This window comes from Vibrio sp. MED222, assembly GCF_000153005.1.
Taxonomy (GTDB): domain Bacteria; phylum Pseudomonadota; class Gammaproteobacteria; order Enterobacterales; family Vibrionaceae; genus Vibrio; species Vibrio tasmaniensis_A.
This window is the reverse complement of sequence record NZ_CH902608.1, coordinates 1-57671: the sequence shown is the minus strand read 5'-3', so window position 1 is coordinate 57671 and position 57671 is coordinate 1. Positions and strand designations below refer to the sequence as shown.

The following is a 57671-nucleotide window of genomic DNA, read 5'->3' as shown; positions in this document are numbered from 1 at the left end:
AGTGACGTCGTCGATGCCCAAGCTAGAAGCTGCATTAATCGTGTAAGCGTCGATAGCCGTGTAGATATCAGTTAGGCCCGTTTTACCCATGATTAAACTGTTCGCGATGCCGACCAATGGGTTGATGTCGTGTACGTTCCAATCACTGCTTAATGTGATGTTGGCATCAGTCTTAAGTATCGCGTCTAAGTTCATCATGGCTTTGGCACGGCGAGCACCAAGGAAAGCTTCGGCCCATTGGTGTTGATGCCTTGCAACGTAATCAGAGCCGACTTGGAAATCTGCGGTCACGTCTAATTGGCGAAAACGTGGCACATCTTCATCATTGATTAATTCGACATGGGTTAGGGTGTAGGGCTTGGTTGAACCTTGTTTGCGAATGCTTTCTATCGCATCAAGCGATTCACGAACGGCACCATCACCAATGGCATGAATGTGGGCGCTAAAACCTATTTTTTCGAGCGCAGTTAGCCACTCTTTCATTTGTTCTGGTGGAATATAGTTCAAGCCATTAGGAGACTGGGGCAGATAAGTATCTAAGTAGGGTGCGAGCGTTTTGGCGGTGCCATTGATGAAGATGCCATCGCTGTACATTTTCACCTGATCGACAAGTAACAGACGGCTTTTATCGTCGGAATACATCTTCTCAAAGACTTCTAATTGAGAAGGTATTGCCATCGATGGGTATACCCAAGGGCGCAGCGACACGCGCGCCGTTAAGTCTTGATTTTGCTCGGCCTCTAGCCAAACGTCATACCAACCTCGTTTCCAATACATGCGACCGTCGCCAATGGTGGTGATGCCGTGCGCAGCGGCTTCTTCAAGACCGAACATTAACCCTTGGTAGCTTTGTTCAAAGAGCTCGCTTTGGCTGTTCCACGCCATCTCCATAATTTGGTCGCCAGCGTTATCTAATAAGATGCCATTGAGCTTGCCGCTGTCTTGGTCTTTTAAATAAGCGCCACCTTGTGGGTCAGGAGATTGTTGGCTGATTCTGGCTATTTTTAAGGCTTTCGAGTTGACCCACATCGAGTGAGAAGTTTGCTCCATAAACACCACGGGGCGATCAGGGAAGATGCTGTCGATGATCTCAAGTGGTGTGTATTCAGAGTCGCTGTCGAGTGTCGATTCCAAAGAAAAGCCATAACCCATCAACCAGCCTCGACCATTGGTTTCGGCATTGATTTTACACGCCTCTAAGTAAGGGATTTGCTCTTCTAATGTGGCTTCAGAATCCAGTTCGCAATTGCCACCCAGCTCTGAGGCGGCTTCAAACACATGGTTATGATTATCAATGAACCCCGGCAAAACAAAGGCATTCTCCAAGTCGATGACATCGGTACTCTGACCTTGAAAAGATTGCGCCTGAGTGTGGTCACCGATGAAGATGATCTTGCCTTTATGGGTAACGATCGAGTCTGACTCGCGATGCCCATATATGTCGGCATTGGTAAAGATCTGGTCTGCGGTTAGGCTTTGAGAAAAAGCCGATGGCACAGAGACTAGGCTAGCGAATAATGCAATCCATGCAGTGCGTGGCAAAGTGAGCTTATTGTTCATTGTTATTTATTCCATGTTCCACTGTTTAGTAAGTATAGAAAGCGAGTGGTAAGAATCATATCGCGGATTTTTAATAATAAAGTGTCCATAGTTGCTCTCCTGATTAAGTTAACTTGCCGTATATTTTGTGGTGACTCCGACTCAATATCGAACATCAATGAAACACCATTGATTCATTCGCAGACTAAACAATTCACATAAGATTCTGAATAAATTACAGTTAGGTGAACTTTAAAAATGGATTTAACGTATTACCAAGGATGTAAGTTTATGTTTTCACAAGGCTTACTCGCATTACTAATAAAAACAAGCCGAGGTTAGGATGAAAAAAATATTATTGCTGCTTAGTGTGATTCTATTGGGTGGTTGCGTGGGCATGCCTGAAACAGTAAAGCCCGTTCAACAGTTTGAATTGGATAGATACTTGGGCAAATGGTACGAAGTGGCTCGTTTAGACCACTCGTTTGAGCGTGGCTTAGATAACATCAGCGCGGAATACAGCTTGCGTGATGATGGTGGCGTTAAGGTGATTAACCGCGGCTATTCGGCGGAAGATGGCGAATGGAACGAAGCGGAAGGTAAGGCGTACTTTGTCGAAGGCAGCGATCAGGGTTATCTAAAAGTGTCGTTCTTTGGCCCCTTCTACGGAGCTTATGTGGTGTTTGAGTTGGACAAAGAGAATTACCAATACGCGTTTGTTTCGGGCCCAGATACCGACTACTTGTGGTTACTTTCAAGAACACCAGAGGTTGCACCAGGAGTGATGGAGAAGTTCAAAGCGATGTCTAAAGAGCGTGGCTTCAATACTGATGAATTGATTTACGTTGAGCACGGTAAATAAGCTGAGCGCGCTAGGTTAACGACAGTTGATTGAGAAAAAGGAGCAGATGATGAGTGCATCTGTTCCTTTTTTATTGGTTTGGTTTGGTTTTGTATGAACTAGCCTTGTCGACGAACCTGCAACACGCTGAGCACCGATAGTGAAAGGAAGAACGCCGGATCACTCCAGCCGAAGCCAACAAATATTCCTGTAAATGCCGCATACAATGTGATGATGGCGCCGAGCATATTTGTAACCACCAAGCCTTGGATGAGCTTTTTAGCGGACAAGCCAGGTTCAATGTCTCTAAGCAGCCAGCTTATTGCAGCGATACCACCCAAAAATATACTGGTGTGTTGAGAGAGAAAGTACGCGTACTTATCATTGATCTCTACGCCGTACATGGGCCACATTACCGTTGGGATAAAAAACAGTGCGATGGCAAACCCTGCGTAAATAATGCCGTGTAGGCTAAGAAAAGTTTTGTTGTTCATTACGTATCTCTCTATTTATTACTTAGCTATTCAGTATCTTTGTTGTCATTCAGCGAATGAACAAGTTTGATTAACCGTTGATTGGGCCTTTATTAATGGTAGTTAATGGCTGATTGACGTCAAAAATCACACCACGTACTTCGTCGACACCCATCTGTTTAAGGCGAGCGCTATGCATCGCTAGGTACGTCTCTGCACTGAGTTGGTCTTCAAAAAGATAGACACCACCGCCCAGTTTTTCAGCTTCGTTTTCTGTCCAGATTTTCCAGATCATACCCGGTTCGTTGTTAATAGACTTTGCTAGGTCAACGAGCGCGTTCGACATCTCTTCACCAAATGGGCCTGAAAATTCAAAATCGACTTGTAATAATTTCATGGTTATTTCTCCAAACAGTTACTTGGTATTGCGCTGAGACTCATGGTCATTTCGCAAAACATAGGGGGCTTGATTGCCTGTTGGAATAGATATTACCTGTAAAAAACAGACAGAAAAGTTCATAATATTGCCATTAACTGTCAGGATTTTAGACCGATGAGATTAAAGACCACCCTAGACCAATGGCAAACGCTTTACGAAATTGACCGTGCAGGCAGCATTCAGGCGGCGGCAGTGCAATTGAATAAGAGCCATACCACGCTGATTTATGCTTTGAGAAAATTGGAGGATCAATTGGGTGTGTCTTTGGTGCAAGTTGAAGGGCGTCGGGCGGTGCTATCGGAAGATGGCAAATCACTGTTGCGTCGTGCAAGCAGCATGTTGGAACAGGCGAGAGAGTTGGAACTTATCAGTGAACAGCTGGCGAAAGGCGTCGAGTCTGAAATCGTGGTCGCCGTGGATCATTTGTGTTGTCTTGAACGTCTATACAAACCCATGGCTGACTTTATGGCAGAGAACAGCACAACATCGATTCAAGTGATGGAAACGTCATTGTCTAAGACGACTGAAATGGTCACTCAAGAGCTCGCCGACGTTGCCATCATCAATCTGCCTGTCACTAATTATTCTGCTGAGGCTTTTGGTTTTACTATGATGGAGCCTGTTGTCGCGAGTTCACATCCGTTAGCAAGTGCTGCTTCTGTGTCGTTGAATCAACTGTCGTCTTTGCCACAAATTGTGGTGCGAGATTTAGGTACACGATCTAATCAAGGCACTAAAAGCCAAGGTAACAAACAGGATGTGGGTTGGTTGAAGTCGAGTCAGCGTATTACGGTGGATAATTTCGACCATGCGTTTGGCGCGGTAGAGCAGGGAGTCGGGTATTGTCGACTACCAAAGCACATTGTTGAAAGTCGAGGTTGCGACAAGCTCACTGTGTTGAATGTCGAAAATGGCAGTGGGTATCACGTTCCGCTGCACCTGACTTTACCAAAAGGAGCCAAGACAGGCCCTGCTGCTAAACGTTTCTATGAGTTACTTCTTGAGTCAGCTTCTAATGCGATCTAACGGCGACATGAACCTTGAACCTTGAACGATTAACTATGGGTCTCGAACGATTAACGAGGCTGATTGCCGTTTAAGAACAGCGCGACACATTCGCGAGTGTAGTGAAGTCTTTCTTCTTCAGATTCTCCGCTATCGTGTCCGAAGAATCCCCAATACGCTGACTTACCATGGAACATAAGCAGCAGTTGTCTGGCTGCAATGACTGGCGAGCTTGATGTCGACAGTGTGAGATCACCAGAGTCTATTTTCGACTGCAAATAATCAGCAAGTAACTTGGTGGTTTTCTGAGGGCCAGTTTCTAAATAGATAGAGGCGATCTCTGGATGCGTATTCGCTTGGCTAATGGCATTTTGGAAGGTTTGTCTAGATTGCTCATCAAGTAATAAATCCTGAAACTTCACACCAAATTTCACCAACTCATCACCCACCGCAGCATCCATATCAAAGGCAGCAGGACTGAGTTCTCGCTCCGCACACTTGGTTTGCATGCAGGTTTCGAAAAGTTCGTCTTTGTTTTTAAAGTGAGAGTAGACCGTTTGCTTGGAAACGTTCGCTGCTTTGGCTATCTGATCCATATTGATCTTGAAGCCATGTTCAGAGAAAAGTTGGCTGGCTGCGGTTAAGATCTGCGATCTCTTCTGTTCACTCTTGATGATTTTAGTCACGTGCTTGCTTCTCGTTACTTAGTGTTGTCTCGTTACCTAGTTTGTCTCGTTGCTTGGTGCCTGTTGGTGCTCAGTTCTATGTGTCTCGTTTACGCTAAGCATTATGCTTTTTGTGATGGTTTTATCAATCATTAACGATGAAACTTATTTTTAACACAATCAAACTAGACAGTCTAGTTTGATTTGGTTAGTCTAAAAAAAGAACATAATTGAGTACCGCATAGGAATAGTACGTATGTATAAATTGATGAAGGGAAGCGCAGTGGCAGTGGCGTTGTCGGCTTTTCTTGTCGGGTGTGGTGAAAATACACAAGCCGAGACAGCATCCGATGCAGATAATGCTGCAGCGGAATCGAATAGTGCAGCGTCGACAGTCTTAACAGTGGAAACTGTCGCTTTGGAACGCTCTCCATCGTATGCAGTACAACGTGAATATGTCGGTGTGGTAAAGGCGGGTCAACAGGCTAATTTGGGTTTTGAATTGGCGGGCAAGGTCAATGAGATTCTGGTGGATGTCGGTGACACAGTCACAACGGGTCAGCCGTTGATTCGATTGGATACCCAACTTTTGGAAACCGAGTCTAGCCAACTGAAAGCGCAGGCTGAAGAAGTCAAAGCTCAATTGAGTTTGGTGGCTGCGAACCTTAAACGTCAACGTTCATTGAAAGCGAAAGGCTTCAGTGCCGAAGCTGAGATTGATTCGTTAACCAGTGAGCAACGCGTATTGCAGGCGAACTTGCTGCGTATTGATGCCTCGGTAAAAGGCAATCAATTGAAGCTGGTGAAATCGACAATTCGTGCGCCATATTCAGGGACCATCGCAACACGCTTTGTCTCGCTTGGAGATGTAGTAAATGTAGGGAATCCAACTCTTACACTGCTTGCCTCTGAAGGGAAAGAGGCCTTCATCGGTATCCCTGCCCATCAAATGAAAAAGGTTACTTCACTTTCCGCACCAAGTATTCGCGTCGGGCGAGATGAATTCGCTGTGAGCCTGTTGAATCCGGGCGCAATGGTCGACACACAGTCTCGCAGTGTCGGTTTGCGTTATCTTTTTCCTGAACAATCGTCGGTGTTAGAAGGACAACTTGCCTATCTGAAATTTGACGAACAGATTGACGACCAAGGCTACTGGGTGCCATTAACGGGTTTGATTGACGGCCTACGCGGTGTGTGGAACATCTTTGTGATTGGTGAAGACAACAAAGTTGAGCGCCGCAGTGTTCAAGTGTTGTTTGCCAACAATCAACAAGCGTACGTGAGTGGGGCGATTGAAGACGGTGAACAAGTGATTGCCAGTGGCTTACATCGTTTAGTTCCAGGACAAACCGTAAAGCCAGCTAGCGTTACTGCTGAATAGGAAATAGCATGAAAATCATAGAGACTATTTCCAACACTCGACTGCTTATCTTAATGACCGCACTGCTGATGGTGAGTGGTATTTCTGCGTTCATGACGTTGCCGCGTGCAGAAGATCCGGTGATCATCAACCGTTACGCAAACATTACTACCAGTTTCCCCGGAGCCAGTGCCGAGCGTGTTGAAACCTTAGTTACTGAGGTTATCGAGAACAAGCTGCGTGAGCTGAGTGAAGTTAAACTCGTGAGCTCAACCTCAAGGCCGGGCGTGTCAATTGTTACGCTAGAGCTTAACGACACCATCACCGAACCAGAGCCGGTTTGGTCTCAAGCTCGCGACAAGCTATCTGACATCGAATCCATTTTTCCTGCGGGCTCTCACTCTCCCGATCTCGATAGTGACCATACCTATGCTTTCACAACCATCGCATCTCTAACCTGGTCTGGTGCAGGTGAACCTGACCGATTAACACTCGGGCGTTATGCCAAAGAACTCGCTAAGCGATTAAGAACTTTGTCGGGTACCGAATTCGTTGATGAATACGGGATGCCACAAGAAGAGATTCAAATCAGTTTACGTACCGCAGATGCAGCCGCGTTGGGGCGCTCAAGTGCTAATATTGCTGAGTCGCTAGAAGGGGCGGACGCCAAGAACTCCGCCGGCGAGTTAGTGAGTGCTTATTCTCGCTTTGGCTTAGAAATTAAATCTGAACTCGATTCTATTGAACGCATTAAGCAAGTGCCAATAGCCACTGATAGCAAAGGTCACATCATCCGTATGGAAGACATTGCTTCGGTGAAACGTGGTGAGAAAACCCCACAAGACCAGATTGCTATTATTGATGGTGAGCCAGGTGTGATTGTCGCGGCAAGAATGCATCCTGATCTGCGAGTCGACAACTGGACGTCGCGAGCTAATGCTCTGATTGGTAAATTTGAGCAAGAGTTACCAAGTAACGTTAAGGTGACGGTGCTCTTTAATCAGCAAGGTTATACCGAAACTCGCTTAGACGATTTAGGCAAAAGCTTGATGATCGGTTTCGGTCTGATTTTGATTGTGTTGTTTGTCACTTTAGGCGTGCGTGCCGCGATCTTAGTGGCCATTTCTCTGCCGTTAACCTCATTATTGACCCTGTCGATCATGAAAATGACCGGTGTGCCGATTAACCAAATGTCGGTGACGGGCCTAATTGTGGCGCTCGGGATCATGGTTGATAACGCGGTGGTGATGGTCGATACCATTCAGGCGTATCGTTTGAAAGGGCAACAACGAGCAGAAGCGACCATGAATGCGTTGAAGCATTTATGGGTGCCGTTATTAGGCTCAACCTTAACTACCGTGTTGGCGTTTGCCCCGATTATCTTGATGCCGGGAGCATCGGGTGAATTTGTCGGTGGTATTGCGATTACCGTTTCTTTCTCGTTGATCGGCTCTTACATTATCTCGCATACCTTAATTGCGGGTTTAGCGACCAAACTACTGCCCAAGCAACTCAGCGACGTTGATAAGAAAGGCCAGCACCATTGGTACATGACAGGCTTAAGAATTCCTGCTTTAACACGCTGGTTCTCGTCTTCTGTCCGCTTTGGTGTCACGCATCCAATCATCACTATAGCTCTTGTGTTATTGGTACCGTTTACCGGTTACTGGAGTATGTCTCAGCTGACTGAGCAATTCTTCCCGCCATCAGATAGAGACATGTTTGAGATTCAGGTTTACATGCCACCTCAAGCAAGCATTTATGCGACGAAAAATACCTCGGAAAAAATAGACGACATCATTCATCGTTACCCTGAAGTGGAGCGTATCGATTGGCTCGTGGGTGCAAACTTCCCATCCTTCTATTACAACCTGCAAGCAAGGCAAAATAATGCGCCATACTTCTCGCAAGCCATGGTGAAAACAGAGAACTTTGACCAAGCCAATGCGTTAATTCCACAGTTGCAAAAGGTGTTGGATGAAGAGGTTCCGGAAGCACAGATCTTGGTACGTAAGCTTAACCAAGGGCCTCCATTTACTGCGCCCGTTGAACTGCGAGTGTATGGTGAAAACCTCGATACGTTGAAAGCGATTGGTGAGGATGTGCGATTGATTTTGGCGGGTGTTCCTCATGTGACGCACACAAGGGAAACACTGCAACCGGGTACACCTAAGGTGTGGTTGAAGGTCGATGAAGACACCGCAAAGCTGAATGGTATTTCATTGAACCAGTTCGCAGGTATGCTGCAAACTACGCTGACAGGTCGTGAAAGTGGCTCTGTGATTGAAGGCAGTGAATCGGTGCCAATCCGTGTTCGTGTGGCAGATGAGGCGCGTGAGAACTTAGCGCATTTAAGCAATATCCGTTTACCAATCAGCTCTGATGTCTACTCAACGGGGATCAATGTTTCGACTCTGGCAGAACTGGAATTGACGACCAGCCGCGGTGCGATTACTCGTCGTAACGGGCAGCGTGTGAATACCATTGAGGGCTACATTGAAGCGGGTGTCTTACCTCAAACTGTGCTCAATGAATTCCAAAAACGCCTAGAAAACTATCAGATGCCATCAGGCTACACGATTGGTTTTGGTGGTGAATCCGCTGAACGAGACAATTCAGTCAACAGCCTGATCTCGAATGTCGCAGTCGTGGTGGTATTGATGGTGTTGGTGGTGGTGATGTCGTTCAACTCGTTCCGAATGAGTAGCATCATCTTCATGGTAGCAGGATTGGCGGGTGGGCTAGGGTTGTTGTCGGTGTGGACTTTCGGTTATCCGTTTGGCTTTACGGTGATCATCGCGATGCTCGGCATTGCAGGTTTGGCGATCAACGCGGCCATTGTCATTCTGACGGAATTGAAACTCGATAAGCAAGCCTCATCAGGCAATGTGGACGCGGTCGTTGAGGCAGTGATGTCGTGTACTCGCCATATCAGTTCAACCACAATCACAACTGTTGGTGGCTTCATGCCGTTGATCATCGCTGGTGGCGGTTTTTGGCCTCCATTTGCAGTCGCGATTGTGGGCGGTACCGTGTTAACCACGCTTATTTCGTTTTACTTTGTGCCGGTGGTTTATCATTTGATGACTAAAAATCAGCGAAAAACCATCGCGACTCAAGCTGCGTAACTGTTTTTCAATTTAACTGCTCTTCAATTACCCATAATCGAGCCGTATCTGGTTCGATTATGGCGTTGTTCTCTCACTAAATTCATTCCAACTACCCTTCAAAAATATCACTAAGCCAATCTTCAAGCTGCTCTCGTTTATCTTGTGGGCCATTGATGATCACTAAGCCGTTTAGTGTCGCGTGATCCCAAGAGATGGTGCCAGTTGCTAGCGCATCGAACACATCGAGTTCCGTAATCAGTAATAGATCTTCCTCGGTAGGCAAAGTATCTCTGCCTGAGACATCGACCCCCTTCTCAAATTTCACTTGGCTGTAATGACCTTTGATTGCTTCGAACAAGTTGAACTCAATTTTGCTTGGGTGGGGTTTCGCAAGCGCGGCCTTGATGGCAAAGACTCGAAAGTGATCCGGCTTATTGAGGTTGTTGAATTCATCGTCTTGTCTGGCTGTAATGACGTTGCCAAATACCTCGAGTGAACCGGGCTCTGTCACCAAACTAAATCCGGTATCTTGGTGAAGACCACAGGCAAACGTGAGTGAAGAGGTAAGTGAAAGAATCAGAGCAAATCGTTTTAACATAATGGTTATCGAGACCTATAACAGGGTTAAGAATCTGACGGCAGAAGCCGAGCCTGACGATAAAAAAAGGGACCACAAAGGGTCCCTGTATTTGTTTGTCGTCCATGTGAAGCGGTCAGCGTATTGGTTGATAGTGTGTTAGTGATTGTTTACTAACACGCTATCGTCGAAGAGCTATCATCGAAGAGCTATCGCCGAAGAGCGACCGTTCGAACTCGCTATTAGCGAACGATGAGCATGATCTCTTCTGGAGTCATTGGCTTGTCGAAGTAGCTCATGAATTGACCGAAGCCTTTGATGTCGCCATTCGAGAACTTGAATGCACCAGACTGTAGGTTGGTACCAATCACTTGTTGAGCGTTTGGACCCGCAATCAAGATTTGGTTCAATACTGCGCGAGTGGTGTTGATTTGAACATCTGCGCCTTTCACTGCCTCTTCGTGTAACTGAGCAATGCCGTTACGAATTTCGATAGTGAATGCTTCGTTAGTATCAGAGAAGTTGTACGTTAGCATCATGTTTACGTCTAACGAGTTTTCTGCGATTAGCGTCGACGTCATCATATCGAAGATTTGCTTACTTGGTAGCGCAGTTAGTACGTCTACAGAAGCGAAGCTGATCATGTTAGAGAAATCACGAGTACCTTCTAGTTCAGCTGCAGCATTCAATGCCCAGTTGCGCCAGTTGATGTTCACTTGATCGGCAGACCATGCTTTGTAAGCTTGTGCTTTCAGTAAGCGTGCTTCCATGTCATCTTTATTTACCGTGATTGGGTAAGAAAGAATCTCTGCTGCAAAGGTGTAGTTCTCTGCTTTCATCGCCGCTTTTGCTGTGTCGATGATGTTGTCACGACCGCCCATGATCTCTACGAATGCTTTAGCGCGTTGCTCGTAAGCCATTGGCTCTAGCTGCCATGGATCCGCTTCGAAGAAACCGTTGTAACCTACGTAAATCTGACGCACGGCGTGTGCAACAGTGCCGTAGTGCTCACCTAACCAAGGGTGTTCTGCAAGGTGCTTAGGTAGTTTAACTACTTCAACTAGCTCGTCTGGCGTCATACCTTTGTTCATGTAACGGATTGTTTGGTCATGCGTGTATTGAATCGCATCACGATAAGCCGTTAATACGTCAGATACAGCTTCTTTACCTTCAACAGGACGACCGTGAGAGTTAATCATGATCTCAGTGTCGAACTTACGCATTACGTCGATGCCCTTGAACCACATTGATGGGTCACGGAATTTAGTACCACGGATGGTGTGAAGGTTAGGGAAGTTCTCACCTTGAAGTACTTCAGCCGCGTGCAGGATTTTCTGCTCTGGGAAGTAAACCACTAACTCATCTTTAGTTTCAGATGGCACGTTCTCGATGTGCATCTTAACGCCAGCAATTTCAATTTCGATGTGGCTTTGGCTTGGTACAAGCAGGTTTGGTTCAATGAACGAGATAGCACCTTGCATGAAACGTGGACCAAGGCCGTCGTTTACTGTGCCGTGCTCACCTTCTTCTACGTGCTTAGCACCTGTGTAAGAAGTACGGTGACCAAATAGAGTACCTAGGTTTGAAGACCAGTTAGCCACTGCTGCGGTTAGGCCTTCTTCAGCGATGATTTTTACTTCGCCTGATGCTACTTCTTCATCAGTCACCCATGCACGCACACCAGAGATGTGGTCGATGTGGTTGTGAGAATAGATGATGGCTTTAACCGGCTTGTCTGTGATTTGACGGAACTGTTCTTTAACCGATTGAGCCATTTCTACCGACTCGCCTGGATCAACAATGATGATGCCGTCCGTACCTTCGATCATGACAGGAGTGTCTAGACCGAAGCCGTAACCAAGATAAATATTGTCATCCACTTTGATGATTGCTTGGTCCATTTTACGACCGTGCTTGGTGAGAATTGGATGAACGTGATCAGATTCTTCTGTGTAAGCAAGAGAGTCGCCCGTTTTCGAAACAACTTGGATGCGCTCGCCTTTGCCCCAGAATAGGTTTGACTTGTGTTCGAATAGAACCTCGCTCTTGTAGCGAGCATCAAGGTCAATGTTTTGGTATTGCGCAGCATTTGCTGTTTGAAGTTCTTGGCCTACTTTCGATGTCGCTTCTACAGTTGGCGTTGCAGATGCAAAACCAGAAGCAAATAGAGCGCTCGCGATAGCAACAGGAAGCGCCATTTTTTTGAATGTATTAGTCATGGTAGTGACCTTATATTTGGATACAGGAATTGGATTTCTTGAGTCAAATAATAGAGGTGGGAGAGGTCGCTATCTACGCGCTAATAGGATATCGATATATCGTTTTTTCGATGATTTATTTATCTAATGATTGTATTGGCGATTTATCTTGATCTAAATCAATTAGTAAGTGGGGGCTTGTGACAGATACAAAAATGCCCTGAAATTCAGGGCATTTAATTTGGAACTAATGACTGTTATATAAGTGTTTACCGAGAATCTTAATACTTACCGAGAACCTCAGTACTTACCAAGCACCTAAGTAAGACTTGTAAGATTGTAGGCGAACCGTTGCTGCGCCGATTACGTCGATGAAGCCCCAGAACGGATGCGGCTTCTCAGCCGAGATCCAAGCCGCGCCAGTTGAACCAATAGGGATGTTGTAACCTTCTGGTTCGATGATCTCAAGTACGATAGTACGACCTAAAGCATTACCGTTTCTTACTACGTGTTGACCGACACTTTGTGGCCCCTGAAGTGGAGAAATACTCGACTCACCGGTACCTGCGTTAAAGCTGTGTACTTTTGCTCGGAACACGTGGCCTGGGTATGCATCAACGAAGAACTCAGCGAAGTCTCCTACTTGAACATAGCCATAAGTTTGGTCTGAAATACGCATCTCAAGAAACTTTTTGCTGGTGTTGTAGAGGTGCATGTTACCCATGACAGAACCTTCAGCAATATTCACTATCGATACCTGACCGTCAAATTCCGCTCTAATGGTTTTCTTTTCTTGCGCCCAATTTACTTTTTGTAGATCGGCTTTTAGCGACATAAGTTCAGCGTGCAGCACTCGAAGATCGGAGTCGTACTTTTCTACGTCACGCATATTGAAGATTTCAGGTGACGTTTCAGCACGCTCTAAGTCGCGATTCATTTGCTTGATCTCTTCTTCTTTCTGAACAATTGAAGATTCGATCTTCGCTTTGTCTGCGGCAGAATCGATGTCGACGAGCGTGTAGATTATGTCGCCTTCTTTAACCATTTGGTTGTGATCAACAAGCACTTTGTCGATCTGTTGGCCGAAGATAGGTGACATAACCGCGTGTGGTGCTTTCACTGTGGTTGAGTTCGTTAAATCAACGGGTGCCCACAAGCGAGAGATAACCGCTAATACCGCAAGAATCGTTACACCGCCAATGGCAGCCCAGGTATAGTTTTTGAAGTTCTTCTTAAGTGCGCCTGTCGCAAACAGTGACCATACAATTAGGATGTATGGAATCATCATCTCTTTCATTATGCGACCTCTTTTTCTGTAGGGGATGGTTTTGTTGGAGCCTTTTCTTCTGAAGCCTGTTCTTTTGAAGGCTGAGCTTCTGAAGACGGTTCTACTGGAGACTGTTGTGTTTGAGACGGCTCTGTTACCGATTGTTCAGGTGATACGTGGACAGCGGCTGTCTCTGTACTGGTCGTGTCTTGTTTAGGCTGTACACCACGGCGAATCACATCACTCAGTGATTGACCAATATGCTTCCAGTTCGCCAATGCGATAACCAAAGCGATAACCCAGAATGTTTTGCTGATGAAGAGCCCGCAAAGTGACAGTGCAAACACGATTTGTACGTGAGCGCTTTTGTGCTCTTTTGCTTTATGCACACCCAGTTCATGCAACTGCCACATGCCGTAAACACCGGCTAATACCACAGCAATGGTCACCGAGAACAAGTAACCAGAGAAGTACTCCATCTGGAAGAAGTTCATCATCATTTCATTGGGATGATTGTTGAATTGAGACATGTCGATGTCTTTAGAATGGATAGTGCCTAACGGTGCAAGAGCCCATGCACCAGCAAACATCACCGCCATAAACAGGCAGAATTTAATCAAGACCATAGCAACGGCCCAGATCTTCTGGAAAACGATTTTTATAAAGTTCATATCTCAACCTACATCAATAAGAAGAGAGAATTTGCAGCCTAGAAGTCACCTTTAATGACATCTTAAAAAGTAGATGTCTATTATGTGGAGAGATTGGTGCTCATAATAAACAAAAGTAATAGATGATATTTAAAGTGATATTGCTCAGTCCAGACAACCGATTCTCGGTATCAAGAAGCGAATATGCTTCTCTACAAATCAATCTTTATTATTTGTCAGCAGACGTAAATGAAATGGCTATGAAGCGTTCGAATTAATATTCGCGCGGCTTTCTAGCGACTGTTTTTATTACGTGTATTACCTCTACAATCGAGGGGCTCTTCCATGACAATTGACATACCAAAGTAAAACATTTGTCAGTTTTCTATTTGGGCTGGTGATTGATTTGTTAGCAGGATAATAGGAAGAGTTTTGACCAGTATCTACCCAGAATTACGATTTGATAATATCGTAATTACGATTAGTAGTTATAACTCTAAATCGGTAAAGTGATTTATTTGAAAAGGCTCATATACAGATAGAAAACATTGTTCATTAACTTGGTTTGGATCATAGAAGTCGATGAAAAGTACTAAAAAGGCTGGCCTAAAATATTGAATAAATTAGACCAGCTCTAGGGAGGATTTTAATCGATTATTTGAACGGGTTTAATGTAACAGGAGCAATAAAGAATTTTAGGTTCCAATCTGGTGCATATGGCACATACTCAGCTGGATTGGTCGTATTAACATTTGCGTCTGGTTTCATTACGTAATATTGAAGTTCTACACCCCAACGAACAGGCATCGGTCCAATCTTAAACATATCGATATAGCCTAACCCGACAGGTACAGTAAATTGGTCGGAACCATCTTTTGTCCAATCAATTTGAATATTAGGCGTCATACCAATTAACGCGGTGTTGCTGACACGATAGTTTAAGAAGTACTGGATGTCCGCTTGATTGGTTGATTCAGTAACGCTGTTGCTACCGCCTACATCCCACCATTGCTGAGCTAAGAAACCAACGTTCCAGCTTTCAATACTTGCTGGGTTACCGGTTTCTTTACCAAGGCGAGCGACCATTGCCGCAGGGCCTACTTGCCATTTATCTTGGGTTAAACCATCAGTACCAGTTGGCATGATCACCGTTGGACCAACACCCCAAATCCAGCCGTCATCACGGTTAGGCGCTGCCATTGATAGAAAGACGGTGTCTCCCATGCCATTTGTACGACCTTCAAAGAAATCACCGTCTTCACGGTCACCTGGTGAACTGTAGTGGTTGGCTACCAGACGGTTCACCAAGTTCCATTCGCCATCCATGATAGGAACAGGCATTACTGGTTGAAAGCTGAAACGGTTTTGCATTTCATGGTGGCCATCTTCTTTCTCAAGAAAGGTGTAATCATTCTGAGTGATTAGCATCCATACGTCAGATACCGGGTTAGCCGATTTTTTTGCGGCTTCCTGAACTGAGAGTTGTTCCTTTTCAGCCAGCGCAGAACCAGAGTAAGCGATAGCCGCACCGCTTAAGAGTAGGGAAATTATTTTAGTGTTTTTCATATTGATACCGAGGGTCATTATTTTGGTGCCATTGTAGTATTCACAAAAGGAATGTATATGTACCGAACGGAAACTCAGTGTCATGTAATTTGAGACAATGTTGTGGTTTCAAAGCGCGTTGCATGAAGTACGCCCCATTATTAAAGGGCTTACGGAGAAGGGAGGGCTTTATTGTCTCAATATATGAAGATTTATTGAGGGTTGATGAGTGTGAGTAAAGTCTGGTTAATATGCTATTTATTAGCAAAATAATCGATGCGTTATACCTTTAATAAATGTTTTTATTGACGATATTTAATCGTTTTTACGATAGCATGGTGTTTATGGTCGCCTAACGAGTAATGATATATGAGCAACGAAATCCCCAATTTCAACCTACTTGCTGTGTTTTCTGCGGTGATGGAGCAGGGCAGTTTAAGTAAGGCTGCGGATCAACTCAGTACCAACCAATCGACCATCAGTACCGCGTTAGCCCGCCTAAAAAAAGAGATTGGCCAAGAGCTTTTTGTTCGTAAAGGAAGAGGTGTTACGCCTACTTCTTATGCTCAAAGTTTGTATGAACAAATAAAAACGCCGATTCATGAATTGAATGATGTATTTCAGTCGATGGCTAATTTTGATGAGCAATCCTCTGAACGTAAGTTTGTGATTTCTTCACCTGAGCACTTACAGTGGATTTTACTCAATAGTTTTGCTGCGCTTCCTAATCAAAATCTATCGCTAGAAGTCTTTGACCAACCAGACAGTGATGAGCGTATTTACGAAGACCTTTTGACTCAAGAGTTTGATGCAATGATCGATATTGTGGTACCTGAACATCCAAGCATCGTTAGTGAAACTCTATATGAAGGGGAGTTTGTGATCGTGTGTCGAGCTGATCACCCGAGAATCCAAGGTGAAATCAGCGAAGCGCAATTCATGAATGAAAAGCATGCCGTATTAGATAGAACACGGCGGAAAGTTCGCAGTTTAAATCACTACACATCATTGGATTTATCTAAGCGTAAAATCGTGTTTCACGGGCGCTCACTGTTCAGTAATATCTTGCTATGTAGCCAATCGGATTACATCACCGTAGTGCCTTTATCTATGGCTGTCCAGTTTCAAGAAAGGCTGGGTTTACAGTTGTTTAAACCACCTTTTGAATATCAGCCTATATCCCACTATTTGATTTGGTTAAAGAAGCAGAATAATGACCCTGCTCATAAATGGTTCCGAGAACAAGTCATCAGTACATCAGATGCGATGTCGAAGACGCTTAAAGATAGGCGTTTGCGGTTTTAATTGAGAGTCTAACTCGAAGGGAAGCATTGGCTTCCCTTTTTTGTGTCATTGAGTTCGTGCTAGTCATAAAGTTCATAACAAAAAGTTATCACATTGAGAATTTTTGATAATTTCCTTAATTCCTCGCTGAATCGTATTATTTCACTCAGAGATTAGTGGATAACCTCCACTCAAAATAATAACGGCGCCATGCTTGTGGTGCTAATAAGGGTGAAATATGAAATTCCTACACACAATGATCCGAGTTACTGATTTAGACAAGTCTATCGAGTTCTACACCAAGGTATTGGGAATGAAGGAACTTGAACGCCATGAAAACAAAGACTACCGCTACACATTGGTTTTTGTTGCCTACGAACAAGGCGGCACGACTATCGAGCTAACGTACAACTGGGATACGAATGAGTACGAGATGGGCAGCGCGTTTGGTCATCTGGCATTGGGTGTAGACGATATTTACGCAGCATGCGACAAGATCAAATCGCTAGGTGGCAACGTCACTCGCGAAGCAGGTCCAGTGAAAGGCGGTTCAACACACATTGCTTTCATTACTGACCCAGACGGCTACCAAATCGAACTGATTCAACTAGGTTAATCGAGGATATAACAATGACAAACGCACTATTTCAACCAATTCAACTTGGTAATATCGAGCTTAAAAACCGTATTGTTATGCCACCGATGACGCGTTCTCGCGCAACGCAACCTGGCAATTCAGCAAACGATATGATGGCGGCTTACTACGCTCAACGCGCTTCTGCAGGTTTGATTATCGCTGAAGGCACACAAATTTCACCTATGGGTCAAGGTTACGCTTGGACTCCGGGTATCTACTCTGATGAGCAGATTGCGGGTTGGAAAAAAGTCACCGATGCAGTACATGAAAAAGAGGGCGTTATCTTCGCTCAACTTTGGCATGTAGGCCGTGTAACACACCCAGACAACATTGGTGGTGAACAACCAATTTCGTCTTCTGCACTTAAAGCAGAAAACGTAAAAGTATTCATCGATAATGGCACTGATGAGCCGGGTTTTGTGGATGTGGTTGAACCTCGTGAGATGACGAAAGAAGACATCAAAAACGTGGTTGGTCAATACCGCCAAGCGGCTTTGAACGCGATTGAAGCGGGCTTTGATGGTATCGAACTTCACGCCGCGAATGGTTACTTGATTAACCAATTCATCGACTCTGAAGCAAACAACCGCACTGACGAATACGGTGGCTCAATTGAAAACCGTTTACGTTTCCTAGGTGAAGTGGTTGAAGCTATGGTCGAAGCGATTGGTGCTGACCGTGTAGGTGTTCGCCTTGCTCCGTTCACATCGTTGAATGGTACGGTTGACGCTACGCCAGTAGAGACTTACACAGCGGCGGCGGTGCTACTTAACCTATACAACATTGTTTATCTGCACCTGGCAGAAGTCGATTGGGACGACGCACCTGAAACGCCAATAGCGTTTAAAGCAGCGGTTCGTAAAGCTTACAATGGCGTGTTGATTTACGCAGGTAAATACGACAGCGAGCGCGGCGAAAAAGCGGTTGCTGAAGGCGTAACTGATATGGTTGGTTTCGGTCGTCCATTCGTCGCAAACCCAGATCTACCCGCTCGTATTCAAAATGGTTACCCATTAGCAGCGCATGATCCAAACACATTGTTTGGTGGTGCTGAAAAAGGTTTAACGGATTACCCAAAATACGCAGGCTAAAAATAGCTGCCTGAAGCAGAGTATTGAGATAATATCTCGATCCTGTTGAATGTTTATAAAAAGCAACCTTGCAGAGTCGGGTTGCTTTTTTTGTTATTGGACCAAGTAAGATGATGAAAGCGATGCGCGGAGAGCTTTATCTCCTATTTGCTACCTTGTTAGCTGGGATTGGATGGATTGCATCTAAGCTGGTGGTGTTAGAAATGCCTGGGCCAGTGTTCATTGGTGTGCGATTCTTCGTCGCGAGTTTGATTCTTTTGCCATTTTGTATTCATCACATTCGTAAGCTTTCGCTTAAGCAGATATTTTCTCTTTGCGGCGTTGGCTTGTTGCTGTCTGCTTCATTGCAAGTATGGGTATTTGCGGTATCAATGACGGAAAGTTTGTCGGAAGGAGCGTTTATCATGAGCTTAGCCATGATCATCGCGCCGTTTGTCTCTTGGGTTATATTTCGAGTTAAGCCTAATCGTGCCTTCTGGATGTCATTTCCAATTGCGATTATCGGTATGTTGCTACTGACCCTAACTAATGGCTGGCACGTCGAGCAGAGTCAGATCTATTTCCTATTAGCATCGATGTTGCTTTCGGTTCACTTTGTGATGAATAAGCGAGTGATTACTAATATCAAACCTATAGCTTCAATCTGCGTGCAGCTTTTTGTGGTGGGTGTTAGTGGGTTAGCGTTTGCTTCGATGACTACTCAACCAGAGTTTGAAATAACTCAAACCTTAATATTCTGGTTTATCGTATCAGCGGTTGTCGCGACATCGATCCGTTACTTATTGCAAACTGTCGGTCAGCACTCCGTGAACATGGAAGTGGCGGCATTGATCATGATTCTTGAGCCAGTGTGGACATTGTTATTGAGTGTCAGCGTGTTGGGTGAAACGGTTGAGATGCAAAAGCTACTTGGCGGGGCGGTGATTATTGGTTCGCTATTTTGTTATATCAAATGGTCTAGACGAAAATAAAACACTCGGCGCAAGGCCGAGTATTGGTTGTTGGTTCGTGCAAGTTTAGAACTCATTAAGCATGTACTAACAGTAAGCTCCGGTCACAGTAAGATCAGATCGCTGCGACCATCTTTTGAAGTAGCTTGATCATCTGCTGTTGTTCTTTAGCGTCCAACTCGTTCATTAGCTCTTTGTTTAAACGAATAGGGATTGGAACGAGTTGTTCTTCGAGTGCTTTCCCTTTTTCCGTTAAGTAGATTCTGAAAGAACGACGACTGTTTGGATCGGCTCTGCGTTCAACCAGTTCAAGCTTTTCTAACTTGTCTAATGTTCGTGTCGTTGTCGAATTCTCGACTTTGGACTTTGCCGCGATATCACGCTGAGTAATACCTTCCTCTTCCCATAGGCACATCAAGGTTGGCCAGAGCGCAATGGTTAAGCCATGTTCTTTCAATTCTGTGTCGAAATCTTTGCTCGCTTTATTGGCGATCACGTTGATCATCCAACCAAAGCTATTTTGCCTATCAAATTCTTGTGACATCCGTCAGTACCTAATTCTTACGATGACATTACAACTATTGTCATCGTAACTAATACCGATGCAATTAGCACCAACATTGCTTCGTTATTTGATAAAAAAGCGAATTGACTGCTAATTTTGAATTAATCGCGAATCGTGACCTTGGTAATCATAATATCTTCGCAAGGTACATCTTCGTGTCCCCAGCGAGTGGTCGTTGGAGCGACAGCAATCTTGTTGACCACGTCCATGCCTGCCGATACTTTGCCAAACACTGCGTAACCCCAACCTGCGTTGCTGGTCGCGGTATGGTCAAGGAAATCATTGTCGTCAAGGTTGATAAAGAACTGCGCCGTTGCTGAGTGTGGTGCGTCTGTACGAGCCATTGCCACTGAGCCAATCACGTTCTTTAGTCCACGATTTGCTTCATTGACGATAGGTGCGTGTGTTGGCTTCTCTGTCATGTCTATAGTGTGTCCACCACCTTGAATCATGAAACCCTCAATTACACGGTGAAATGTGGTGCCTTCATAGAAGCCTTCTTGGCAGTATCTAAGGAAGTTTTTTGAACTTACTGGCGCTTTCTCAAGGTTAAGTTCAATTTCGATGTCGCCAAAGTTAGTGGTCAGAATAATCATAAAGGTGCCCAATGTTCGAGTACTAATATTTTGAGTACTACAGAGTAGTGTAGGGTGCAGTATATGAGAAATAACGACGGATGCCAGTGAACAGTGATTCTGACGTGTATTCAAGGGCGATCTGAATGATCTTCGAGCGTGCCATCGCGCGTTCACTTCATTCGTATAGACAAGAAAGCCAGCGAACAGGTCGCTGGCTTTGGAGGTTTTAAAGATTATTGCTTTTGATTAAAGCGTTAGAAGGTAATTCACCAGTTGGTTGTACTCTTCGTAGCTCTTGATTTGATCCGGTTTTACGATGTATTTGTTGTTAACTAATACGCCTGGAACGCCAGTTAATGTGCTCGCATCAAACTGCTTATCAAAACGCTTCTGCATTGAGTTAACTGCGAAACCGTTGTAGGCCGCATCAAACTTCTTCGCATCGATACCGTTATCAATGAAGATCTGGCGCAGTTCCGCTTCGTTTCTTGGAGTCTGTTGCTTCTCGTGAATTTTGGCGAACATTGCTGGAACCATATTGTCTTCAGCGTCGAGTGCAATCATGGTCGCGTAAGCTTTTGCCATAGGCACAGCCATGTCGTTTCCCATAAACGCTACGTGCACTTTTTGAAAGCTTGCTGATTCTGGTAGATCTTGTTTAAGGAACTCAATGACGCCTTCAAATTTGTAGCAATGAGGGCAGTAAAACGAGAAGAACTCGGTAACGACAGGCTTATCTGCTTTCGCTACGTCGAGGATCTTGTAGTGAGTACCTTCTTCAAACTGAGCGGCATTAATTGAAGCGCTCATGATCAGAGCTGCGAATAGGCTAAATAGCTTTTTCATGTGTTATTTCCTAAATTTGGATGTCATTGTTTACAGCGATAGAGCTGTATTAGTAATACGTTGGCAAGCGTTGCCAAACAGGGACAAACAATTAAGAAATAGGAGGGCGATAAGGAGCTTGTGGCGACATGATTGCCTTGTGTGAAGGCTCTTTCTCGATCAAAGCCAATGAACCAGTTTGGGTATCAAAATACTCTGACACAATCAACGGTGGCATTTTAAGTAAGCATACAGAGCCACAGCAGTGGTGTTCTACATTGGGTTGCGCGCTGGAATATGGGAATGAGTCACTGGTGTCGAATGAGGAATCGGTGTTCAGCGATAAGGTTGATAGATTTTGAGTTACCTGCATAGCATTGGCGTTCGCGATACTGTCCACACTGACGGTGGCCACTAACATAGCGAATAGCATAAAAGCATGTACCCAAATTTTGCTTATCAACTTTGGCATGGAATATTGGTCTTTGTGTCCGAATTAAGGTTGGTATGAATCACATTCTGCAACCGCTAAACAGGAAAGCGTAGAACGAGCGCATGATACATCACTCGTTTACGCATCTCTAATTAAACCCAACAAAACTTAGCAGAGCTCAACTTTTATTACGCTTGGTACTGTTTAAGGAACATCTCGACGCTGGAATTAATGATTATTTGCTTGTGCTGCTTATCAGGAGAGGGCGCATGACCAATGATCTGTGGCCAAAATGCAAAAGATTTCAGCAGGGCGATAAACTGAGTGGATGCAAACAATGGGTCGAGTTCAACCAAACGCCCATCAGCCAATGCCGCTTTGATCCAAGTCGTCAGGCCGCTTTCTGCTTGAGAATATTTTTCCATCGCTTGATGCGCGAGTTCTGCGTTATGAAAATATTCAGAGAACAGTACGCGAGATAAGTCGATGAAACCTTCAGACTCGAGAAGCTCAAGTTCTTGGTTGGCTATAGAGGTAAGTTGTTCATCTAGCGGTTGTTCGGCTTGATAGGGGAACTGAGTCGCTGCGAGTGTTTTGCTCCAAATGCTGTCTAAAATCTCATCCAGTAGCAGTTCTTTACTCGCAAAGTGATTGTAAACCGTGCGCTTTGATACTTCCGCGCGGCTCGATATTTTATCCATGCTGGTGGCTTTATAGCCATGCTCGGTAAACTCTGCGATGGCAGCGGCCACGATAGATTCGCGTTTTCTTTGGCTTAGTGTTTTTTTTACCGTCATCTGGATATTACTCAATATGTCGCGGTTAGCATTGCATACTCTAATTTTACACCAGTAAGTTTACTTTTAGAATACCAATCAGTGTCTTGGTAATTAGCACGCTAGCACCTGAATCGCTTTGCAATGAACTGCGGGTGTCATAGAATCGAAAACGTATTCGAATTTTATTGATATCAACGGAAGAGAATAAACAATCAATGAGTAGTATTTTAGAGTGTATTCGTACAGTTGGACGAGGGGAAAGAGGTCGTAAGCCTTTGTCGTTCGAACAAGCCTACCGCATCATGGATGAGTATTTAAGCGGAGAGGTCGGTGACGACCAAATGGCTATGCTACTGATGTTGATTCGTGTGCAGAATGAAACCAATGAAGAGATCGCAGGCTTTGTAAAAGCGTTTCAATCTCGAGTGCCAGACTTAGGTGCTGATATCGATTGGCCGTGTTATGCAGGTAAGCGTAACGACAACGGCAGTGGAAAGCCTTGGAACCTGTTGGCAGCAAAAATTCTAGCTGACAACGGCTATAAAGTATTAATGCATGGCTACATGGACAAACCCAGTGGTCGTACGCATGCCGAAACGCATTTAGAATGTGTCGGCGTTCGCAGCGCGCAAGATCCGCAAGACGCAAAGCAGATTCTAGAAGCCGATGGTATTGCTTACTTGCCTTTGGCGAACTTCGCCCCACAAGCTCAAACTATGATTGGTTGGAAACATCGTTATGGACTGAGAACTCCGATTAATACCGTTGTTCGTGCATTGAACCCTGGTGGTGGACGTTTAGGCTTGCGTGGCAGCTTTCACCCTGGATTCCCACAGCTTCATGCAGAAGTTGAGCATGTGATTGGCAATAAATCCCACTCGGTGATTTCATTTAAAGGCATGAATGGCGAATCAGAATACAACCCCAAGGTAAGCCAAACTGTCTGGATGAGTTCTCCTGAAAAGGTGGAATCTTTCTACTGGGAAGGCACGATGAATGCTGAGCTGCCTCTACCTTCTGAATGTGTACTGGGTACACCGGAAGATGAGATGGAGCTGATGGCGAATAGTGTTGTGGATAGTATGACGGCAATTTTATTCGCAGAAACGCACGATAAGGCTGAAGCTTACTCAAAGGCAGCGCGTTTGTGGGAAGCCTATTGCACTCGTTAGTAGCTACTAGCCAGTCGTTAAGAGCTAGCAAATAACGTATAGCGATTGAAATCGTGAATGAGAAGGTCAGCGAATGCTGGCCTTTTTCGTATATTTACCGTGGTAGGTATTCGCTGTTGAATTAAGTAGGCAATCATTGTCAAGGTGATTGCCTACTCATAACATGTTATTCAACGGTGTTCTGTGCTGTTGACCATGCAGCTTAAGCTTGCCGAACAAGAAATGCGTTATGACTGCGCTATTTTAGGAATAGGTCGAAGTCGATCTCTTGTTCTCTTCCGTATTTAACCAGTTTCACTTTCAAGTTGTGTTCTGCTGCAAGATCAATAGCTAAGTTAGACATGCGCTTTATCTCATTAAAACAGCTTGAGATTAGGGGCTTTTCTTGGTTGTCGACAGTAGCGATAAGTGTGTTCTCTGTACCTTCGTTGTCTGCATAAACATACGCGTACATGTTGTTGTGTTGCATAAATTACCTAAGCTGAGCTTTTTATTATTAGTGTGATGAAGGTTACAGTATTTATGTATTCAGGCTAGCTTATGGGAGGAATCAAAGGTAAGAGTTTGTAAGCGGTGTTTAAATTTTTGCTTCATAGGCATGCGTGCAAGCCTTTTGTTACCTCGTTTTTTGCTTTGGTAGGTTTTGCCTATCAATAAAATTGTTGAAATCCATTTAGTAAAATCAAGATTTTAGACAACAATTAAGGTAACACGATAGAAAAATCGATAACAAAACGTATTTTAGGGAGAACGCAATGCATTCTATTAAAGTGAAAGATTACATGACGCCGCAGGTTGTGACATTCACTCCTGACATGCCGTTAAGTCTCGCGTTAGACAGAGTAATGCGCAGCCATCATATGGGTGGTCCAGTCATTGATGATAATGAACAAGTGATTGGTTTCCTTTCTGAACAAGATTTACTCGAGAAGTTAGTGAAGGTGAGCTATTTCTGCCAAGACACGCATATTGTAGGTGATTGTATGTACCAAGAAGTTCTCTCGGTATCACCTGAGTTATCCATTATTGAATTGGCAGATATGATGCAAGTTGGAAAACCCAAAGCTTATCCGGTACTCGATAACAAAAAGCTAGTGGGTATGATTACTCGAACCGATGTTTTGAGAGCAATCGGCAAGAACTTAGATGAATGCTTTAAACATCAGGTATAGTTTTAAACATCATGTATAGTGGTGTGTTAAGAACGATTATTTTTCTCAATACCCTCAATTGAAAAGGCGCACTAGCGCCTTTTTTCTTTGTAGAGCTTTTCTTGGTGGATCTTTTTTGTAGATCCCTAGTTTGTGGCTGACTAGCTTATAGAGCTTTATTTTGTGGTGTTCCAACTTTTGGAGGTTTCATGTCAAATCAAACTGCGAAGTTTGTAGAAGGTTCAACGATGCGCCACATATTGGTGATGTCGGGGGCTGGCTCTGTTGGTTTGATGGCGTTATTCGTGGTCGATTTACTCGATATGTTGTTCATCAGTATGTTGGGACAAGTCGAATTGGCCGCGGCTGTTGGTTTTGCAGGCACACTGACATTTTTCTCTACCTCCGTTTCGATCGGTACTTCTATTGCTATGGGTGCGTTGGTTTCCAAAGCTATTGGTTCAAAGAATCAAGAACACGCTCGAAACCTCGCTACTAGTATTATGCTGACTGCTTTTGTCATCAGTTTGACGATTACTGCGGTGATGTTCGCCTATATCCCAGAGCTACTTGCTGCGATTGGTGCAAAGGGGGTTGCCGCAGAGCGGGCGCAAGCTTACCTGCAAATCTTATTGCCAAGCGGGCCATTTCTAGCGCTAGCGATGGCTGCGGGTGCAGGCTTGAGAGCTGCAGGTGATGCCAAACGTTCGATGTGGGCGACCTTGTCGGGCGGTATTGTTAACGCGATTCTCGACCCTTTGTTTATTTTTGGTTTTGGTTGGAACATCGAAGGGGCGGCTATCGCTTCTGTCTTTGCTCGTTTTTCGGTGCTCTTTTTCTCGCTTTACCCTTTGATTCGCAGTCACCAACTGGTGGCTCCCCCTTCTCTTGTACAATGGCGCATTAATATTCGACCAATATTGGCTATTGCGCTGCCTGCTATTATCACCAATACCGCAACGCCTATCGGTAATGCGATTGTAACGACGGGGATTGCACAATACGGAGAGGATTTTGTCGCGGGCTTTGCTGTGATAGGTCGTCTGACGCCGGTTTGTTTTGCGGTTATCTTTGCTTTGTCTGGCGCTGTGGGCCCTATCATTGGGCAAAACTTTGGTGCAGAACGAATGGATAGAGTAAAAGAAACACTCAACAACTCATTGTTGGTTACTACGGCGTACACCATCGCCGTTTGTATTCTCTTATACTTTGTCCAAGACTATGTGATCCAAGGCTTTAGTCTACAAGGTGATGCAGCAATTATTGTTGCCGCATTCTGTACCTATGTAGCGTTGACCTTCACCTTCAACGGCGCACTGTTTGTTGCCAACACGTCTTTTAATAACTTAGGTAAACCGCTTTACTCGACAGCACTGAATCTGGGTAAAGCCACTCTCGGTACATTGCCGTTCGTTTACTTAGGCTCGCAATGGTATGGCGCATTGGGTGTGCTGTATGGGCAAGCCTTGGGCAATGTTTTGTTCGGAATACTCGGTACCCTAGTGCTTCGCTATCATATTGCCGAGCTTATGCAAGGTTCCCAAGTTGATCCTGTAGAAGACGATGTGTCGATAGTCAGCTTGAATACACAACCATTCTGTTCACATGATGCAGTTCTTATTGATGATGTATCGGCGAACAGAGAAGAGTGTAAAGAGCTCAAGTCGCAATAACAGCGACACTCCAATATAGATTAGTTGGTTTGTAAATTTCTTCTTGGTTTTGGACAATTTGTTCTTGACCTTGGAGTAGTCTCCAAGGTTTATACTTTTGTTGTACTTAAGGTTCTGTTGCTCATGAGTGAGCAATAACCTCAAGGCTTTTGAGTATTAAGGAGATACATTATGTGCGCAAAACACGCAGCGTGCCGCTCAACAAAAGTGGACGTTCAACCACAAGCGACTGGAGCAAGTTGCTCTAGCCCTAAAATTTCAAGCATTACCGCAGCAGGTACTTCATCTTCATGTTGCAGCTCTTCTGCTACTGCGTCTTCATCGTCAGGAGATGATTGTTGTGGTTCAGACAGTGGAGAAGAAGACAGTCAGTCCTCTACTCAAACTTTAAATGCCCAATTTTCTAAAAGTTGGTTGGTCTCAGGAATGGACTGCCCAGCTTGTGCTAAAAAAATAGAGAAAGCTGTTAGTAACATTGAAGGTGTTATTCAAGCCAAAGTTCTCTTTGCCACCGAAAAGCTAGTTGTGAAATTCGACAATGAAAGTCTTGCCGACACCATTGAACAGGTCTCTATCAAAACGGGCTTCCCTCTTTCGGAAGTTGGTTCTAAAAAAGAAAAACAGCACCCCGAGACTTTTTGGCAAGCTCATATCCAACCTAATTTACAAATTATAGCGATTGCAGCCGCAATGCTCTTCGCAGCACTGTTGAAAAGTACTTCTCCTCAACTAAGTGAAGGTTTGTTTACCGTAACCTGTTTGCTTGGTTTGTATCCAGTGGCCAAGAAAGCAGTTCAATTGGCACGTTCAGGTACGCCGTTTGCAATCGAAACCTTAATGAGTGTTGCCGCGCTCGGTGCTTTATACCTTGGCGAAACAGCTGAAGCTGCGATGGTTCTGTTACTGTTTTTGATTGGTGAGCGTCTAGAGGCATTTGCTTCATCAAGAGCAAGAAGTGGTGTTCAAGCCTTAATGGCATTGGTGCCAGAAAATGCCACCAAGATTATCAACGGCGAACGTGTTGACGTTGCAGTAAGTGAACTTGCTCCTGGTGACGTGATTGAAGTGGCGGCGGGTTCTCGTTTACCTGCTGATGGTCAACTTATTACCGACGCTGCGAGCTTTGATGAAAGTGCGCTAACGGGTGAGTCTGTTCCTGTCGAACATATCGAAGGCAACAGCATTATGGCTGGTGCTGTGGTGGTCGATAAAGTCGTTCGTATCACCATCACGTCAAAACAGGGTGAGAACGCGATTGACCGTATTCTTCACTTGATTGAAGAAGCAGAATCTCGTAAAGCACCGCTTGAACGTTTCCTCGATAAGTTTAGCCGCTGGTACACACCACTAATGATGTTGGTGGCTCTGTTGGTCATCATCACCCCACCATTGCTGTTCGCGCAGCCTTGGGAAACCTGGGTTTACCGAGGTCTAGCTCTATTGTTGATTGCTTGTCCGTGTGCGTTGGTTATCTCGACACCTGCTGCAATTACTTCTGGTTTAGCAGCCGCAGCGAAACGTGGCGCATTAATTAAAGGCGGCGCGGCACTCGAGCAGTTAGGGAAAATTCAAACGATTGCCTTTGATAAGACAGGTACGCTGACTGAAGGTAAGCCTCAGGTTACGGATATTCAACCTCTATCAGGTTGGAAACAAGACGTGATGCTTCGTGTAGTTGGGGCGATTGAAGTTGGTTCGACTCATCCTTTGGCGCAATCGCTTGTCGCTAAAGTTAAAGAGCTGAATGTTGAGATCCCTGAGTCACACAACAAGAAAGCGCTCATTGGTAGCGGTGTTGAAGGCGATGTCGATGGTGTTAAGTATCAGGTTTTATCACCGTCTAAAGTCACGTTCGCTCTTGGACCCGATGTGGTTTCTCAGGTAGAAGCATTAGAAGGCGAGGGCAAGACGGTTGTGGTTGCTCTTGAGCTTAAAGATCTAGAAGAGTCAACAGAACAAGCTACGACTGTGATTGGTTTGATTGCTTGGCAAGATACGTTACGTAGTGACGCTAAGCTTGCGATTGAACGACTTAATGACTTGGGTATTCAATCAATCATGCTCACAGGGGATAACCCACGAAGCGCAGCAGCGATCAGCAGCAAAATTGGTATGCAATATAAAGCGAGCCTGCTTCCAAGTGACAAGGTGTCTTATGTTGAAGAGTTATCTCAACAGTCACATGTTGCTATGGTCGGTGATGGCATCAACGATGCGCCAGCAATGAAAACGGCGAATGTCGGTATTGCTATGGGTGGTGGTACTGATGTTGCGCTTGAAACGGCAGATTCAGCACTGACTCACAACCGTTTAACTGAGCTGCCCGCGATGATTGAATTGTCGCAAGCGACTATGAATAACATTCGTCAAAACGTAGCACTAGCGCTCGGTTTGAAAGGTGTGTTCTTGGTGACCAGTTTGCTTGGTATTACCGGGCTTTGGGTTGCCGTTCTTGCAGATAGTGGCGCGACAGCTCTGGTGACACTCAACGCACTGCGCCTGCTTCGATTCAAGTCTAAAGCGGATTAAGTTCAGCTCTCAGACATAGACACTCTTAATTTTAAAAGCGTCTTATATAAGAAGCATCTCGCATAAAAGCGCCTTTAGCGGTCATACGTTAAAGGCGTTTTTTGTCTCATTAGTATGCAACGCAGCCGTTCGGATTGCTTATTTTTGTGATGCCAATCGGTTTTTCGTGAAACCTGAAATATTGTTGCGATCATTGGTGTGATGTTCGTCACTTCATTTCATTATGAGCTTGGTTAGAGTGTGTTCGTACCCCACGAATTTACTATGAGCTTAAATAAGGGTAAAAAGCCCAATAAGCCAAAAGGAGCGAACTATGTCTCAAGCTGTTTTCCACTTAGGTGTTACTGAAGCAGATCTTAACGGTGCTACTCTTGCGATCATTCCTGGTGATCCTGCTCGTGTGCAAAAAATTGCAGAAGAGATGGAGAATCCCGTATTTCTTGCGAGTCACCGTGAATACACGCTTTACCGCGCAGAGCTAGACGGTAAGCCAGTTGTTGTATGTTCAACAGGTATCGGCGGCCCATCTACTTCTATCGCAGTTGAAGAGCTTGCTCAGCTTGGTGTTCGTACTTTCCTACGTGTTGGGACTACTGGTGCGATCCAACCTCACGTAAACGTGGGTGACATGATTGTTTCTACGGGTTCTGTTCGTCTAGACGGCGCTAGCCTGCACTTCGCTCCTATGGAGTTCCCAGCAGTTGCTGATTTCGAAGTTGCTACAGCAATGAAAGCAGCAGTTGAAGAATCAGGCGCAGCAGTTCACATGGGCGTAACCGCTTCAAGTGACACTTTCTACCCAGGTCAAGAGCGCTACGACACGTTCTCTGGTCGCGTGGTTAAGCGTTTCCAAGGTTCTATGCAAGAATGGCAAGACATGGGTGTTCTTAACTTCGAAATGGAATCTGCAACGCTACTAACAATGTGTGCAAGTTCTGGTTTGAAAGCAGGTTGTGTTGCTGGTGTGATCATCAACCGTACTCAAAAAGAGATACCTGATCACGAGACACTAAAAGTAACGGAAGCGCGCTCAATCAAAGTGGTTGTAGAAGCTGCTCGTAAAATGCTTTAAGTTTTCAAGTGCTTTAAGTCTTAAAACGACTTCAAATTTTGAAAATGGCCACATCGAATGATGTGGCCATTTTTTTGCTTGTTTACAAGTCCTTTGAGCTTTTTACCTTGCGAGCTTTAGACTTTGCAAACGTAGACCTTGTGAGCTCTAAACCTTGTGAACATCTAGATGCTGTAAAGTTTAGACCTTGTTAATACGGGCGGGGTAGTGGATATAAGTCATTTACTACGATTGGCATAATCGTTACGGGTACAAAAAAGGCGAGTGACTTAAGTGGTCATTCGCCTTTTTGTTTTTTGAGAATTCGATATGTTCGAGTTTCTTAAATTAGCACTCTAAATCTTCATCACCACCGGCAGCGGTAAACCATGCCGCGAGATGTGTTTTAAGATCTTTTAATTCGTCAGGGCCAATCAATGCTAGGCCAAGATCTTCTGCTCGTGTGATGTCATTATGACGAAGAGGGCGGAAGCTCACCAACATTGCACGGGCCTGTAGGCCACCTAGCAGGTCTCTGAGCGATTCCAGCTTGTACAAGGTATCATCGCCATCATCTCGCATACCTTTGGTCTTACACTCGATGATGTGCAGCTTATTGTTCACTACAGAAGCAACATCAAGCTCATTACGAACTTCGCGCTCACCGAGCTGACGATAAACCTGAACATTCAAAGAGCGATCTTGAATGGTCGGCATGTCATCTTGGATCTGCTTAACGGTGCTATGAACCAATGTCTCAAGCCATTCGCCGTTTGAGAAGCGTCGCGCGTCTTCATTGGCAAACGTCAAAATACCATTGTCATAAGTGGCAATCTTAGCTTCAACCAAATCGCTCAACAGCATGTTCAGCTCGCGATAACCTTGTTGCTTCTCAGACAAACCCACATCAAGTCTCTGTTCTTTACGGCAGGTCGTTGCAAGGTAGTTCAATGTAGCAAGGCCTGGGCCTAATTCTAATGCGTTACTTGCCCAACGCTCACCCAGTTCATAAAGTTTTTGGTCAAGTTGCGGAGACAGTTGTACATCGCTGAATTCACCACGAGCACCGAATACCGTTAAGTAGTCATCGATAGTGATGCGGTCTTGAACTTGTGCGTCTTCTTTACCATTCGGGTAAAGCCAGCACAGTTTGTCACTGTTTGGTTCAACAACAAAGATTGGCCAGTGGTAAGTACGAAATACTTCGTAGACAGACAGTAGGCGGTGACGAAGGCCACAACTTGCGTTGAGCTTCACTTCTTGTCCCCGAGCTTTTAAGTCTTCTGCAAGGTTTTGGATCGATTCTTTAATTGCAGAGGTGTTTACGATAGTTGGAATCTCGAAAAATTCACTCGTAATATCACGCTTCTGCAAAACGCTGTCTAAGCGTTGATAGATACTGATTTGATTTTTGTCACCGATGAACACGATGTGAGTGCTGATCGTTCGGTTGTCGAGTAGTGGGGTGATCAACCGAATGGGGTCTTGATCGATAATGCCAACATGAACAGCCATATAAATTCCTTAATAGCGGCTCGCTCATAAAGGTGAAAGAAAAACGGGAAGCAGCAAGCCTTTATAATCATATAATGACAAAGCTCATAAAAAACAAGGGCAACCCTTGATAAAAGTTGCCCTTGTTCAATTAGTTATCACTATTGGGTGAGATATCCCAACATTTCAGGTGAATATCTATTGGTTCTTCGTTTACTTATAGCTTGAATTGATGAACTAAATCGCCTTGCTGGTTTGCCAGAATTGTTAGGTTTTGGCTTGCCTCTGCAATTGATGACATCGCTTGATAACTCTTATCAGCAATCTGGTTGATGTCTTCAATGTTACGCGCGATATCACCCGAAGTTTCACTCTGCTCAGCCGCGGCTTGAGAAATGTGCGTACTCATTCGACTGATTTCTAGAATCAATGCCTGAATTTCTTCCATAGCACTATTAGCACTTGAAGCTTGTTGAACCGACATATCCATATCGCTCATGCAGCTTTCAATCACATTGCTTGCTGTTTTAGAACTTGATTGTAGGTTACTGATCATGGTCTCAATTTCAGACGTCGATTGAGTTGTCTTTTGTGCCAGTACTCGGACTTCATCTGCAACTACAGCAAATCCACGGCCTTGTTCACCTGCGCGCGCGGCTTCGATTGCTGCGTTGAGTGCAAGTAGGTTGGTTTGATCTGCAATACCACGAATAACATCGAGGATAGAGCCAATCTGGCTACTCATTTGTTGTAGCTCGCCTACAGCACCCACGGATTCAGTCAGGCGCACCTCAAGTTGATTAATGGTACTGATGTTGGTGTTCATGACCTGACGACCTGATTCAGAAGCCGATTCTACTTGTTGAACCATAGTTAACGAGCTTTGCGCGCTGTTTGCTACTTCTTGTACAGAGTGAGACATTTGTGTCATTGCCGTTGCGACAGTTGCTGTTTGTTCACGCTGGCTGTTCAATTGAGCCTGTGTCTCAGAAGAGGTTTTTTGGTTTACGCTTGCAGTATTGGTTAGGTCATCTGAAGCGTCATTCAGTTTCACCAGAATATTGTGCAGGTTGTCGGCTAAGGTATTGATGTGACGGCTTACTCGGCTGAATTCGTTGTCGTATCGAATATCGATACGCTGAGTCATATCTCCTTCAGTCAGGCCTTCTAATGTACCGAGGATACGCGTTAGTGGCTCTCTTACACTATGTGCAATGTGGTAACCAATTGCTGCAGCGAATACGGTGACAACAATGCCAATTGCAATCGCTTTGAATAGACCGTTGTCGTAGATGCTGCTCGCATCTGCTAATGATGAGTTGAGTTGCTCTTCCGCTGTGACGTTGAAAGAATCCAGTACCGCCATTGCTTGGTCGACTTCAACGGCTAGATTAGCAATGTTGATGTACAAGGCTTCTTTCGCTTTCAGATAGTTATTATGTTTATCTAAAACACCGCCTTTTTGTCCCACGTCTTTGGTGAAGTTTTTAACCGATTCATCGAAAACATTTTTTATCGCAGGCAATTGTGTCGCTAAGCCACGGTACGCGTAGTTTAGGTGGGTAACGGCCTTTTTGTTTTGGTTGACGGCTTTTTGTACGAAGGCAACATCAGAACTTGCTAGTGCATCAGAGGTAATCACCTCGGCGTCTTGTAGTTTAATAAAGTAGCTCTTTGCCATCACTTTTACAGAGATGCTTTTTTGGTCGGCAACGTACTCTTTCATGCCAACGGTCAATTCTGAATGTAAGCGTTGGAAATCACGTGATGCTTTTTGTACTTGCTCTTGCGCCTCAAACATAGCGATATAATTGTTCATCGCTTCATCTGCTTCGGTGAAGTAACGTTCTTCCATCGCTCTTAATTGCGTGATGCGCTCAGTGAGCGAGGTATTGTCTTGGCTTGCTGTTTCTAGGCTACCTAGAACTTCAGAAAAAGCGTTTTGTGATGCAGCAAACTCTGTACGCATTGCAGACATACGCTCAGAATTTTGTGTGGTTAAGAAGTCTTTAAATGACTTGTCAGCGGAAAGTAATTGGACACTTGTTTGGTTTGAAAGCGCAACCAGCGGCAATGAGACTTTTGAGACGCTCTCAAAATTGCTATGTATCTGATTCATGCTGCTCATCATGATGGTTATCGTGACTGCGAACATGATGATGATCAGTGCGAAACCAGCGTACATACGCTTGATCACAGATCCCTTCATGACTTTCTCCCTAAATAAATGTGGACCTAATACCAGGTCAAAACAAAACTAACAAAATTATCAGGATTCTATTGAGCTCGGCTTACGCATTTTATGACGCACACGTCAAAAATAGTCCTTTGTCCTAGCCAATATGCCGTTCTTGAGAGGTAAGGCGTGTTTTTTTTGATTTGAACGGTGTTTTTTATTATGCTTTAAAGCAGGTTTATTGTGGTTTGATGCGGCATAGCGCATACTCAAAGCATTAAAAAATAAATGTTTTATCGGAGAGACACATGGCTGAAGAAACCATTTTTAGTAAGATCATCAATAAAGAAATCCCAGCAGATCTACTATACCAAGACGATTTAGTAACCGCATTTCGCGATATTAACCCTCGTGCTCCTAGTCATATTCTAATTATTCCTAACAAGCTGATTCCAACAACGAATGATGTTGAAGCGGAAGATGAAGCAATGATGGGACGTATGTTTACTGTTGCTCGTAAGTTAGCAAAAGAAGAAGGCATTGCAGAAGACGGCTATCGTCTTATTGTGAATTGCAATTCTCACGGTGGCCAAGAGGTTTACCATATTCACATGCATTTGGTTGGTGGCCGCCCGCTTGGCCCGCTTTTAATGAGTTAATTAAAAGGCTAATAAGCTAACGAAACAGTTAATGATCTCGTTAATACAAGTTAATGGTTAATTAACATAAACAGCGAGTTGGAAAATTTGTTGTTTGTATGCCAACTTTTATTTTTATCTGTTGTCTGAATATCGGCATCGATTAGGTAGAGCCTAAAAAGCAAGGTATCCACTTGCTTAAGATCCTTTTAACAAAGTTGGCATTTTAAACATGCACGGAGACGATAAGTGAAGCACCAGTTTAGATTCGCTTCCATTGCCCTGTTATCGGCGTTGACAGCGGGTTGTGCGAATATGTCGGCAGGGAGCCTGTTCAGTCATTACAGCGCGCAAAACAAAGAAATTTACCAAGCAGTCAAGTCTGGGGATTATTCAACGGCTCAACAAGAGTTACCAGATTACGTAGCAGGTGACATTCTTGATAACTTTGAAAAAGGTAGAATTAATCTACTTGATCAAAAATATCCTGAGAGTAAGTCGTCGCTCGAACTGGCCGATCAGGCAGTAAAAGATCAGCAAAGTAAAGCGGTGATCTCTGTATCAGACAGTGCAACCAGTGTCGGCGCGTTGGCTGTGAATGACAATATTACCGAGTATGTGCCTGCTGACTATGAGTTGGGTTTTCTGCATTTATATCTTGGTTTGAATTATTTAAAGAAAAACGACTTAGAAGGTGCGGTGATCGAAATGCGTCGCGCTAACCAAGTTCAGGAACAAGCCAAGAAACAACGTGAAGCTGAGTTAGAAAGTGCTGCTAGCGACGCAAAATCTCAAGGGTTGTCTGCCAACGTGGGTAGTATTCTTGCGAATTATCCTGATGCGGGTAAAAAGCTGCAATCTGTGCAAAATGCGTATCTGATGTTTTTGTCTGGCCTGCTTTACGAAGCATCTAACGATCTGAACAGCGCTTATGTGGACTATCGACGTGCTTTGGCCATCATGCCTGATAACCAAGAAATCATCGATAGAACCATGGCAACAGCTGCTCGCTTAGGCATGCGACAAGATTTAGCAACACTGAAAAAGCGCTACAAACAGTCATCTAAGTTAGGGGCAAGCGAAGGGCGAGTAATTGTGCTTCAAGAACAAAGTGCAGTTCAAGCGATGGACAGTTGGCGATTAGATTTGCCTATTTATGACAGTCGCGATCAGGGCGCAATATATTCTCTGGCGCTGCCATATTACCCGCGCCAAAACGTAGAACGTTTTTCTGCGCTACGAATCAGTGGGCAACCGTTGTCTGAGCATTTGATTACGGATGTGAATGCGATGGCGCAGAATGATTTATCTGAACGTATGACGAGCATTGTTATTCGCCAAGCGTTACGTGTGGTCGCGAAAGATCGCATCCGTAAAGAAGCAACTCAAGGTAACGATGTCGGTAACATTTTGTTCAATGTCTGGAATGCATTCACGGAACAACCAGACACTCGAAGCTGGCAATCTTTGCCTGCGGAAATAAAGACCAGCACGTTTGTAGCAAACAGTGGTCAATATACGTTAGAAGCGGGCGCTAAAACGTATGACTTTGATATTCGAGAAGGGCAGACCACTTTGGTGTGGATTTCTCGACAAGGAAACAATGCAACAATGTGGCATAAACAGCTAGGGAGGCTGTAATGAAAAAGTGGTTAGTGAGCTTAGCAGCGGTTATGGCTCTGGCTGGTTGTGCTGATAATACAGCTGGCGTAAGGGTAGATAGTCAAACTCAGAACGTTTTCTTTGGTGATAAGGTATTGGGTAGCCGCTTACAGGTTGAAGATATCCGAACTGACCTCGTCGACGGTCATACGCGAGGAATCGTGCGTTTAAACAGTAACTATAAAGGCGATCAACATATCCTTTATCGCTTTTACTGGTACGACGATGCTGGTCTTGAGGTCAACCTAAAGCAAGGCCCTTGGAAGCAAGCAATTGTTCGTGGCTTTGAAAGTATTTCGTTGTCGGAAGTGTCGGTAAATCCGAAAGCGACTCAGTTCAGAGTTCAGTTCAGAGAGCAGTAAACTTTCGTTTGGAACCGCTCATATTTAGAGTGGTTCCAAGCTTTATAGCAAAGACGAGATAGAACGGGTCTAAGGATTCGAAAATACAAAAATTTAAGAGAGTGGGTAACCCCGCTTAGTGATTAGTTAAGGAAACAAAATGAAAAAGAGTGTCATTGCGCTACTAGGTTTAGCGGTTATTTTAGGCGGTTGTTCAAACAAGGTAAGCTACGGTGATGCACAATCAGTAGAAACCACGACAATCGATTTCGGTTCAACTGACCTTCAAACGATTGCGGGCGAAATGGTCGATAGCATGATGGCGTCTGGTTCTGTGTCTTATATTACTCGTGAGCAACGTCCAATCGTGTTCGTAGAGCGAATCAAGAACAAAACAAGTGAGCACATCGATACTGAGTCAATCACTGATACCATCAGTACTAAAATGCTGAACTCTGGTAAGTTCCGTTTCGTTGATATGGACCGTGTAGAGTCTGTTCGTGAACAATTGAATTTCCAAAATAACGATGAGCTTGTAAATCAAAGCTCAGCAATCCAATTTGGTAAAATGGTTGGTGCTCAGTACATGTTGTACGGCAACCTATCAAGCATCGTTAAGAAAGCGGGCAGCGACGAAGACGTATACTACAAAATGACCATGCGCCTAATGGATCTTGAGTCTGGCTTGATTGAATGGGCTGACGAGACTGAAATCCGTAAGCAACAATCTAAGAGCTTGCTGGGCTTTTAATTAAGTTTACTTGGCTTAGTCATGCCTCAACGCAGTACATGTTATTTGCTGTGATTGGTATTAATGAAGAGGCACTGGCTTTTGGTCAGTGCCTTTTTTGTAGGGAAATTAAGACGTTTATAGGGCAGTTAAGACGTTTATAGGGAGTAAATATGGCGATTTTTTCTTGGTCTGAAGCAAAGCTTCTTGATACCAGTTTGAGTTCTCTTGATGGCTACTTTTCTGAGCCTCCAATCAGAGCACAGACACTGACAGGTGGGTTGACTAATCGATGTTGGAAATTGGTTTTAGCCGATGGCACCGCGTATGTTTGGCGTCCAATTACCCCCATCACCAAAGCGTTCTTCATCTCTCGCCATGAAGAGTATCAAGTACTGTCTGCTATTGAGCGTCTAGATATCGGACCAAGTCCGATAGTGGTCAATGAGCAAGGCTTACTGGTTGAATGGATCGCGGGTGAGACGTTGTACGAAGGACTCGAGCAGGATGATTTACTGAAGACGCTGATCTCAGTGCATTTGGTTAATACTGCGCGACTGCCGCTCCAACCGTTCAGCTATACGGCTCGAGTTGACCACTACTGGCTTCAGCTTGATGCGGTTCATAAGACTGAAACCTGCACCAAGATTTATCAAGAGTGGCGCGTGGCTCCAAGTATCCCAAGTGTAGGCCTGTCTTTGTGTCATTTTGATCTCGGTGGCTATAACCTTGTGAAGAATCAAGATGGGATTAAGATCATTGACTGGGAATACGCAGCGCTAGCAGACCCAAGGCTTGATCTTACGCTGACTATTGCTGTTGCCCGATTACCAGTTATAGAAGCTGTTAATAAGTACTGTCAGCTAAGAGGTATCCATGATCCCCAATCTTGGCTTGACGGAGTAGAAGCCTGGTTACCAAGAAGCCAAATGATGGCAATGCTGTGGTATTTACTTGCTCATCAGCTATGGGGCGATGACAGTTATCTGCGTGAAGCAGAGGCTCTTAGTCACACTTTATGTAGCTATGATCACGTTTAGGAAGTGAAAAATATAATTTCAGAGGTCTTCCCTTTAAAACCTTGTTTTTCGTGTTAGATTGATCAAAACGTACCAATATTCAATGGGGGAGGTACAATGATTATCTATCTACACGGCTTCGACTCAACAAGCCCGGGCAATCACGAAAAAATACTGCAGTTGCAATTCATTGATGATGACGTTCGTTTCATCAACTACAGTACTTTGCATCCAAAACACGATATGCAGCATCTGCTTAAAGAAGTGCATAAGGTGATAGAGCAATCCGATGATCCGCATCCCATTATTTGTGGTGTAGGTTTAGGTGGTTTTTGGTCTGAGCGTATTGGTTTCTTATGTGGAATTAAGCAGGTGGTGTTCAACCCTAATCTGCATCCTGAGAATAACATGGTGGGTCGAATTGACCGTCCAGAAGAATACGAAGACATCGCAACTAAATGTGTTGCTCAGTATCGTATGAAAAACAAAGGACGCTGTTTGGTAGTGTTGTCTCGTGAAGATGAAATCCACGACAATACCAAAACCGCTGCCGCGCTAGAAGATTACTACGACGTAATCTGGGATGAGAAAGAGAGTCATAAATTCAAAAAGATCTCTCAACATCTTCAAGCAATGAAAGCGTTCAAAAACGCTTAATCAATCTGGATGCTTTATAAAAGCAGTGCTCAATGAGTGCTGCTTTTTTACATCTGAACTTTTGCGTTCGTGTTTCATAAAGCGGTTATCGCTGTTTTATCTGTGAGTTTGCGCATTTATAGATCAGTTTGCGCAAACGTTAACTAATTAGTCGCGAATCCTCATTGAGGGTAAGGATTTTTTTGTTGCGGTCATCTTTTTGCTATATATAATGTTCCAAAGCAAAATATTTTGACAAATATCAAAAAAAATTGAGAGCGAGTGAAAAAACTTGTCCATAATTTGTGTTCTGCCTCTCAGGTAGTCACCTTTTTTATCCATGTGAGCAAAACAACAAACCAATACTTGTTGTTTGTAACCCCTCTAACTACTCGGTGAGCTGTCGTTATTCTTTTTCGCGGTAATCCAATTTGTAACAGCCTTCGCATTCAAGGCCGAGTAGATACATAGAATTTATCGGTTGGAGTAATCGAGCCGAACCCCATTTATTCATTTTGTAGAGGATTGTCACTGTGACAAAAATTATCGTAGTAGGCGGTGGTGCTGGTGGTTTAGAACTAGCAACTAAGCTAGGCCGCACTTTAGGTCGTAAGAAACGTGCCCAGATTACTCTGGTAGACCGTAAAGCAAGCCACCTATGGAAACCATTACTTCATGAAGTAGCAACGGGCTCACTGGATGAAGGTGTTGATGCATTAAGCTACCGTGCGCACGCAAAAAACCATTACTTCGATTTCCAAATGGGCAGCCTGAACGACATCGATCGTGAGCGTAAAGTGATTGCACTAAGCGAGCTTACAGACGAGCACGGTGAACTGCTGATGCCAAGCCGTGAACTTGAATACGATATTCTTGTGATGGCGCTAGGCTCAACGTCAAACGACTTCAACACTCCAGGCGTTCGTGACAACTGTATTTTCCTTGATAGCCCAGAGCAAGCACACCGTTTCCGTACAGAAATGAACAACCAGTTCTTAAAGCTTCACGCTAAGAACGGTCAAGGCACGGTAGACATCGCGATTGTTGGTGCTGGTGCAACAGGTGTTGAGCTTTCTGCAGAGCTACACAACGCAGTTAAAGAGCTTCGTACTTACGGCTTCGGCGACCTAGATTCAAGCAAGCTGAACGTAAACCTAGTTGAAGCGGGTGAGCGTATTCTTCCAGCTCTACCTCCTCGTATTTCAAGTGCAGCACACTCTGAGCTAACCAAGCTTGGTGTGAACGTTCGTACGAATACGATGGTGACTCAGGCGGATTCTGACGGCCTAACAACCAAAGATGGCGACAAGATCCCAGCTCAAATCATGGTATGGGCAGCAGGTATCAAAGCACCAGATTTCATGAAAGATATCGGTGGTCTTGAGACCAACCGTATCAACCAGTTGGTTGTGAAGAACACGCTGCAAACAACTTTGGATGACAACATCTTTGCTATCGGTGACTTGGCGCAATGTACACAAGCAGATGGTTCATTCGTTCCGCCACGTGCACAAGCGGCTCACCAAATGGCAAGCTGTGCATTTAGCAACATCATTGCTAAGTTGAACGGTCGTGACCTGAAAGATTACATCTACAAAGATAAAGGCTCGCTAGTTTCACTAAGCCGTTTCTCTACGGTAGGTAGCTTGATGGGTAACCTGACGAAAGGTTCGATGATGGTTGAAGGTCGTATTGCTCGTGTGGTGTACATCTCTTTGTACCGCATGCACCAGATGGCGCTTCACGGCTTAATCAAAACATCACTGATGATGCTGGTTGGTCGTATTAACCGTGTACTTCGTCCAAACCTAAAGCTTCACTAATCAGGTAAGCCTTTAAGGTCATTACGCTGATAATAAAAAAAGAGCTCTTTGGAGCTCTTTTTTGATCGTGTCGCTTACGTGCTATCGCAGGTGTTGAACTCATTTCTGCTGTTAAGACGTTGGAGGCAGCACAGAATAAACCACGCCATCTTTGGGCTTACCGTTAAACAGAAATCGATTCTTGGCAATGGTTTCTCGCTCAGCGCCACACTTCTCTATCAACTTTTGGCTGGGTAGGTTCTCGGTATCGCAGACAATCTCCAAACGCGTTAACTTGAGTTGCGCGAAACAAAATTCAAATAGGGCGAGCATCGCTTCTTTGGCGATCCCTCTCCTTTGAAAGTCATCACCCACCCAATAACCTAAACTCGCCATATTAAAGGTGTGGTAAAGCTCATTAATCGCAACCATACCGACTAACTTATCGCTTTTTCGTTCAAAGATGCCAAAGCCAAACGCATCGGCTTTCACCCAGTTTAAGCGAGTCGCCAGAATAAACTTCTCGGCTTCGACGATAGAAAACTCGCTATGACACCAGTCGACCCATGGCAACAAGCTAGGGGAGGACTTAACCAGTTGAGAAAATTCTTGAGCATCTGAGGCCTCAATGATTTTAAGGCTAAGATTTTGTGTGTTGATCTGAAATTCAGGGCTCATAAGACGTACCAAGTAACGTGTAAGTACTGAACAAAGAGAGTCAGTACAGAATAAAGATAGATAGCACTTAATAAAACGCCCTCACTAGGAGGGCGGATTGAATTATTTATATAATTATAGCCGAATCGGCAAGTAACTTACTGCGCTACACGTCTAACTTGAATTACCATTCCAAGAAGTGGGTGGTCAAGGTAGTGAGTTTCTGTGCTGCGCATACGACGTTTCTGGTCCATGCGGTAGCTCTTAAGGAACTCTTGGACTTCAACCGTCGGAGAAATCTCAGTTAGGTTGCCCACTTGGACGTTGCTTTCTGCGCCACTTACTGGTGAATCTAGCTCGATTTGTTGCTCTTGTAGAGTTACTTCACGAACGCTTGGCGCTTTTAAATCTAATGTCGTTTCAGCGTATAGGTAGTGCTGAACGTAGATTTGCAGCTTGCCGTCTAATTCGTAGAGTGGCTTATCAATGGTCTCTTCTTGGAACCCATCAGCGCTGCCTGTAGTGATTGCGCCTTTTTCAGAGCCATCAGCATTAAACTGTTTAGAGAAATCTTTACCTGCTTGAATATGGAAAACAGGTGCAGAGCTCTTACCTTGGTCGCCTTGACGCCAAGCGGTATGCATCAGAACTTCAAAGCCAGCGTGTTTACGTAGCTTGTCTTTCTGAGGCGTTAACTTGTATTCCGAGTAAGGTAGCATTTGAACGCCTTTCTTTGCTCGGTATTGGGTATCTTGAAATGAACCAACGCGTTCAAGTGAAATCTTAGGCTGTGTATTTGGCCAAGATTCGTTCACCTTCTCTGCATCAACAGCGCGCTTAAAAATGATCACTTCTATATCAAATTGTCTCTGCGCCAAACTTGGCAGTGAGACGAACAATAGTAGCAGTGGGATCAGTCTTTTCATTTTTACTCCGTCTTCCAGCCGAACTACCGGCTGGATAATTTATATGTGCAAGTGGATTGGGTCTTATGCTGAAGGCAGCAAGTTTTGTCTGAATTCGCCCAATAAATCACTAACAAATTGAATTCGTTTCCGTCTGTCGACCAATGGTATCGTAAACTTGAACTTTGTTGGTCCTTCCATTGAAAACTTTTGCGGTTGAGATTGCAACAGTTTAACAAGGTAGGCCGGGTTTATGTCAGCATCCGGGTAGAATTCTAAGAATCCCCCCTTATCGTGAGCTTCAATTTTCTTCGCTTTGATAGACGCTGCGGCTAATTTTAGCTCAGAAACTGATAACAAGTTCTTGGTTGCGTCAGGCAGAAGGCCGAAGCGATCAATCAGCTCGACTTTCAACTCTGCCAATTCGTCGGTGTCACTCACACTCGCAATACGTTTGTACGTTGATAAGCGCGTGTTGATGTCTGGGATGTAGTCATCTGGCAATAGTGCTGGCAAACGCATCTCAATTTCAGTTTGTTCACTCAGTAGGTCATCAAGCGATGGCTCTCGACCTTCCTTCAATGCTTCAACCGCTTGTTCAAGCATCTCCATGTACAAGGTGAAACCAACTGACTGGATTTGACCACTCTGTTCATCACCTAACAGCTCACCCGCACCACGAATCTCTAAATCGTGAGTTGCTAAGGTAAAGCCTGCGCCCAAGTCTTCGAGCGAAGCAATCGCATCCAATCGCTTGATCGCATCTTTGGTCATTGCTTTAGGGTGTGGCGTTAACAAGTAAGCATAAGCTTGGTGGTGAGAACGACCGACACGACCACGCAATTGGTGCAGCTGTGCTAAACCAAGGTTATCGGCTCTATCCATCAAGATGGTATTTGCCGTTGGTACGTCGATACCGGTTTCGATGATGGTTGTACACACCAACAAGTTAAAGCGCTGGTGGTAGAAGTCATTCATGATGCGTTCTAGTTCGCGCTCACGCATCTGGCCATGAGCCACAGTAACGCGTGCTTCTGGAATCAACTTCTGTAGTGACTCTGCTGTTTTCTCAATCGTGTCGACTTGGTTGTGCAGGAAGTAAACCTGACCACCACGCATGATTTCACGCAGCACCGCTTCTCTGACGATGGCATCATCACTTTCGCGAACGAAGGTTTTAATTGCCAAGCGTCGTGCGGGTGGTGTAGCGATGATCGAAAGGTCACGCATGCCACTCATTGCCATGTTCAGCGTTCGCGGGATCGGTGTCGCAGTAAGCGTTAGGATGTCGACATCCGCACGCATCGCTTTCACTTTCTCTTTCTGACGCACACCAAATCGGTGTTCTTCATCGACAACCAGCAGGCCTAGGTCTTTAAACTTAATATCGCTCGAAAGCAGCTTGTGAGTCCCTACCAAGATATCGACCTTACCGTCGGCGACATCTTGCATGATCAACTTCTGCTCTTTAGCTGATTTGAATCGGGATAGAACCTCAACACGAATCGGCAAGTTGGCGAAACGGTCACGGAAGTTCTCGAAGTGTTGCTGAGCAAGTAGGGTAGTTGGTACTAACACCGCCACTTGTTTGCTGTTGTCGGTACAAACGAATGCTGCACGCATCGCGACTTCGGTTTTACCAAAGCCAACATCACCACACACCAAACGATCCATGGCTTTTGCTTGACACATATCAGACATAACAGCATTGATGGCCATCGCTTGGTCATCGGTTTCTTCAAACGGGAAACCAGACTTGAAAGTCGCGTATTGGCCGCGGTCGAGCACAAACTTGTAGCCAGGTTTTAGCTCTCGCTTGGCGTAAACATCAAGTAGCTCTGCTGCAACGTCACGGACTTTCTCTGCGGCGCGCTTACGAGCTTTCTGCCATGCTTCACCGCCAAGTTTGTGTAGCGGTGCAGAATCTTCAGCGCCACCAGAGTAGCGGCCAATTAAGTTCAAAGAGGCAACAGGCACGTATAACTTGGCATCGTGTTGATACTCAAGTGTTACGTATTCGGTTTTCATCCCACCCGCTTCAAGTGTTTGCAAGCCGATATAGCGGCCAATACCGTGGTCAATGTGAACAACGGGTTGGCCCGGTTTAAGTTCCGCAAGGTGACGGATTACGGTGTCGCTGTTTACGCTTTTTTTGTCTTTTTTACGACGCTGAATAACGCGATCACCCAATAGATCACTTTCACAGACAAGGGCGATGTTTTGCTCTTCGTGGATAAAGCCATGCTCAGCAGAACCTAGGATCAGGGTGAACTTATCTTTACCTTTAATTGCCGCGTCGAGGTTTTCAACTTCGCTTGGACGAACTTTGATGCCTCGAAGCAATTCACTCAGAGCTTCACGGCGGCCTTCAGACTCAACCGAAAAAACAACCTTGCCATCGAAGGCTTCAGTGAACTTTCTTAAGTTAGACAACGGTTCTTTATTCTGATGCTGAACGCTGAGATCAGGCAGAGGCATAACCGGAAGGTTTGTACGCCCAGCTTTTTCTTCAATCGTGTCTAAGCTTAGGTTGACCTGTGGCTTCTGTTTGAAGTGTGCGAACAGCTCGTCTTTCTTTAGCCACAGTTGTTCAGGTGTCAGCAGCGGTCGTAACGGGTCAACACCGCGTTGCTCGTATCGGTGAGAAACGTCCGTTAGGAACGAATCTACTGCAGTCTCGACATCACCTAGAATCAGGAGTTGCGCTTCATCGGCAACATAATCAAACAAGGTTTCGGTGTGCTCGAAGAACAGCGGTTGCCAATACTCAATACCAGCAGGCCACGTGCCTTTAGAAACGTGCATATAAACCGATTCTGGTTCACGGCGCGCATCAAACTGTTGGCGCCAACGAATACGGAAATCTTCAATCGCTGTTTCCGAGGTTGGGAATTCGTGAGCAGGCAGCAGTCGAATCTCAGAGATGTCTTCGATAGAGCGCTGGTTTTCAGGTTCGAAAGTACGGATCGTGTCGATCTCGTCATCGAAGAAGTCGATACGATACGGGTCTTTGCTGCCCATTGGGAACAGGTCGAGAATAGAACCACGGCTAGCGTATTCACCCGGGCCAAACACTTGGTCAACATAGCGATAGCCCGACTTTTCGAGTTGCAGACGTAATTTCTCTAGTGAATAGAGATCGCCTGTTTTCACCATTAACGTGTGTTGTAGTAAGAAGTCGCGCGGTGACTGGCGTTGCAATAACGTGCTGATCGGAACGATCGTGATGCCATCTTTTAGCGTTGGCAGTGCGTAAAGGCGTGCTATACGATCTGAGATGATCTCTTGGTGCGGCGAGAAGCTATCGTATGGCAGCGTCTCCCAGTCAGGAAATAACGCAACTTCATGTGCCGTAAACTGTTCAATTTCAGATTGAAGCTTGAGTGCGATCTGAGGATCAGGCACTGCAAGTAAAGTATGGCTGTTATGCTGCTCCGCTAGTTTAGCGATAGTAAGCGCGAGAGATGAACCAACTAGGTTACCGATGTGCTTTTTGTCACCGGCACCTTTGAGCTTAGGTAGTGTGAAAATGGATTGTTTTGTCATGTCTATTTACTTGTTATCTCGTTCTAGAGAGCGTTGACGTAAGAGCTTTTGTTGTTGATGGAGCGCAGCCTTGATCAACAAGTCTTGGTCAGTATCACGAAGATGAGCATATTTGAATTTGATTTCGAAGCCTGAATCTTTAGGTTCGCTAGCGAAGACCTCCGCGTAGCAATAGATAGCGGCGGCAGGGTGCTCGATAAAGAGCTTTGCTTTAACTAAGCGACCCGCTTCGATATCTGTTTTGGAAAAACACGAGAACTGACTCGCGCCAAATGAATACGTATGGGTACGAAATTGTTCATCATCTTGTTGCGATAACATAAAGCTCAACAAGAGGTTTAATTTAGAGTTCTGTGCATCCAATAAACTGATGACATTCTTCAAGTCGCTGTTTTTCAGTTCGTTGCGAGCACTGTCAGCTAATAGATCCAATTGGCTAAATTCACTTGCCACTACAAAAGGGGCAGGGATCTCCGATTCGAACTGAATCTGAGAAGGTAAAGCGAAGTTACTGTCCATTGGCTCAATATTAGCGGTAAGGCTGTGGTGAACGGTAAAAAACTCTTGTTCTGTCATGCGTTAGTTCCTTGAAGTGATCTATTGATTATCGCTATGTGGCCGCAGTAATCAAGGTCAGTTAATTGAAAGTCTCAAATAGTTGTTTGAAAGTTAGCTATTTGACAAGGTTCTGTTTTTCAAGCCTAACTAATTGAGTTAATTCACTCTATATTTTCAATTAACCCCTACACAGTAACGGCAATACCCGTTACATTAACCCGCATCTCCTTTAGATGGTTCAAAGTATGTTTCATCCTATTTCATTGTTTGTTGGCCTGCGTTATTTGAAAGGCCGTTCCGGTGATCGCTTTAGCCGTTTTGTTTCTTATATGTCGACAGCCGGAATTACCATTGGTGTGCTGTCTCTGGTTACTGTTTTGTCGGTAATGAATGGATTCGAAGCGCAGTTAAAAGACCGAATTCTTGGTGTCCTTCCTCAAGCCGTCGTTTACGAGCAAGGAGGCACAACGTCACTTTCTGCTCAAGCACCTAGCTTTGCGGAGCAAATGTCGCTCAATGGCCACGTAGAACCTATTGTTCGCAGTGAAGCGGTGATCCAAAGTCCTGCTCAGTTATCTGCGGGCTTGTTAATCGGTATTGAGCCAAATTCAGATGACCCTCTTCAGAATCATTTAATTGCTGGCAGACTGTCTTCACTCAAAGCTGGTCAGTATCAGCTTTTCCTTGGTCATACCTTGGCAAGAAACTTGAAAGTGTCTATGGGCGACAAAGTTCGCTTAATGGTCACCAGTGCCAGCCAATACACACCGTTAGGGCGCATACCTAGCCAACGAAATTTTACCGTAGCTGGCATTTTTAACACGGGTTCGGATATCGATGCTCAATTGATGGTGACAGATATCAACGATGCTGGGCGTTTGATGCGCTATAAATCAGACACCATTTCAGGCTGGCGACTGTTTTTTGATGACCCATTTGAAGTGGCAGAACTATCAAACCAACCGCTACCGGAAGGTTGGGTGTGGAGCGATTGGCGAGACCAACGTGGCGAGCTATTCCAAGCCGTTCGAATGGAAAAAAACATGATGGGTTTGATGCTTGGGCTGATCATTGGTGTTGCTGCGTTTAACATTATTTCTGCGCTTATTATGGTGGTGATGGAGAAACAGTCCGAAGTCGCCATCTTAAAAACCCAAGGTATGCGTGATGGTCAAGTCATGGGGATCTTTATGGTTCAAGGTGCAAGCAGTGGTGTGATCGGCGCATTATCTGGTGGCATCCTGGGCGTGATTTTAGCTTCGAACCTCAATACTATTTTAGAGGCGATGGGTGTTGCTCTGTTTTCATTTGGTGGACAGTTGCCAATATTGATTAATCCAATCCAAATTGCGGTTGTTGTGGTTCTGGCTATTGCACTTAGCTTGATTGCCACTGTATTCCCTTCTTATCGTGCATCGTCTGTAAAACCTGCTGAGGCCCTTCGTTATGAGTAATTTCCTTCAATGTAATGATATCCGTAAAACGTACCGTGAAGGCTCGTTAGATACTGAGGTTCTCAAGGGCGTCAGCTTTGAAATCGAAAAGGGTGAGCTAGTCGCTATCATTGGTACCTCTGGTTCCGGTAAAAGTACGTTATTGCATATTTTAGGGGCACTGGATGATGCGTCTGATGGCAGCGTAAGCTTTCTCGGACAAGACTTAGCGTCTTTGAGTTCGAATAAGCAGGCCAAGCTTCGCAACCAGCATCTTGGCTTTGTGTATCAATTCCATCATCTTCTTTCTGATTTCTCAGCGTTAGAAAACGTAGCAATGCCGTTGTTGATAGGTGGAGAGAAGCCAGCGAAAGCTAAACAAGAAGCACAGTTGTTACTTGATAAAGTGGGGCTAAGTCATCGTGTTGACCACCGACCTTCAGAACTTTCAGGTGGTGAGAGGCAACGAGTGGCAATTGCTCGTGCATTGGTGAACAAGCCTGCGCTAGTGTTGGCGGATGAGCCGACTGGTAACCTAGACCACAACACAGCACTTTCTATTTACGACTTAATGCGCGAACTGAACCGTGAGTACGATACTGCCTTTTTGGTTGTGACTCACGATGGTGAACTTGCCGGTAAGATGGATCGCCAACTTCACATGCAAGATGGTTTACTGGTCAACGTAGAAAAAGAGGAGAGCTAAGTGTTTTCTTCTTTATCTCTATTGATAGGCGGCCGATTTAGCCGGGCGAAACAACGAGACAAAATGGTGTCGTTCATCTCCTTGTCTTCGACAATTGGTATTGCTGTTGGTGTCGCGGTAATCATTATCGGCTTATCTGCAATGAATGGTTTTGAGCGAGAGCTTCAATCACGAGTACTTTCTGTCATTCCTCACGGTGAGTTTGAGGGCGTCAATGAACCTGTAACACGTTGGGAGCATGTGATCGAACAAGCGACCCAACATGAAGACGTTGTCGCAGCTGCGCCTTATGTGAAAATTACCGCGCTTGCCGAAAAAGGCAAAGAGCTGAAAGCAATTGAAGTTCGCGGTGTTGATCCACAACTTGAGCAACAAGTATCGAGCCTATCGAGTTTTATCGATAAGAAAGCTTGGAGCGATTTTAAGGCAGGGCAACAACAGATTATCCTGGGCTCTGGCGTGGCCAATGTACTTGGCGCGAAAGTCGGTGATTACTTAACTCTGATGATCCCGACGGTGAATGGTTCGCTTAAGGTTCAAGCACCTAAACGTGTTCGAGTCAAAGTCGTTGGCTTGCTGACGCTTAATGGCCAAATTGACCACAGCTTAGCTTTGATCCCGATCGGCGATGCGCAAGTTTACGCAAACCTAGGTGAGGCTGTGACAGGGGTTTCTTTAAAAGTGACCGATGTTCTGAACGCGAACTCTATTGTGCGTGAGGTGGGTAACCAGCTTGATGTGTATGTGTATCTACGAAGCTGGCAACAGAAGTTTGGCTTCTTGTATCGAGATATTCAGTTGGTTCGCACCATTATGTATCTGGTGATGGTACTGGTTATTGGTGTTGCTTGTTTCAATATTGTCTCGACATTAATGATGGCAGTAAAAGACAGAGCATCAGAGATCGCGATTTTAAGAACCATGGGCGCATCGGACGGCCTTGTGAAACGCATTTTCGTTTGGCAGGGCGTATTCTCCGGTGTGTTAGGTAGTTTGGTGGGCAGTGTAATAGGCGTGTTAGTGGCGCTTAATCTCACGACACTTATCAAAGGGCTTGAAAGGCTAGTTGATCACCAGTTCTTGTCCGGTGACATCTATTTTGTCGACTTCTTGCCATCACAACTCGATATGACGGATGTTGTTGTGGTTTCCGGTACAGCGATTGTATTGAGCCTATTGGCGACATGGTACCCAGCATCACGAGCAGCCAAGTTAAACCCTGCCTCGGTGCTTAGCTCGAAGTAATGCGCTTAGTAATACTTCATGTAGCATGATAGACAAATGGCATACACAAAAAAGGATCCCTGATGGGATCCTTTTTTTTGAATTCAATCTGCATTCTTTACGACTGTGGTTACATCCCAATATTGCAGAGTTCTGCGGTTCATCTGACTTTAACTTGTGTGCGGTTTAAGTGAAGCGCATACAAGGATAGATTGAACGACAAGGAAAAGTTGTCAGTACCTTGCTTGACGCTTCTTCCAACTTCTTACTACTGAGTAACGCCATAACCCGCGAATACCAAAGTAGCCAATCATTGCTGAAACCACGCCACAAATCAGGCAACCCAGTAAGAAAGGAGGCCCGATTGTATTCATTTGCGCCAAGATGAAGTCCCAAGACAATTCGAAATGGAAGGCTTGAGGTGGTACATGCATAACAAACGCCCCGACTTTATAAGCAAAGTAGAAGAGAACGGGCATAGTGACCGGGTTACTGATCCAAACAAGTGCGACAGCCAAAGGTAGGTTAACGCCACATGCGACAGCAAGGCCTGCAGACATAATCATTTGGCTTGGTAGAGGGACAAACGCCATGAATAACCCAACAGCGAATGCGCCTGCCGCAGAGCGACGATTAAGGCACCATAAGTTGGGGTTGTACAAAACATTGCCAAAAACTTTCAATGCTTTCTGACGCTTGATTAGCTCATGGTCAGGCATAAATCGTTTGATAAACTTTCTTGGCATAGGAGGAAGCTACTCTCTTGTTTAACACTTGGTTCTTGATTTCATTTGCTGCGACAGTTGTGTCTGCCAGCTTCTGGCCTGTGATGCCTCATTGGGTTTGGGCACCATTGATGCTGTTGTTACTACTAGCATCAACAAAGTATAGCGTTTTCCGGAGTGCAAGAGGTCTAGCAACAGCATTGATACTAGTTATCTGCCTAGGGAATGTAATTGAAATACAAACGAGTCGCTTATTTCAATCAGGGCAGAATACTACCATAAATGCTTCGGTTGTTAGCCTTTTTAGTGAAAATAGCCACGGTTTTGAAAGCGTAATAGTAGCTAGATCAATTGGCGGCGAAAAATTAATCTTTCCTCAATTAATAAAATTACGTTTGTTTACTCCTTTTAAGTTAACACTCGGAGATGATGTCAATTTATCTGTGTATATAAAGCCTGTATGGGGCAAACTCAATGAAGCAGGCTTTGATTTAGAAAAGTATCTGTTTAGCGCAGGTGTGGTTGCCAATGCAATTTACAGATCTAATACAAAGTATCGCATTCATACCAATAGCAACTTACGGTCCTATTGGTTTGAAAACAGTCTTGAAAGGTTAAGTCAACTGGCAAATCAAGACCTCATTATGGCTTTGAGTTTTGGTTATCGAGACCTTATTCACTCTCAGCGTTGGGACTTACTTAAAAGCAGTGGTTTGATTCACTTGATGGCTATTTCGGGGCTGCATATTGGGATTGCCTTTGGTATCGGCTATCAAGTAGGAAAGGTATTCAGGTTACTATCATCTTCACTTCTTTGGTTGCCCACAATATTCGGAGTCGGCTTAGCCTATTTCTACAGTTGGTTTGCTGGGTTCACGCTGCCCACCTTGAGAGCTTTGGTGATGTGTATTATCGCCAGCTATTTCTTGTGGCGTGGGCAAAATATCAGTTTGTTTCGGTATGTCGCCTTAAGTCTGTGCGTGGTTCTGCTAATTTGGCCATTTTCAGCATTATCGAGTAGCTTCTGGTTGTCTTTTGGTGCGTTAGGTGCCGTTCTTTACATTGCGTTAAATAGTCAGTCATCCGATTCAAACTCAACATTTATCGACCGAGCACTGCAGCTCTTCAGATTCAGTTAATGCTGACATTCCTGATTGCTCCCTTTTCGATGCTGTTCTTTAATGGGGTCAGCTTAGTCTCTGTTTTCTACAACTTGCTCCTTTTACCTTGGGTGTCGATGGTGGTTATTCCACTATTGTTCCTGGCAATGTTCTTTAGCTTAATATTGGCGCCAGTATCAGGTGGCGTTGGCTTAACTACATTCAACAATGGTTTGTCTGAACAATTATGGATGTTGGTCGACTTATCGCTTGAGCCTCTCGTATTTAGTCTTCCTTTCTCTGAACGATTTTGGTTTCAAGTGGATAATCACACGATTGAGTTGTCTGTATTCCTCATCTTGTTTTTCGGTTTTGTCAGTCGATATTTCAAGCGAGCACTATCTATATTGATTATTACCGTGTTTGTACTGTGGTGGGAGTTCGGCAAGCCTCAACAAGACAAACTAACTATCGATATCTTGGATGTTGGTCACGGGTTGTCTTTGCTCTTAGAAAAGAACAATCAGATTGTTATTTACGATCTTGGTAACGCATGGCCAGGAGGTTCCATTGTCGAATCCTTACTTATTCCTACTTTGAATCAGAGGGGAATTCATGAGTTGGAGGGTATAATAGTGAGTCATTTCGATTCTGACCACGCTGGTGGCTATCCGTCGTTACTTGAAAATTACAACCCTAAGTGGGTAAGAGCCAGTCAGAATATCAGTCAACAAGGACAATCTACGATTCAAGAATCGTCAAATATTCAAGCATGTATTTTAGGAGAAGTATGGACTTGGCAAGGGGTTGCTTTTGAGGTCTTGTGGCCTCCCAAACAAGTGAAGAGGGCGTATAACCCACATTCGTGCGTGGTCAGGCTTTTTGACCCCGATCTAGAGTTCTCGATGTTACTTACTGGTGATATTGAATTGGTCAGTGAGTGGTTACTTGCACGCGAAGGCGAACGGCTTCGAAGTGACGTAATGCTTGTTCCTCATCATGGTAGCAATACGTCTTCGATCGCCAGTTTTATTGAGGCCGTTTCACCTCAGTTAGCGATCGCTTCTTTGGGCAAAGGCAATCAATGGGGGATGCCGAGTGAATCCGTTATTGAACGTTATCACGACGCAGGGAGTGCTTGGCTTGATACTGGAGAAAGCGGCCAAATAACCATCAGTATTGGTCAAGAAGGTTGGCAATATCATGAGATTAGAGAACAACAAGGCAGACAGTGGTATAGGCAGATGCTTCGTAAGGGAGTAGAATAGGAAGATTATTGTGAGAAAATTAAGCGATTCTATGTCAACACAAACAGATGAAACTACCTGGGTCACATTTAAAAGACTTTGGACTTATATTCGACTATATAAGGCCGGCCTTGGTGTTGCGGTTATTGCGCTTATTATAAATGCTGTCACTGATACCTACATGATTTCCTTACTAAAGCCGTTACTTGATGAAGGCTTTGGTAATGCAGAATCTGACTTTTTACGTACGCTCCCTCTCATTATCTTTGTCATGATGTTCGTTCGTGGCATCAGTGGCTTTGTTTCAACTTATTGTTTGAGCTGGGTTTCAGGCAATGTGGTCATGGAAATTCGACGTAAAATATTCAGCCATTTTATGCATATGCCAGTTTCTTTTTTTGATAAAGAACAGACTGGTGCGCTGCTATCTCGAATTACTTACGATTCAGAGCAAGTCTCTGCGGCAACCAGTAAAGCATTAGTCAGTATTGTCCGTGAAGGTGCAAGTATTATTGGCCTGTTGACGCTGATGTTCTGGAATAGTTGGCAGTTGTCTTTGGTGTTGTTCGCTGTCGCCCCTCTTGTCGCGTGGGCAATCAGTATCGTATCGAAGCGATTCAGAAAGATCTCTAAGAACATGCAAACCAGTATGGGTCACGTCGCCTCTTCTGCAGAACAAATGCTGAAAGGACATAAAGTCGTTCTAACGTATGGCGGACAAGATCTAGAAAAACACCGCTTTGACCAAGTTAGTAACCAAATGCGCCAACAAAGCATGAAGCTAATCACTGCTCAAGCGGCCGCTAACCCAATTATTCAGATGATTGCATCACTTGCAATCGTAGTTGTTCTATTTCTTGCTAGTGTTGATTCAATTAAAGCAGAGCTTACTCCTGGTACGTTCACTGTTGTGTTCTCGGCGATGTTTGGTTTACTACGCCCACTAAAAGCTCTGACTAACGTAACGTCTGAATTCCAACGTGGTATGGCAGCGAGTACGACCCTATTTGGTTTGATGGATCTAGATACGGAACAAAATAAAGGTACGTTGAAGCCTGAAACCGTAGCGGGTGAAGTTGAAGTAAAAGATGTGACATTTACTTACCAAGGAGCAGAGAAAGCAGCGCTTGATAAGGTCAGTTTTAATATACCGAAAGGCAAGACAGTCGCACTTGTCGGCCGTTCAGGTTCGGGTAAGAGTACCATTGCGAACCTGTTTACTCGCTTTTATGACGTAGACTCTGGCTCTATTGAGCTTGATGGTCACGACATTCGTGATTATGAATTAAGAAATCTACGTGAGCACTTCGCTCTTGTTTCCCAGAATGTGCACCTATTTAACGATACGGTTGCGAACAACATCGCTTACGCAGCTGAAGAACAGTATTCACGTGAACAGATCGAACACGCGGCTAAACTTGCGCATGCAAGCGAGTTTATCGAAGGCATGGAAAATGGCATCGATACGGTTGTTGGCGAAAATGGCGCGAGCCTGTCTGGCGGTCAAAGACAGCGTATCGCGATTGCACGTGCTCTATTGAGAGATGCACCTGTTCTGATCCTTGATGAGGCGACATCTGCATTGGATACCGAGTCAGAAAGAGCGATTCAATCTGCGTTAGAAGAGCTGCAGAAAGACAAAACAGTACTTGTTATCGCACACCGACTTTCTACTATCGAGCAAGCTGATGAGATTCTAGTGGTTGATGATGGGCATATTGTAGAAAGAGGTGCACATGCCGAGCTCATCGCCCTTGATGGCGCTTATGCACAACTACACCGAATTCAGTTCAGCGGATAAGATTAGGTCTTGTTGTGATCGAAAAAATTTGGTTTAACAATCACCCATTAAAATACTTTCTCTGGCCGCTATTGTGGCCATTGAGTCAGCTGTTCAAAATGATCAGCGGTCAACGTCGTGATGCTTATCTATCGGGGAAAAAAGAGACCTATCGCCCGCTTTTACCCGTGATTGTTGTTGGTAATATCACCGCTGGCGGCAATGGCAAAACACCGGTTGTGATTTGGTTGGTAGAGATGCTTCAGGCTCACGGTTTTAAGCCAGGTGTTGTTTCTCGAGGTTATGGGGCGAAAGCACCAAACTATCCGTTAGTGTTGGATGAAAACACGCCAGCAGAGCACTCTGGTGATGAGCCTCGTTTGATTCGTAAGCGAACTGGTGCGCCTGTAGCGGTTGACCCTGTGCGCGCAAACGCAGTAAAGGCTTTGCTGAGCGAAGGGGTTAATGTCATCATCACTGACGACGGCCTTCAGCATTATGCACTTGAACGCGATATTGAATTTGCTGTTATCGACGGTGCGAGACGCTTTGGTAGTGAGTGCCTAATTCCTTTGGGCCCATTAAGAGAGCCTATATCTCGTTTAGATGACGTAGACTTTTTGGTTAATAATGGCGGTAAAGCGCACGGGCGAGAGTTCTCGATGTCTTTGCTTCCAAGCCAAGCGGTTAACCTGAAGACGGGTCAGAAAAGGTCTGTGGCAGAATTACAGAAGCTGGTGGCTTTTGCTGGTATCGGTCACCCACCACGCTTTTTCAAAACATTGGAAAACCTTGATGGTGACGTGGTTTACACGCAGGGCTTCGCTGACCATCAAGATTTTGATAAAGATGAACTTCATGCCTTGGCAAAAAAAGGTATGAATATGATTATGACAGAAAAAGACGCTGTAAAATGCGAAGAATATGCGCAAGATAACTGGTGGTATCTTCCAGTTTCTGCGCAGTTTGATGAAGATTCGCAACAGCAAATTTTAAAAAGAATAAAAGAGGTTATGGAATACTATGGATCACCGTCTACTTGAGATCGTTGCTTGCCCTGTATGTAAAGGTAAACTAACTTTTGACAAGGATAAGCAAGAGCTTGTTTGTAAAATTGATCGCCTTGCTTACCCAATTAAAGAGGGTATTCCTGTTCTTTTGGAACCTGAAGCTCGCACCGTTTCAATGGATGAGGGTAAGTAATGTCTTATACGGTTGTTATACCTGCAAGATACCAATCGAGCCGTTTACCAGGGAAGCCACTTGCTGACATTGGTGGAAAGCCGATGATTCAATGGGTATACGAACAGTCAATGAAGGCGGGTGCCGATAACGTTATTATCGCTACCGACGACGCTCGAGTTGAAAAAGCGGCCAAAGCATTTGGCGCGACCGTTTGTATGACATCACCGAATCATGAGTCAGGCACTGAGCGCCTCGCTGAAGTGATTGAAGTTATGAAGATTCCAGATGATCATATTATCGTGAATGTTCAAGGTGATGAGCCACTTATCCCACCTGCGATCATTAATCAGGTCGCGAACAACCTTGCGAACAGTACAGCTCCGATGGCAACACTCGGTGTGGAAATTACTCATGCTGACGAAGTGTTTAATCCTAACGCCGTAAAAGTTGTGACCGACAAAGATGGGTATGCCCTGTACTTTAGCCGAGCTACTATTCCTTGGGATCGCGATGCTTACGCGAACAATGGTACAGCTGCTGAATCTCCACTGCTTCGTCACATTGGCATTTACGCTTACCGTGCGGGTTTTATTAATACCTATATCAATTGGGAACCAAGTACCCTTGAGCGTATTGAGTGCCTAGAGCAGCTACGTGTACTTTGGTACGGTGAAAAAATCCATGTAGACGTTGCGGCAGAAGCACCTGCAGCTGGTGTTGATACGCCAGAAGACCTAGAAGCGGTTCGAGCTATTATTGGCTAAGCGTCTTTTAGCGACTACTTCTTTGCTCTACAAAAATGCAAAATCATGAGCCTTGCTTATCGCGAGGCTTTTTTATGCCTAAAGAGAAGCGGATGACAGCCTTATTTATCTAAGTTAACGGATATTGAGTTGGTTGCATGGGTTTCTGTAGCATCACCCCGGAATTATCTGAGATTTACCTCGCTCGACTTGCAAATTTTCTCTATAATATGCCGCCTATAAAGTAGTGGCGAATCGCTAGTACAGAATAAAACTTACGACAAAACGTGGAGTAAAAGATGCCTTCTCAAAGCCCAGTGATTACGGTTGATGGACCAAGTGGTGCAGGTAAAGGTACCCTGTGTATGTTACTAGCAGATAAGCTAGGCTTTCATCTTCTAGACTCAGGCGCGATCTATCGCGTATTGGCTTTAGCGGCAATTCACCATGGCGTGGATACTGAATCAGAAGATGCTTTAGTACCGCTTGCAACTCACTTAGATGTTCAGTTTATCGCTGAAGGTGAGCTAGTGAAGGTTATCTTAGAAGGCGAAGATGTGTCTGGTGAACTTCGTAAAGAAGAGACGGGCATGGCGGCTTCAAAAGTCGCTGCTTTACCTCGCGTTCGTGAAGCACTGTTACGTCGTCAACGTGCTTTTAGCGCAGCTCCTGGTTTAGTTGCAGACGGTCGTGACATGGGAACCGTTGTATTTGTTGAAGCTGAAGCGAAAATATTTTTAGATGCAAGTGCTGAAGAGCGCGCGAGTCGTCGCCTTAAACAGTTGCAACAGAAGGGGTTAGATGTTAAATTTGACGACCTTTTGAGCGAGATCCAAGAGCGAGACGATCGAGATCGTAATCGCCCAGTGGCGCCACTTCGCCCTGCAGAGGATGCTCTAGTGCTTGATTCCACCTCAATGAATATTGAGCAGGTAGTCGAAAAAGCACTACACTATATTGAATCGAAACTGGCTGGG

General features: G+C 44.8%; 50 protein-coding genes and 2 pseudogenes (1 of these 52 running past the window's edge). 29 read left to right on the top strand and 23 right to left on the bottom strand.

Annotation, left to right across the window (positions count from 1 at the left end):
• Window positions 1-1560, bottom strand: the 5' portion of a protein-coding gene (locus MED222_RS10325; RefSeq protein ID WP_009847188.1) for an amidohydrolase. It extends 156 nt beyond the left edge of the window; the window shows 1560 of its 1716 coding nt (coding positions 1-1560); it begins with the start codon at window positions 1558-1560; its stop codon lies beyond the left edge, outside the window.
• Window positions 1561-1882: 322 nt separating this feature from the next.
• Here MED222_RS10325 and MED222_RS10330 point away from each other — a divergent pair, with 322 nt between their 5' ends.
• On the top strand, window positions 1883-2401 hold the full coding sequence (locus tag MED222_RS10330; protein ID WP_009847187.1) for a lipocalin family protein: 519 nt from the start codon (window positions 1883-1885) through the stop codon (window positions 2399-2401).
• A gap of 98 nt (window positions 2402-2499) precedes the next feature.
• Here the strand turns inward: MED222_RS10330 and MED222_RS10335 are convergent, their stop codons facing one another.
• The gene (locus MED222_RS10335; RefSeq protein WP_009847186.1) at window positions 2500-2874 is read right to left on the bottom strand and encodes a hypothetical protein; all 375 of its coding nucleotides are present in this window, start codon (window positions 2872-2874) and stop codon (window positions 2500-2502) included.
• Between the two features lie 70 nt (window positions 2875-2944).
• The gene (locus tag MED222_RS10340; RefSeq protein ID WP_004736312.1) at window positions 2945-3250 is read right to left on the bottom strand and encodes a monooxygenase; all 306 of its coding nucleotides are present in this window, start codon (window positions 3248-3250) and stop codon (window positions 2945-2947) included.
• A gap of 156 nt (window positions 3251-3406) precedes the next feature.
• On the opposite strand from MED222_RS10340, the gene MED222_RS10345 reads away from it, so the two are divergent.
• Entirely contained in the window at window positions 3407-4318 is a 912-nt protein-coding gene (locus MED222_RS10345; RefSeq protein ID WP_009847185.1) for a LysR family transcriptional regulator, read from the top strand.
• 50 nt (window positions 4319-4368) lie between these two features.
• On the opposite strand, the gene MED222_RS10350 is transcribed toward MED222_RS10345, so the two are convergent.
• Window positions 4369-4983, bottom strand: a complete 615-nt coding sequence (locus tag MED222_RS10350) for a TetR/AcrR family transcriptional regulator (protein WP_004736309.1) — start codon at window positions 4981-4983, stop codon at window positions 4369-4371.
• A 235-nt stretch (window positions 4984-5218) separates the two neighbouring features.
• Between MED222_RS10350 and MED222_RS10355 the strand changes: the two genes are divergently transcribed.
• Window positions 5219-6343: an efflux RND transporter periplasmic adaptor subunit gene (locus MED222_RS10355; RefSeq protein WP_009847184.1), complete on the top strand. Its 1125-nt coding sequence runs from the start codon at window positions 5219-5221 to the stop codon at window positions 6341-6343.
• Between the two features lie 8 nt (window positions 6344-6351).
• The gene (locus MED222_RS10360) at window positions 6352-9450 is read left to right on the top strand and encodes an efflux RND transporter permease subunit (protein WP_009847183.1); all 3099 of its coding nucleotides are present in this window, start codon (window positions 6352-6354) and stop codon (window positions 9448-9450) included.
• Between the two features lie 91 nt (window positions 9451-9541).
• Here the strand turns inward: MED222_RS10360 and MED222_RS10365 are convergent, their stop codons facing one another.
• From MED222_RS10365 to MED222_RS10385, 5 genes are all read right to left on the bottom strand, one after another.
• A complete protein-coding gene (locus MED222_RS10365) occupies window positions 9542-10030 on the bottom strand; it encodes a hypothetical protein (RefSeq protein WP_009847182.1) in 489 nt (162 codons plus the stop codon).
• A gap of 221 nt (window positions 10031-10251) precedes the next feature.
• Window positions 10252-12228: an alkyl sulfatase dimerization domain-containing protein gene (locus MED222_RS10370; protein WP_009847181.1), complete on the bottom strand. Its 1977-nt coding sequence runs from the start codon at window positions 12226-12228 to the stop codon at window positions 10252-10254.
• A 286-nt stretch (window positions 12229-12514) separates the two neighbouring features.
• Complete coding sequence (locus tag MED222_RS10375; RefSeq protein WP_009847180.1) at window positions 12515-13504, bottom strand: efflux RND transporter periplasmic adaptor subunit; 990 nt, start codon at window positions 13502-13504, stop codon at window positions 12515-12517.
• Window positions 13504-14145, bottom strand: a complete 642-nt coding sequence (locus tag MED222_RS10380) for a magnesium transporter (RefSeq protein WP_009847179.1) — start codon at window positions 14143-14145, stop codon at window positions 13504-13506. Before MED222_RS10380 ends, MED222_RS10375 begins: the two co-directional genes overlap by 1 nt.
• A 633-nt stretch (window positions 14146-14778) precedes the next feature.
• Window positions 14779-15708 carry a hypothetical protein gene (locus MED222_RS10385; protein ID WP_009847178.1) on the bottom strand — a complete coding sequence of 310 codons (930 nt, stop codon included), beginning with the start codon at window positions 15706-15708 and terminating at the stop codon, window positions 14779-14781.
• 330 nt (window positions 15709-16038) lie between these two features.
• Here MED222_RS10385 and MED222_RS10390 point away from each other — a divergent pair, with 330 nt between their 5' ends.
• From MED222_RS10390 to MED222_RS10405, 4 genes are all read left to right on the top strand, one after another.
• Window positions 16039-16974, top strand: coding sequence for a LysR family transcriptional regulator (locus MED222_RS10390; RefSeq protein WP_009847177.1), 936 nt, complete (start codon window positions 16039-16041; stop codon window positions 16972-16974).
• 217 nt (window positions 16975-17191) lie between these two features.
• On the top strand, window positions 17192-17569 hold the full coding sequence (gloA, locus tag MED222_RS10395) for a lactoylglutathione lyase (protein ID WP_009847176.1): 378 nt from the start codon (window positions 17192-17194) through the stop codon (window positions 17567-17569).
• 14 nt (window positions 17570-17583) lie between these two features.
• Window positions 17584-18681 (top strand): alkene reductase, encoded by a 1098-nt coding sequence (locus MED222_RS10400; protein WP_009847175.1) that lies wholly within the window; start codon window positions 17584-17586, stop codon window positions 18679-18681.
• A 110-nt stretch (window positions 18682-18791) separates the two neighbouring features.
• Window positions 18792-19652, top strand: coding sequence for a DMT family transporter (locus MED222_RS10405; RefSeq protein ID WP_009847174.1), 861 nt, complete (start codon window positions 18792-18794; stop codon window positions 19650-19652).
• A 94-nt stretch (window positions 19653-19746) separates the two neighbouring features.
• Here MED222_RS10405 and MED222_RS10410 read toward each other — a convergent pair whose 3' ends face one another.
• The 6 genes and pseudogenes from MED222_RS10410 to MED222_RS10430 all read right to left on the bottom strand — a co-directional run bounded on the left by MED222_RS10410 (window position 19747) and on the right by MED222_RS10430 (window position 22829).
• On the bottom strand, window positions 19747-20175 hold the full coding sequence (locus MED222_RS10410; protein WP_009847173.1) for a MarR family winged helix-turn-helix transcriptional regulator: 429 nt from the start codon (window positions 20173-20175) through the stop codon (window positions 19747-19749).
• A 17-nt stretch (window positions 20176-20192) separates the two neighbouring features.
• Window positions 20193-20297: pseudogene (locus MED222_RS22840) on the bottom strand (cytochrome b/b6 domain-containing protein); the annotation flags it as partial.
• Window positions 20298-20792, bottom strand: coding sequence for a peptidylprolyl isomerase (locus tag MED222_RS10415; RefSeq protein ID WP_009847172.1), 495 nt, complete (start codon window positions 20790-20792; stop codon window positions 20298-20300).
• A 228-nt stretch (window positions 20793-21020) separates the two neighbouring features.
• On the bottom strand, window positions 21021-21620 hold the full coding sequence (locus tag MED222_RS10420; RefSeq protein ID WP_009847171.1) for a thiol:disulfide interchange protein DsbA/DsbL: 600 nt from the start codon (window positions 21618-21620) through the stop codon (window positions 21021-21023).
• Window positions 21621-21711: 91 nt separating this feature from the next.
• Window positions 21712-22071, bottom strand: a complete 360-nt coding sequence (locus tag MED222_RS10425) for a hypothetical protein (RefSeq protein ID WP_009847170.1) — start codon at window positions 22069-22071, stop codon at window positions 21712-21714.
• Window positions 22072-22220: 149 nt separating this feature from the next.
• Complete coding sequence (locus MED222_RS10430) at window positions 22221-22829, bottom strand: TetR/AcrR family transcriptional regulator (RefSeq protein WP_009847169.1); 609 nt, start codon at window positions 22827-22829, stop codon at window positions 22221-22223.
• A 167-nt stretch (window positions 22830-22996) separates the two neighbouring features.
• Here MED222_RS10430 and MED222_RS10435 point away from each other — a divergent pair, with 167 nt between their 5' ends.
• Entirely contained in the window at window positions 22997-23983 is a 987-nt protein-coding gene (locus MED222_RS10435) for a glycosyl transferase family protein (protein WP_083784092.1), read from the top strand.
• A 238-nt stretch (window positions 23984-24221) separates the two neighbouring features.
• Here the strand turns inward: MED222_RS10435 and MED222_RS10440 are convergent, their stop codons facing one another.
• Complete coding sequence (locus MED222_RS10440) at window positions 24222-24452, bottom strand: hypothetical protein (protein WP_009847167.1); 231 nt, start codon at window positions 24450-24452, stop codon at window positions 24222-24224.
• 286 nt (window positions 24453-24738) lie between these two features.
• On the opposite strand from MED222_RS10440, the gene MED222_RS10445 reads away from it, so the two are divergent.
• From MED222_RS10445 to udp, 4 genes are all read left to right on the top strand, one after another.
• Window positions 24739-25155, top strand: coding sequence for a CBS domain-containing protein (locus MED222_RS10445; RefSeq protein WP_009847166.1), 417 nt, complete (start codon window positions 24739-24741; stop codon window positions 25153-25155).
• A 188-nt stretch (window positions 25156-25343) separates the two neighbouring features.
• Window positions 25344-26807, top strand: a complete 1464-nt coding sequence (locus MED222_RS10450) for an MATE family efflux transporter (protein WP_009847165.1) — start codon at window positions 25344-25346, stop codon at window positions 26805-26807.
• A 171-nt stretch (window positions 26808-26978) separates the two neighbouring features.
• Window positions 26979-29336 carry a zinc/cadmium/mercury/lead-transporting ATPase gene (locus MED222_RS10455; RefSeq protein ID WP_009847164.1) on the top strand — a complete coding sequence of 786 codons (2358 nt, stop codon included), beginning with the start codon at window positions 26979-26981 and terminating at the stop codon, window positions 29334-29336.
• Window positions 29337-29649: 313 nt separating this feature from the next.
• On the top strand, window positions 29650-30408 hold the full coding sequence (gene udp / locus MED222_RS10460; RefSeq protein WP_009847163.1) for a uridine phosphorylase: 759 nt from the start codon (window positions 29650-29652) through the stop codon (window positions 30406-30408).
• Between the two features lie 327 nt (window positions 30409-30735).
• Here the strand turns inward: udp and MED222_RS10465 are convergent, their stop codons facing one another.
• Window positions 30736-31902, bottom strand: coding sequence for a DUF1887 family protein (locus MED222_RS10465; RefSeq protein WP_009847162.1), 1167 nt, complete (start codon window positions 31900-31902; stop codon window positions 30736-30738).
• 196 nt (window positions 31903-32098) lie between these two features.
• Window positions 32099-34090 (bottom strand): methyl-accepting chemotaxis protein, encoded by a 1992-nt coding sequence (locus MED222_RS10470; protein WP_009847161.1) that lies wholly within the window; start codon window positions 34088-34090, stop codon window positions 32099-32101.
• A gap of 275 nt (window positions 34091-34365) precedes the next feature.
• Between MED222_RS10470 and hinT the strand changes: the two genes are divergently transcribed.
• The 7 genes from hinT to MED222_RS10505 all read left to right on the top strand — a co-directional run bounded on the left by hinT (window position 34366) and on the right by MED222_RS10505 (window position 40906).
• Window positions 34366-34716, top strand: a complete 351-nt coding sequence (gene hinT, locus MED222_RS10475; RefSeq protein ID WP_009847160.1) for a purine nucleoside phosphoramidase — start codon at window positions 34366-34368, stop codon at window positions 34714-34716.
• Between the two features lie 228 nt (window positions 34717-34944).
• Window positions 34945-36336, top strand: a complete 1392-nt coding sequence (locus MED222_RS10480) for a COG3014 family protein (RefSeq protein WP_009847159.1) — start codon at window positions 34945-34947, stop codon at window positions 36334-36336.
• On the top strand, window positions 36336-36719 hold the full coding sequence (locus MED222_RS10485) for a YcfL family protein (RefSeq protein WP_009847158.1): 384 nt from the start codon (window positions 36336-36338) through the stop codon (window positions 36717-36719). The genes MED222_RS10480 and MED222_RS10485 overlap by 1 nt, the downstream gene beginning before the upstream one ends.
• A 139-nt stretch (window positions 36720-36858) precedes the next feature.
• Window positions 36859-37449 carry a penicillin-binding protein activator LpoB gene (gene lpoB, locus MED222_RS10490; RefSeq protein ID WP_009847157.1) on the top strand — a complete coding sequence of 197 codons (591 nt, stop codon included), beginning with the start codon at window positions 36859-36861 and terminating at the stop codon, window positions 37447-37449.
• A gap of 152 nt (window positions 37450-37601) precedes the next feature.
• The gene (locus MED222_RS10495; RefSeq protein WP_009847156.1) at window positions 37602-38468 is read left to right on the top strand and encodes a phosphotransferase; all 867 of its coding nucleotides are present in this window, start codon (window positions 37602-37604) and stop codon (window positions 38466-38468) included.
• A 96-nt stretch (window positions 38469-38564) separates the two neighbouring features.
• On the top strand, window positions 38565-39104 hold the full coding sequence (ycfP, locus tag MED222_RS10500; RefSeq protein WP_009847155.1) for an alpha/beta hydrolase YcfP: 540 nt from the start codon (window positions 38565-38567) through the stop codon (window positions 39102-39104).
• Window positions 39105-39616: 512 nt separating this feature from the next.
• The gene (locus MED222_RS10505; RefSeq protein WP_009847154.1) at window positions 39617-40906 is read left to right on the top strand and encodes an NAD(P)/FAD-dependent oxidoreductase; all 1290 of its coding nucleotides are present in this window, start codon (window positions 39617-39619) and stop codon (window positions 40904-40906) included.
• A gap of 111 nt (window positions 40907-41017) precedes the next feature.
• Here the strand turns inward: MED222_RS10505 and MED222_RS10510 are convergent, their stop codons facing one another.
• The 4 genes from MED222_RS10510 to MED222_RS10525 form a co-directional block, all read right to left on the bottom strand.
• The gene (locus tag MED222_RS10510) at window positions 41018-41563 is read right to left on the bottom strand and encodes a GNAT family N-acetyltransferase (RefSeq protein WP_009847153.1); all 546 of its coding nucleotides are present in this window, start codon (window positions 41561-41563) and stop codon (window positions 41018-41020) included.
• Between the two features lie 137 nt (window positions 41564-41700).
• Window positions 41701-42468 (bottom strand): peptidoglycan binding protein CsiV, encoded by a 768-nt coding sequence (locus MED222_RS10515; protein WP_009847152.1) that lies wholly within the window; start codon window positions 42466-42468, stop codon window positions 41701-41703.
• 63 nt (window positions 42469-42531) lie between these two features.
• Window positions 42532-45993 carry a transcription-repair coupling factor gene (mfd, locus tag MED222_RS10520; protein ID WP_009847151.1) on the bottom strand — a complete coding sequence of 1154 codons (3462 nt, stop codon included), beginning with the start codon at window positions 45991-45993 and terminating at the stop codon, window positions 42532-42534.
• A gap of 6 nt (window positions 45994-45999) precedes the next feature.
• Window positions 46000-46569, bottom strand: a complete 570-nt coding sequence (locus tag MED222_RS10525) for a hypothetical protein (protein ID WP_009847150.1) — start codon at window positions 46567-46569, stop codon at window positions 46000-46002.
• Between the two features lie 227 nt (window positions 46570-46796).
• On the opposite strand from MED222_RS10525, the gene lolC reads away from it, so the two are divergent.
• Genes lolC through lolE form a run of 3 tightly spaced genes read left to right on the top strand, consistent with a single transcriptional unit; the run spans window position 46797 to window position 49935 of the window.
• Window positions 46797-48005: a lipoprotein-releasing ABC transporter permease subunit LolC gene (lolC, locus tag MED222_RS10530; protein ID WP_009847149.1), complete on the top strand. Its 1209-nt coding sequence runs from the start codon at window positions 46797-46799 to the stop codon at window positions 48003-48005.
• Complete coding sequence (gene lolD / locus MED222_RS10535) at window positions 47998-48690, top strand: lipoprotein-releasing ABC transporter ATP-binding protein LolD (protein WP_009847148.1); 693 nt, start codon at window positions 47998-48000, stop codon at window positions 48688-48690. The genes lolC and lolD overlap by 8 nt, the downstream gene beginning before the upstream one ends.
• Window positions 48691-49935 carry a lipoprotein-releasing ABC transporter permease subunit LolE gene (gene lolE, locus MED222_RS10540; RefSeq protein ID WP_009847147.1) on the top strand — a complete coding sequence of 415 codons (1245 nt, stop codon included), beginning with the start codon at window positions 48691-48693 and terminating at the stop codon, window positions 49933-49935.
• 212 nt (window positions 49936-50147) lie between these two features.
• Here lolE and MED222_RS10545 read toward each other — a convergent pair whose 3' ends face one another.
• On the bottom strand, window positions 50148-50660 hold the full coding sequence (locus tag MED222_RS10545) for a DUF2062 domain-containing protein (protein WP_009847146.1): 513 nt from the start codon (window positions 50658-50660) through the stop codon (window positions 50148-50150).
• Window positions 50661-50875: 215 nt separating this feature from the next.
• On the opposite strand from MED222_RS10545, the pseudogene MED222_RS21530 reads away from it, so the two are divergent.
• From MED222_RS21530 to cmk, 6 genes and pseudogenes are all read left to right on the top strand, one after another.
• Window positions 50876-53007, top strand: a pseudogene (locus MED222_RS21530) (DNA internalization-related competence protein ComEC/Rec2).
• A 31-nt stretch (window positions 53008-53038) separates the two neighbouring features.
• The gene (msbA, locus tag MED222_RS10550; RefSeq protein ID WP_009847143.1) at window positions 53039-54787 is read left to right on the top strand and encodes a lipid A ABC transporter ATP-binding protein/permease MsbA; all 1749 of its coding nucleotides are present in this window, start codon (window positions 53039-53041) and stop codon (window positions 54785-54787) included.
• A 14-nt stretch (window positions 54788-54801) separates the two neighbouring features.
• Window positions 54802-55809 carry a tetraacyldisaccharide 4'-kinase gene (gene lpxK / locus MED222_RS10555; RefSeq protein ID WP_009847142.1) on the top strand — a complete coding sequence of 336 codons (1008 nt, stop codon included), beginning with the start codon at window positions 54802-54804 and terminating at the stop codon, window positions 55807-55809.
• Window positions 55790-55969, top strand: coding sequence for a Trm112 family protein (locus tag MED222_RS10560; protein ID WP_004736429.1), 180 nt, complete (start codon window positions 55790-55792; stop codon window positions 55967-55969). Before lpxK ends, MED222_RS10560 begins: the two co-directional genes overlap by 20 nt.
• Window positions 55969-56715, top strand: a complete 747-nt coding sequence (gene kdsB, locus MED222_RS10565) for a 3-deoxy-manno-octulosonate cytidylyltransferase (protein WP_009847141.1) — start codon at window positions 55969-55971, stop codon at window positions 56713-56715. Before MED222_RS10560 ends, kdsB begins: the two co-directional genes overlap by 1 nt.
• Window positions 56716-56993: 278 nt before the next feature.
• Window positions 56994-57671 (top strand): (d)CMP kinase (cmk, locus tag MED222_RS10570; RefSeq protein WP_009847140.1); only part of this gene is annotated, 678 nt, incomplete at its 3' end.

Bases quoted from the DNA above. Each gene is read 5' to 3' on its own strand.
- MED222_RS10330 (WP_009847187.1), top strand. From the start codon at position 1,883: ATGAAAAAAATATTATTGCTGCTTAGTGTGATTCTATTGGGTGGTTGC.
- MED222_RS10335 (WP_009847186.1), bottom strand. From the start codon at position 2,874: ATGAACAACAAAACTTTTCTTAGCCTACACGGCATTATTTACGCAGGG.
- MED222_RS10340 (WP_004736312.1), bottom strand. From the start codon at position 3,250: ATGAAATTATTACAAGTCGATTTTGAATTTTCAGGCCCATTTGGTGAA.
- MED222_RS10345 (WP_009847185.1), top strand. From the start codon at position 3,407: ATGAGATTAAAGACCACCCTAGACCAATGGCAAACGCTTTACGAAATT.
- MED222_RS10355 (WP_009847184.1), top strand. From the start codon at position 5,219: ATGTATAAATTGATGAAGGGAAGCGCAGTGGCAGTGGCGTTGTCGGCT.
- MED222_RS10360 (WP_009847183.1), top strand. From the start codon at position 6,352: ATGAAAATCATAGAGACTATTTCCAACACTCGACTGCTTATCTTAATG.
- MED222_RS10365 (WP_009847182.1), bottom strand. From the start codon at position 10,030: ATGTTAAAACGATTTGCTCTGATTCTTTCACTTACCTCTTCACTCACG.
- MED222_RS10370 (WP_009847181.1), bottom strand. From the start codon at position 12,228: ATGACTAATACATTCAAAAAAATGGCGCTTCCTGTTGCTATCGCGAGC.
- MED222_RS10375 (WP_009847180.1), bottom strand. From the start codon at position 13,504: ATGAAAGAGATGATGATTCCATACATCCTAATTGTATGGTCACTGTTT.
- MED222_RS10380 (WP_009847179.1), bottom strand. From the start codon at position 14,145: ATGAACTTTATAAAAATCGTTTTCCAGAAGATCTGGGCCGTTGCTATG.
- MED222_RS10385 (WP_009847178.1), bottom strand. From the start codon at position 15,708: ATGACCCTCGGTATCAATATGAAAAACACTAAAATAATTTCCCTACTC.
- MED222_RS10390 (WP_009847177.1), top strand. From the start codon at position 16,039: ATGAGCAACGAAATCCCCAATTTCAACCTACTTGCTGTGTTTTCTGCG.
- gloA (WP_009847176.1), top strand. From the start codon at position 17,192: ATGAAATTCCTACACACAATGATCCGAGTTACTGATTTAGACAAGTCT.
- MED222_RS10400 (WP_009847175.1), top strand. From the start codon at position 17,584: ATGACAAACGCACTATTTCAACCAATTCAACTTGGTAATATCGAGCTT.
- MED222_RS10405 (WP_009847174.1), top strand. From the start codon at position 18,792: ATGATGAAAGCGATGCGCGGAGAGCTTTATCTCCTATTTGCTACCTTG.
- MED222_RS10410 (WP_009847173.1), bottom strand. From the start codon at position 20,175: ATGTCACAAGAATTTGATAGGCAAAATAGCTTTGGTTGGATGATCAAC.
- MED222_RS10415 (WP_009847172.1), bottom strand. From the start codon at position 20,792: ATGATTATTCTGACCACTAACTTTGGCGACATCGAAATTGAACTTAAC.
- MED222_RS10420 (WP_009847171.1), bottom strand. From the start codon at position 21,620: ATGAAAAAGCTATTTAGCCTATTCGCAGCTCTGATCATGAGCGCTTCA.
- MED222_RS10425 (WP_009847170.1), bottom strand. From the start codon at position 22,071: ATGCCAAAGTTGATAAGCAAAATTTGGGTACATGCTTTTATGCTATTC.
- MED222_RS10430 (WP_009847169.1), bottom strand. From the start codon at position 22,829: ATGACGGTAAAAAAAACACTAAGCCAAAGAAAACGCGAATCTATCGTG.
- MED222_RS10440 (WP_009847167.1), bottom strand. From the start codon at position 24,452: ATGCAACACAACAACATGTACGCGTATGTTTATGCAGACAACGAAGGT.
- MED222_RS10445 (WP_009847166.1), top strand. From the start codon at position 24,739: ATGCATTCTATTAAAGTGAAAGATTACATGACGCCGCAGGTTGTGACA.
- MED222_RS10450 (WP_009847165.1), top strand. From the start codon at position 25,344: ATGTCAAATCAAACTGCGAAGTTTGTAGAAGGTTCAACGATGCGCCAC.
- MED222_RS10455 (WP_009847164.1), top strand. From the start codon at position 26,979: ATGTGCGCAAAACACGCAGCGTGCCGCTCAACAAAAGTGGACGTTCAA.
- udp (WP_009847163.1), top strand. From the start codon at position 29,650: ATGTCTCAAGCTGTTTTCCACTTAGGTGTTACTGAAGCAGATCTTAAC.
- MED222_RS10465 (WP_009847162.1), bottom strand. From the start codon at position 31,902: ATGGCTGTTCATGTTGGCATTATCGATCAAGACCCCATTCGGTTGATC.
- MED222_RS10470 (WP_009847161.1), bottom strand. From the start codon at position 34,090: ATGAAGGGATCTGTGATCAAGCGTATGTACGCTGGTTTCGCACTGATC.
- hinT (WP_009847160.1), top strand. From the start codon at position 34,366: ATGGCTGAAGAAACCATTTTTAGTAAGATCATCAATAAAGAAATCCCA.
- MED222_RS10485 (WP_009847158.1), top strand. From the start codon at position 36,336: ATGAAAAAGTGGTTAGTGAGCTTAGCAGCGGTTATGGCTCTGGCTGGT.
- lpoB (WP_009847157.1), top strand. From the start codon at position 36,859: ATGAAAAAGAGTGTCATTGCGCTACTAGGTTTAGCGGTTATTTTAGGC.
- MED222_RS10495 (WP_009847156.1), top strand. From the start codon at position 37,602: ATGGCGATTTTTTCTTGGTCTGAAGCAAAGCTTCTTGATACCAGTTTG.
- ycfP (WP_009847155.1), top strand. From the start codon at position 38,565: ATGATTATCTATCTACACGGCTTCGACTCAACAAGCCCGGGCAATCAC.
- MED222_RS10510 (WP_009847153.1), bottom strand. From the start codon at position 41,563: ATGAGCCCTGAATTTCAGATCAACACACAAAATCTTAGCCTTAAAATC.
- MED222_RS10515 (WP_009847152.1), bottom strand. From the start codon at position 42,468: ATGAAAAGACTGATCCCACTGCTACTATTGTTCGTCTCACTGCCAAGT.
- mfd (WP_009847151.1), bottom strand. From the start codon at position 45,993: ATGACAAAACAATCCATTTTCACACTACCTAAGCTCAAAGGTGCCGGT.
- MED222_RS10525 (WP_009847150.1), bottom strand. From the start codon at position 46,569: ATGACAGAACAAGAGTTTTTTACCGTTCACCACAGCCTTACCGCTAAT.
- lolC (WP_009847149.1), top strand. From the start codon at position 46,797: ATGTTTCATCCTATTTCATTGTTTGTTGGCCTGCGTTATTTGAAAGGC.
- lolD (WP_009847148.1), top strand. From the start codon at position 47,998: ATGAGTAATTTCCTTCAATGTAATGATATCCGTAAAACGTACCGTGAA.
- MED222_RS10545 (WP_009847146.1), bottom strand. From the start codon at position 50,660: ATGCCAAGAAAGTTTATCAAACGATTTATGCCTGACCATGAGCTAATC.
- msbA (WP_009847143.1), top strand. From the start codon at position 53,039: ATGTCAACACAAACAGATGAAACTACCTGGGTCACATTTAAAAGACTT.
- MED222_RS10560 (WP_004736429.1), top strand. From the start codon at position 55,790: ATGGATCACCGTCTACTTGAGATCGTTGCTTGCCCTGTATGTAAAGGT.
- kdsB (WP_009847141.1), top strand. From the start codon at position 55,969: ATGTCTTATACGGTTGTTATACCTGCAAGATACCAATCGAGCCGTTTA.